42 protein-coding genes and 3 riboswitches are annotated in these 48,193 nt (G+C 45.2%); of the genes, 17 read left to right on the forward strand and 25 right to left on the reverse strand.

Annotation, left to right across the window (positions count from 1 at the left end; all coding sequences use genetic code 11):
* Window positions 1-334: 334 nt before the first annotated feature.
* From H9659_RS06975 to H9659_RS07005, 7 genes are all read right to left on the reverse strand, one after another.
* Window positions 335-1,669 carry an NCS2 family permease gene (locus H9659_RS06975; protein ID WP_191689405.1) on the reverse strand — a complete coding sequence of 445 codons (1,335 nt, stop codon included), beginning with the start codon at window positions 1,667-1,669 and terminating at the stop codon, window positions 335-337.
* A gap of 106 nt (window positions 1,670-1,775) precedes the next feature.
* Window positions 1,776-1,877: riboswitch (purine riboswitch) on the reverse strand.
* Window positions 1,875-3,413 carry a glutamine-hydrolyzing GMP synthase gene (gene guaA, locus H9659_RS06980; protein ID WP_191689222.1) on the reverse strand — a complete coding sequence of 513 codons (1,539 nt, stop codon included), beginning with the start codon at window positions 3,411-3,413 and terminating at the stop codon, window positions 1,875-1,877. It overlaps the preceding riboswitch by 3 nt.
* A gap of 136 nt (window positions 3,414-3,549) precedes the next feature.
* Window positions 3,550-3,651: riboswitch (purine riboswitch) on the reverse strand.
* A 35-nt stretch (window positions 3,652-3,686) separates the two neighbouring features.
* Window positions 3,687-5,867, reverse strand: coding sequence for a transglutaminase TgpA family protein (locus tag H9659_RS06985; protein WP_191689223.1), 2,181 nt, complete (start codon window positions 5,865-5,867; stop codon window positions 3,687-3,689).
* Entirely contained in the window at window positions 5,864-7,069 is a 1,206-nt protein-coding gene (locus tag H9659_RS06990; protein ID WP_191689224.1) for a DUF58 domain-containing protein, read from the reverse strand. Before H9659_RS06990 ends, H9659_RS06985 begins: the two co-directional genes overlap by 4 nt.
* Window positions 7,066-8,016 (reverse strand): AAA family ATPase, encoded by a 951-nt coding sequence (locus H9659_RS06995; protein WP_191689225.1) that lies wholly within the window; start codon window positions 8,014-8,016, stop codon window positions 7,066-7,068. Before H9659_RS06995 ends, H9659_RS06990 begins: the two co-directional genes overlap by 4 nt.
* A gap of 157 nt (window positions 8,017-8,173) precedes the next feature.
* Window positions 8,174-9,001: an ammonia-dependent NAD(+) synthetase gene (nadE, locus tag H9659_RS07000; protein WP_191689226.1), complete on the reverse strand. Its 828-nt coding sequence runs from the start codon at window positions 8,999-9,001 to the stop codon at window positions 8,174-8,176.
* A gap of 12 nt (window positions 9,002-9,013) precedes the next feature.
* A complete protein-coding gene (locus tag H9659_RS07005; RefSeq protein WP_191689227.1) occupies window positions 9,014-10,483 on the reverse strand; it encodes a nicotinate phosphoribosyltransferase in 1,470 nt (489 codons plus the stop codon).
* Window positions 10,484-10,708: 225 nt separating this feature from the next.
* A riboswitch (SAM riboswitch) is annotated at window positions 10,709-10,815 on the forward strand.
* Between the two features lie 106 nt (window positions 10,816-10,921).
* Between H9659_RS07005 and H9659_RS07010 the strand changes: the two genes are divergently transcribed.
* Window positions 10,922-11,671, forward strand: coding sequence for a cyclase family protein (locus tag H9659_RS07010; RefSeq protein WP_191689228.1), 750 nt, complete (start codon window positions 10,922-10,924; stop codon window positions 11,669-11,671).
* A gap of 42 nt (window positions 11,672-11,713) precedes the next feature.
* On the opposite strand, the gene H9659_RS07015 is transcribed toward H9659_RS07010, so the two are convergent.
* Complete coding sequence (locus tag H9659_RS07015) at window positions 11,714-12,289, reverse strand: NADPH-dependent FMN reductase (protein WP_191689229.1); 576 nt, start codon at window positions 12,287-12,289, stop codon at window positions 11,714-11,716.
* Window positions 12,290-12,687: 398 nt separating this feature from the next.
* On the opposite strand from H9659_RS07015, the gene H9659_RS07020 reads away from it, so the two are divergent.
* Both H9659_RS07020 and H9659_RS07025 read left to right on the forward strand, forming a co-directional pair.
* A complete protein-coding gene (locus tag H9659_RS07020; protein WP_318240703.1) occupies window positions 12,688-13,818 on the forward strand; it encodes a glycosyltransferase in 1,131 nt (376 codons plus the stop codon).
* Window positions 13,772-14,515, forward strand: coding sequence for an HAD-IIB family hydrolase (locus H9659_RS07025; protein ID WP_191689231.1), 744 nt, complete (start codon window positions 13,772-13,774; stop codon window positions 14,513-14,515). The genes H9659_RS07020 and H9659_RS07025 overlap by 47 nt, the downstream gene beginning before the upstream one ends.
* Window positions 14,516-14,584: 69 nt before the next feature.
* On the opposite strand, the gene H9659_RS07030 is transcribed toward H9659_RS07025, so the two are convergent.
* From H9659_RS07030 to H9659_RS07040, 3 genes are all read right to left on the reverse strand, one after another.
* Entirely contained in the window at window positions 14,585-16,318 is a 1,734-nt protein-coding gene (locus tag H9659_RS07030; RefSeq protein WP_191689232.1) for a methyl-accepting chemotaxis protein, read from the reverse strand.
* A gap of 262 nt (window positions 16,319-16,580) precedes the next feature.
* Window positions 16,581-18,020 (reverse strand): proline--tRNA ligase, encoded by a 1,440-nt coding sequence (gene proS / locus H9659_RS07035; RefSeq protein ID WP_191689233.1) that lies wholly within the window; start codon window positions 18,018-18,020, stop codon window positions 16,581-16,583.
* Window positions 18,021-18,362: 342 nt separating this feature from the next.
* Window positions 18,363-19,577 (reverse strand): CDP-glycerol glycerophosphotransferase family protein, encoded by a 1,215-nt coding sequence (locus tag H9659_RS07040; RefSeq protein ID WP_191689234.1) that lies wholly within the window; start codon window positions 19,575-19,577, stop codon window positions 18,363-18,365.
* 234 nt (window positions 19,578-19,811) lie between these two features.
* Here H9659_RS07040 and H9659_RS07045 point away from each other — a divergent pair, with 234 nt between their 5' ends.
* The 6 genes from H9659_RS07045 (at window position 19,812) to H9659_RS07070 (ending at window position 24,826) form a co-directional block, all read left to right on the forward strand.
* Entirely contained in the window at window positions 19,812-20,375 is a 564-nt protein-coding gene (locus H9659_RS07045) for an RNA polymerase sigma factor (protein ID WP_191689235.1), read from the forward strand.
* Window positions 20,368-21,123, forward strand: a complete 756-nt coding sequence (locus H9659_RS07050; RefSeq protein WP_191689236.1) for an anti-sigma factor — start codon at window positions 20,368-20,370, stop codon at window positions 21,121-21,123. Before H9659_RS07045 ends, H9659_RS07050 begins: the two co-directional genes overlap by 8 nt.
* A gap of 143 nt (window positions 21,124-21,266) precedes the next feature.
* Window positions 21,267-22,628 (forward strand): copper amine oxidase, encoded by a 1,362-nt coding sequence (locus tag H9659_RS07055; protein ID WP_404828976.1) that lies wholly within the window; start codon window positions 21,267-21,269, stop codon window positions 22,626-22,628.
* A gap of 58 nt (window positions 22,629-22,686) precedes the next feature.
* Window positions 22,687-23,334, forward strand: coding sequence for a class F sortase (locus H9659_RS07060; protein ID WP_191689237.1), 648 nt, complete (start codon window positions 22,687-22,689; stop codon window positions 23,332-23,334).
* Window positions 23,335-23,376: 42 nt separating this feature from the next.
* Window positions 23,377-24,282 carry a catalase gene (locus H9659_RS07065; RefSeq protein WP_191689238.1) on the forward strand — a complete coding sequence of 302 codons (906 nt, stop codon included), beginning with the start codon at window positions 23,377-23,379 and terminating at the stop codon, window positions 24,280-24,282.
* Window positions 24,283-24,403: 121 nt separating this feature from the next.
* Entirely contained in the window at window positions 24,404-24,826 is a 423-nt protein-coding gene (locus H9659_RS07070) for a YugN family protein (protein ID WP_191689239.1), read from the forward strand.
* A 73-nt stretch (window positions 24,827-24,899) separates the two neighbouring features.
* Here H9659_RS07070 and H9659_RS07075 read toward each other — a convergent pair whose 3' ends face one another.
* Window positions 24,900-25,355 (reverse strand): helix-turn-helix transcriptional regulator, encoded by a 456-nt coding sequence (locus tag H9659_RS07075; protein ID WP_191689240.1) that lies wholly within the window; start codon window positions 25,353-25,355, stop codon window positions 24,900-24,902.
* Between the two features lie 152 nt (window positions 25,356-25,507).
* On the opposite strand from H9659_RS07075, the gene H9659_RS07080 reads away from it, so the two are divergent.
* Window positions 25,508-26,086: a YdcF family protein gene (locus H9659_RS07080; protein ID WP_191689241.1), complete on the forward strand. Its 579-nt coding sequence runs from the start codon at window positions 25,508-25,510 to the stop codon at window positions 26,084-26,086.
* 181 nt (window positions 26,087-26,267) lie between these two features.
* On the opposite strand, the gene H9659_RS07085 is transcribed toward H9659_RS07080, so the two are convergent.
* Window positions 26,268-26,705 carry a GatB/YqeY domain-containing protein gene (locus tag H9659_RS07085; RefSeq protein WP_191689242.1) on the reverse strand — a complete coding sequence of 146 codons (438 nt, stop codon included), beginning with the start codon at window positions 26,703-26,705 and terminating at the stop codon, window positions 26,268-26,270.
* A gap of 223 nt (window positions 26,706-26,928) precedes the next feature.
* On the opposite strand from H9659_RS07085, the gene H9659_RS07090 reads away from it, so the two are divergent.
* Window positions 26,929-27,651, forward strand: coding sequence for a site-2 protease family protein (locus H9659_RS07090; protein WP_191689243.1), 723 nt, complete (start codon window positions 26,929-26,931; stop codon window positions 27,649-27,651).
* Between the two features lie 18 nt (window positions 27,652-27,669).
* On the opposite strand, the gene H9659_RS07095 is transcribed toward H9659_RS07090, so the two are convergent.
* Window positions 27,670-28,116 (reverse strand): GNAT family N-acetyltransferase, encoded by a 447-nt coding sequence (locus H9659_RS07095; protein WP_191689244.1) that lies wholly within the window; start codon window positions 28,114-28,116, stop codon window positions 27,670-27,672.
* Between the two features lie 509 nt (window positions 28,117-28,625).
* Here H9659_RS07095 and H9659_RS07100 point away from each other — a divergent pair.
* From H9659_RS07100 to H9659_RS07110, 3 genes are read left to right on the forward strand one after another with little or no spacing between them, the layout of a single operon-like run.
* Complete coding sequence (locus tag H9659_RS07100; protein WP_191689245.1) at window positions 28,626-29,375, forward strand: DeoR/GlpR family DNA-binding transcription regulator; 750 nt, start codon at window positions 28,626-28,628, stop codon at window positions 29,373-29,375.
* Window positions 29,372-30,301 (forward strand): 1-phosphofructokinase, encoded by a 930-nt coding sequence (pfkB, locus tag H9659_RS07105; RefSeq protein WP_191689246.1) that lies wholly within the window; start codon window positions 29,372-29,374, stop codon window positions 30,299-30,301. The genes H9659_RS07100 and pfkB overlap by 4 nt, the downstream gene beginning before the upstream one ends.
* The gene (locus tag H9659_RS07110) at window positions 30,298-32,193 is read left to right on the forward strand and encodes a PTS fructose transporter subunit IIABC (protein WP_191689247.1); all 1,896 of its coding nucleotides are present in this window, start codon (window positions 30,298-30,300) and stop codon (window positions 32,191-32,193) included. The genes pfkB and H9659_RS07110 overlap by 4 nt, the downstream gene beginning before the upstream one ends.
* Before the next feature lie 44 nt (window positions 32,194-32,237).
* Here the strand turns inward: H9659_RS07110 and H9659_RS07115 are convergent, their stop codons facing one another.
* Together H9659_RS07115 and H9659_RS07120 are read right to left on the reverse strand one after the other, a co-directional pair.
* Window positions 32,238-32,939, reverse strand: a complete 702-nt coding sequence (locus H9659_RS07115) for an SDR family oxidoreductase (RefSeq protein WP_191689248.1) — start codon at window positions 32,937-32,939, stop codon at window positions 32,238-32,240.
* A 126-nt stretch (window positions 32,940-33,065) separates the two neighbouring features.
* Window positions 33,066-34,133, reverse strand: coding sequence for a permease (locus H9659_RS07120; RefSeq protein ID WP_404828977.1), 1,068 nt, complete (start codon window positions 34,131-34,133; stop codon window positions 33,066-33,068).
* Window positions 34,134-34,549: 416 nt separating this feature from the next.
* Between H9659_RS07120 and H9659_RS07125 the strand changes: the two genes are divergently transcribed.
* A complete protein-coding gene (locus tag H9659_RS07125; RefSeq protein ID WP_191689249.1) occupies window positions 34,550-35,782 on the forward strand; it encodes an MFS transporter in 1,233 nt (410 codons plus the stop codon).
* A gap of 62 nt (window positions 35,783-35,844) precedes the next feature.
* On the opposite strand, the gene speB is transcribed toward H9659_RS07125, so the two are convergent.
* From speB to metK, 5 genes are read right to left on the reverse strand one after another with little or no spacing between them, the layout of a single operon-like run.
* Window positions 35,845-36,705 carry an agmatinase gene (speB, locus tag H9659_RS07130; protein ID WP_318240705.1) on the reverse strand — a complete coding sequence of 287 codons (861 nt, stop codon included), beginning with the start codon at window positions 36,703-36,705 and terminating at the stop codon, window positions 35,845-35,847.
* A complete protein-coding gene (gene speE / locus H9659_RS07135) occupies window positions 36,695-37,549 on the reverse strand; it encodes a polyamine aminopropyltransferase (protein WP_191689251.1) in 855 nt (284 codons plus the stop codon). The genes speB and speE overlap by 11 nt, the downstream gene beginning before the upstream one ends.
* Window positions 37,546-37,980 carry an adenosylmethionine decarboxylase gene (gene speD, locus H9659_RS07140; protein ID WP_191689252.1) on the reverse strand — a complete coding sequence of 145 codons (435 nt, stop codon included), beginning with the start codon at window positions 37,978-37,980 and terminating at the stop codon, window positions 37,546-37,548. The genes speE and speD overlap by 4 nt, the downstream gene beginning before the upstream one ends.
* A 2-nt stretch (window positions 37,981-37,982) precedes the next feature.
* Window positions 37,983-39,473, reverse strand: a complete 1,491-nt coding sequence (locus H9659_RS07145) for an aminotransferase class I/II-fold pyridoxal phosphate-dependent enzyme (RefSeq protein WP_191689253.1) — start codon at window positions 39,471-39,473, stop codon at window positions 37,983-37,985.
* Complete coding sequence (gene metK / locus H9659_RS07150) at window positions 39,473-40,654, reverse strand: methionine adenosyltransferase (protein WP_191689254.1); 1,182 nt, start codon at window positions 40,652-40,654, stop codon at window positions 39,473-39,475. The genes H9659_RS07145 and metK overlap by 1 nt, the downstream gene beginning before the upstream one ends.
* Before the next feature lie 468 nt (window positions 40,655-41,122).
* On the opposite strand from metK, the gene H9659_RS07155 reads away from it, so the two are divergent.
* Window positions 41,123-41,563 (forward strand): hypothetical protein, encoded by a 441-nt coding sequence (locus tag H9659_RS07155; protein WP_191689255.1) that lies wholly within the window; start codon window positions 41,123-41,125, stop codon window positions 41,561-41,563.
* On the opposite strand, the gene H9659_RS07160 is transcribed toward H9659_RS07155, so the two are convergent.
* From H9659_RS07160 to H9659_RS07175, 4 genes are all read right to left on the reverse strand, one after another.
* Window positions 41,553-41,996, reverse strand: a complete 444-nt coding sequence (locus H9659_RS07160) for a small multi-drug export protein (protein WP_191689256.1) — start codon at window positions 41,994-41,996, stop codon at window positions 41,553-41,555. The genes H9659_RS07155 and H9659_RS07160 overlap by 11 nt on opposite strands.
* A gap of 56 nt (window positions 41,997-42,052) precedes the next feature.
* Complete coding sequence (locus H9659_RS07165) at window positions 42,053-44,653, reverse strand: DEAD/DEAH box helicase family protein (RefSeq protein ID WP_191689257.1); 2,601 nt, start codon at window positions 44,651-44,653, stop codon at window positions 42,053-42,055.
* Between the two features lie 134 nt (window positions 44,654-44,787).
* Window positions 44,788-45,696 (reverse strand): acetamidase/formamidase family protein, encoded by a 909-nt coding sequence (locus H9659_RS07170; protein ID WP_191689258.1) that lies wholly within the window; start codon window positions 45,694-45,696, stop codon window positions 44,788-44,790.
* A 121-nt stretch (window positions 45,697-45,817) separates the two neighbouring features.
* Complete coding sequence (locus H9659_RS07175; protein WP_191689259.1) at window positions 45,818-46,264, reverse strand: OsmC family protein; 447 nt, start codon at window positions 46,262-46,264, stop codon at window positions 45,818-45,820.
* A 140-nt stretch (window positions 46,265-46,404) separates the two neighbouring features.
* Here H9659_RS07175 and H9659_RS07180 point away from each other — a divergent pair, with 140 nt between their 5' ends.
* Window positions 46,405-48,030, forward strand: a complete 1,626-nt coding sequence (locus H9659_RS07180; RefSeq protein WP_191689260.1) for an ABC1 kinase family protein — start codon at window positions 46,405-46,407, stop codon at window positions 48,028-48,030.
* Window positions 48,031-48,193 lie beyond the last annotated feature (163 nt).

Genomic DNA, 48,193 nt, shown 5'->3' on the forward strand with positions numbered 1-48,193 from the left:
GTGTTTGTTCCGCCGGCAGAACCGGTTTCCCAAACGATATTTCGTTGACATTTTGCTGTTCAGTTTTCAAGGTTCATGTTGTCTGAAGCGTTAGTTGTAAGTCTCGCTCCCGACTGCTTTATTACTATACCAAGCGCATCAACATAAGTCAACACTTTTCGTCAATTTAATTACTAATCCTTACTTTACCCGAAAAACCATGGTTTAAACATCATTTAATAAATTCTTATCTTCCACAGTTCATGTACGATTATAGATGGCTTAATCTGAAACCCAACAAGAAAAACAGCTGTCGACTTCCTCTAATGGAAAGTCAACAGCTGTAAGAGTTAAGTTATTTGACGAAAACGAAATACAATATGAAGAGAACCATCAGTGCGTACATGATAGGATGGATTTCCTTCTTTCTTCCGCTAAGTAACATTGTAATTGGATAGAAGATGAATCCGATCGCTATACCTGTTGCGATACTATACGTCAGCGGCATTGCAATAACAGTAAAGAATGCCGGGACCGCCATTTCAAAACGTGTCCATTCGATACTCCCTAGGTTAGAAACCATAAGCACACCAACAATAATTAATGCCGGTGCTGTCACTTCGGGTGTAATGACGAATAATAAAGGTGAGAAGAATAAAGCTAGTAAAAATAGAAGACCAGTTATAACAGAAGCAAATCCGGTTTTCGCCCCAGCTGCAACTCCCGCTGTGGATTCAACGTAAGAAGTAGTTGTGGATGTACCGAAAATTGCACCAGTTACTGTTGCCATGGAATCCGCCAACAATGCTCTTCCGGCACGCGGCAACTTCCCTTCCTTCATTAAACCTGCTTGGGTTGCGACTGCAACGAGTGTTCCTGCAGTATCAAAGAAATCTACGAACAGGAATGTAATGATGATGACAAGAAACTGTGTTGTAAACAATTCGCTCGGGTTATTAAAAATCGTTTCAAACGCTGCACCAAAAGTTGGAGCGACACTCGGAACACTGGAAACAATCTTATCCGGTACCTCAATAAGATTGGTCAACATTCCCGCCACGGTAGTTAAGATCATTCCATAGAAAATGGCTCCCTTAATTCCCCTAACCATCATGATCACCGTAATCACTAATCCAAAAATAGCAAGTAATACCGGACCTTGCGATAGATCTCCTAGCGTAACTAGCGTATTTGGGTCACCTACAATGATATTTGCATTTTGAAACCCTAAGAATGTTATGAACAAACCAATACCTGCACCGACTGCATATTTCAGTTGCGCCGGAATCGCATTAATAATCAATTCACGTAGTCCAGTTAATGAAAGAACAATAAAGATAAGTCCTGAGAATAACACACCTGTTAAAGCGGTTTGCCAAGGGATTCCATAACCAAGAACGACCGAGAATGCAAAGAATGCATTTAATCCCATGCCTGGTGCTAATCCGATTGGATATCGAGCGATGAGTCCCATAAATAATGAACCGACAGCTGCAGCTAAAGCCGTAGCCACAAATACTGCGCCTTTGTTCATTCGCATTGCATCTGGTATATCAGGTACACCGTCAAGAGATAAGACAAGAGGATTCACGGCCAATATGTACGCCATTGCGAGGAATGTAGTGATTCCTCCAATGATTTCCCTACGGTAATTCGTTCCTAACTTGTCAAACTCAAAATACTTTTTCATCATCAACCGTCCTCATCTGTTTTGATTTAAAAAGAGCATGCGACATCTACCGTCGCATGCTCTTTCAAACTCTTCAAAATGGGGACCCTTCCTGTGGATCTTATACAAGAAGCGTTCCATTCATCGTAGTCAAAGCATTTACGGTGCTCTGGTAGAAACTTTCGGGCCTTATTCCCAAGGATATACGACTATCAGTTATTCAGTTTTATTCCCACTCGATTGTTCCAGGTGGTTTTGCAGTAATGTCATAAACTACACGGTTGACGTGATCGACTTCCGCTGTGATACGTGAACTGATTTTCTCTAGAACATCCCAAGGGATACGAGCCCAATCAGCACTCATACCATCAGAAGAGTGAACAGCACGAAGTCCGATTGCGTGATCATACGAACGTTTTCCGTCTCTCACACCGACACTCTTGATACCTGGAAGAACTGCGAAGTACTGCCAGATCGAGCGGTCAAGTCCAGCTAAAGCGATTTCTTCACGAAGGATGTAATCCGCGTCACGGACGATGTTCAACTTCTCTTCCGTCACTTCACCAAGTACACGTACTCCTAGACCCGGTCCTGGGAATGGCTGGCGGTTGTAGATATCTTCAGGCAGTCCAAGTTCTTTACCTACATTACGAACTTCGTCTTTGAACAACGCCTTCAATGGCTCGATCAATTCAAAGTCCATGTCTTCCGGCAAGCCGCCAACGTTATGGTGAGACTTGATGACTTCAGCAGTTGCTGTACCACTTTCAATGATATCTGCGTAGATCGTACCTTGCGCAAGGAAATCGATACCTTTCAGCTTCGCTGCTTCTTCATCAAATACACGGATGAATTCGTTACCGATGATCTTACGTTTTTGCTCAGGTTCTGTAACTCCCGCAAGCTTGTCCAAGAAACGCTTCGCTGCATCCACTTTGATGAAATTCATATTGAACTTCGTGCTGAATGTATCGACAACACTTTCGACTTCACCTTTACGCAACAAACCGTGGTCTACAAAAATACAAGTCAACTGATCGCCAATGGCACGGTGGATAAGTGTTGCAACTACTGAAGAGTCGACTCCGCCGCTCAACGCACATAGAACTTTACGATCCCCCACTTGCTCACGGATCTTTTCCATTTCCACTTCAATGAAGCGCTCCATTGACCATTCGCCAGTCGGCTTGCAAATTGAACGAAGAAATGTACGAAGGATTTCTTGTCCGTTTTCCGTGCTATCCATTTCAGGATGGAACTGAACGCCGAATATTCCTTTGTCTGCATTTTCGATTGCTGTAATATGTCCATGCTCGTCTTTCGCAGTTGCTGTAAAGCCTTCTGGAAGTTCTACGATTTTTTCAGTACCGCCAATGTGTGCTGCAAATGATCCGCTGATTCCTGCAAATAATTCAGAAGTCCCTTCAGCAGTCAGTGTAGACGCTGCACCATGTACTTCCATAGATGCTGTTTTTCCACCAAAATGTTCTGAGATGACTTCCAGTCCTGAGCCGAGACCGAGAACCGGAATTCCTAATGTAAAGATTTCAGGATCGATGCCCGCGTCCATTTTCGTATCTCCACCAGACAAGACAATTCCAGCTGCATGCATATTACGGATTTCTTCTGCTGTTACAGTGTGCGGATAAAGCTCACTGTAGACGCCTAGGTCCCGTATTACGCGTGTAATTAGTTGGTTGTATTTGCTGCCTAAATCCAAAACTACGATCTTCTCTTGTTCAGACAATAATGGAGCTGCTGACATGAAATCCACCTCTTCTTATTTTTATTTCAAGTATACCCTTTAAATAGAGAAAGACGCGTTAGAAAGTAAACTCTTTCTGCGCGTCTTCTGTTTCTATCGATATCTATGAAATAACGAAAACAGACTACGGTTTTCCCGTAGCTGCCGTCGCTATCATAGACAGGTCGTTTGCGGTGACCTGGTAGAAACATCCGAACCATATTATCGGACCTATATGAGAGCATTCAAGTATTTTTATTCCTGGCATTATTCTACTTCCATTCCGTTCAAAAATCAACCAGTTGTCTCAATGATTAAATCTTCCCATATTTTACGTAATTCCGTCCAATCCTGACTAGTTTCCTTTTGACCGTATAAGCCCTTTTCATATGCAGCAGTCAGCGTACTCATTTTTTCATCCCCGCGCATTCTATCCACTTCTTTTGCATAGGTCATTAACGTTGTGCCTAGTGGTTTCCTTATTCCAACGCGATTCAAATGTTTTAGTAATTGTTCATATTGTATAGCAAATGTTTCCCACCCTTGAGACTTATTGCGACTGCTGCGTACAGCTAGGCGAGGCAGCCACTTTTTCCGGGTCATATATAATCCGCCTGCAATCGCAACAATCGATACTCCAGCAACTATGCTAACTGCCACCCATGAACGCAACCACTCCGGAATAATCTGCAGCAACCAGGAGTCCTCTGTATTTTTACGTTTAGCGGCTTGCTTTTCTTGCTCCTGCTCCTTCTTGTTTTCCGGACGTTTGATTAATTCCTCTTCTTTCACATCATCTTCCGCAACTTCAATATCGAAGTTGATATTGGAGATCCCATTAAAGCCGATCGTCGGTTCGAACGGCAGCCAGCCGATACCAGGCATATACGCTTCTACCCATGAGTGTGCCTGGTTATTTGTGACCGTGTAGTATTTTTCCTGATTGTCATCACGATTCAACTGGCCAGGGGCAAACCCTTTCACCCATCTAGCCGGGATCCCTACAGACCGGAGCATGACGACCATGGAGGAACTGAAGTTATCACAATAGCCACGTTTCGTTTCAAACAGGAATTGATCGACATAATCTTCATCTTCTTTCGGAACTGCAAATTTGTCTCTCGAGTAAACGAAGCCGCTTCTTCCGAAATACCTTTCAATGGCTTGTGCTTTCTGGTAAACACTCGGTGCATCTGCCGTCAATTCTTGAGCGAGTTCTTTGACCCTGGCAGGGACTTCTTCCGGCAAGCTCAAAAACTCATCCATTTCAAGTTTTATAGAATCCAGCGACTCCATATCCGTTGCACGGAGTTCTTTCAAGCTGTATTCCGGCGGAACGAATTCCGTTCGGTAATTCATCGTTATCGGTTCACCAGAATTCACTGTCAGCTTCCCGGAATCCACTTCCTGCTCATAGAGAAATCCTTCAGTAGTCTGCAGTTCTTCAAATCCATATGGATATGGCAAGATCGGCAGCGGTTCATACATCTCCACATCTGCACGCTGCCTAGGCGGAATCACCACTTGTCCGCCAATCAGACCTGAAAAACTCCCTTGAATCTCCGGATATGGCTCTGTTGCCTCCTGAATCCACCCTTTGGATGTATACGTATTCTTCGTCTCCATCCTCCAATATTGACGAGAATCCACATATGCTTCAAATACAACAGAGTCATCTTGTTGAAACGGACCGCCTAATTGCGTGTCATCCGGATCGTATCCTACCTTCGAAACACCTCGACCGTTTCCGCTGTCACCTAACCCCGCTGCAGAGCGGATAAATGGAACAGGATCCGGCCACGCCGGCTCTTTAACAGGAACAAGAATAGCAATAACCGCAATGAGCAGTAACAGCCCGCCTAAAGGGGCAATTGCTTTAAAATAATTTCTGATTGCCAGCTTAGTATTGTTTTTCGCAGATAACCGAAGTGGGAAAAGTAAACCTAGCAATAATAGCCCGATCACCATTACGCGTAAAATCGCAAAAGAGGCATTGTACGTTGTGAAGGTATCCACCACTGAGAGGAAAATCACCGTCATTCCGAAAAACAATAGGATGGACTTGCGATATTCGATCCAATAGCGGATCAAATAAGCAAGCATCCAAAGTAATATGAAAAATAACGCTGTGCGGAACGGATAGGAAATCTCCATCCACTCGCCGGTCGCTATGAGCGAGAGACTTTTACCGATATCTGACAAGGTGATTTTCAATGCTTCCCCAGTTAGCCATTCGTTTCCATGAAAGACATATTGAAGCGAGAAAGTTATGTAGACTGCCTTAATCGGGATGCCGATCCAGCCCGGAACACGCAGTAAACCAAATAGCAGACATAATGCAATAAATCCATAAAAGTGGCTAATGTGGCCTGTGTCTGTCAATTCCGCAACCGGCTTGAGCCACTCGATCGCCATGAAGAAGGCAAGTGTATACAGCAGAATCATGAGCCACTTATCGATCCGGACATCTTTCACGCTTTAGCCACCTCCTGAAACGAGCGTTCGAACTGTTCATCTGACAGCATTTGAACGGTCACACCTAACGATTTTGCCGTTCTCACGTTCCGCTCCACATAATCGGGGATCGGCTCCGTTCCGCTTCTCACCACAAAACAAAATACTGGCTGGGCGCGTGATGCACTAAGAACAGCTCTCAAGAACAAAGCATCCGGATTTCCTGAAATGATTACAATAGCCCCCGCCCCTTGCAGCGCAACTGTATAATTCGGTTGCTTTGCCCGCGCTTCTTCCAATGGCTGCAAGCGGGCTAGTTGTGTCAGCGCCTTTCGTAGCTGCCCCTCCCCTGCAATTGTGCCAATCGCGTCATTATCTGCGTCTGTCGTTAAAAACGTCAAATCCGCTTTCCGCACAGCAGCTTCTTTTAAAATGGATGCAGCAAATCGTATTTGTTCTTCAAACGTTTCCGAGGATTTCGCGTCCAGCAATAACGTGACATGCTCGCCCCGTTTGTTCTCGAATTCTTTCGTCATCAAGTTCTGTGTCCGTGCAAATGACTTCCAGTGGATCCATGACATCCGATCTCCTTGCTGATAGTCTCTGACGCTCGTTGCTACCGTCGTTTCTTTTATCAAAGAAAATGGTGACCTTGCAGTCCCTTTGTCATGGTAAGAACCGATTGGAACGTATTGTATGGATTTTGTCTCAGGAAAGATGAGGAGCGATGATTCTCCCTCTGCTGCAATCGTCTCGCGTTTTTTTATCCATCCTAAAAAATCCGCTATTTCCAGTTGCACATCTGAAAAATGATGCTCCCCTCTTTGTCGCCCTTTCAATTCGTACTGCAGGAGAACTTCCTTTTGAAATCCGATGATGAACAACTTTGAAGTTTCTTGGTGTGTGACGGAGGCAGCCCCCTCACAATACAGATCTCTGACCGCAAGATATAACAATGGAAATCGATTCGTACGTTCTACACGAATTGTCACCGTAGTCGTTTCACCAATTCCAAGTAATGGACGTTGAATGACACGTGACACTGTCATCCGTTTTAACGGATATAACACAATTGAGAGCGCATACAAAGAAAATGGCACGATGAAGTAAAAAATCGTCCAACTTCCCATGCCCCCTTGAAACATCGCAAACGAATATGCTCCACCTATAACGAGTAAAACAAATAACGTTTGAATGACGAGTGTTGCACGCTCTCGTGTCATACAGAGTTCGTCCTTAAAACAGGGACACGAACTTTCTCCAAGACATCGACGAGCACGTTCTCAATGGTATGGCCGCTATACTCCGCGTCCGGGTGCAAAATGATCCGGTGACTAAATACATATGGAAGTAAATATTGTACATCGTCCGGCGTTACATAATTCCGCCCTTTTATGAGTGCAAATGCTTGGCATGCTTTCATGAGGCCGAGTGATCCGCGTGGACTCACCCCCAGATAAACGGACGCATGGTCACGTGTAGCGTTCGCGCAGTCAACTATATACGATTTAACCGTTGCATCCACAATGATAGTTGTCACAACGACTTGAAGTTCACGTAAGTCCTCCAGCGTAATAGCAGGAGCCGTCAGTTCAGGTGGAAGTTGTGATTCCGAACGTGAAAGCACTTCAATTTCCTCATTCCTCGTCGGGTACCCCATTTTCAATTTAAATAGAAAGCGGTCCATTTGTGCTTCTGGTAATGGATAAGTCCCTTCATATTCAATTGGATTTTGAGTAGCCATGACAAAGAACGGTTTCGGAAGCTGCAGCGTTTTTCCATCTATCGTGATGGATGCTTCTTCCATCCCCTCCAAAAGTGCACTTTGCGTTTTAGGGGAAGTTCGATTGATTTCATCAGCCAAAATGATATTGCCTACAATTGGACCAGGTCTGAATTCAAACTCCATCTGTTTCGGGTTGTAAATCGATACACCGAGCACGTCGGAAGGTAATAAGTCAGGCGTGAACTGGATTCTTTTGAAGTCAGCACCTATGGCAGCAGCCAATGATTTTACCATCACCGTTTTCCCGACACCGGGCACATCTTCAAGAAGGACATGTCCTCCCGCTAAAAGTGCTGTAAGACTAAGTTCACTAATATCACGTTTCCCCACAATTGTTTGCTCAATGCTCGTCAAAATGGCATCGATGTTCTCTTTATGTGACATCCTCTTTCCCCCTTGCTCGTTTGCTGGATGATTCTACAGTTCTTTCCATCATACCGGAATTTGTACAGTTGGACAAACTAATTCACAAAACAAACAGAATTAAACAGCAATAGAAAAACCTCTCTAAGGTAAGAGAGGTTTAAGAGGATTTACACAATCATTTCCAAAAATCATCAAACACAGTAACTGGAAGATGCCGCTTATGCGCGGAACGAAGGTAGTGTCCTTCGATTGTTTGGCGTGCATCATCAGGTACCGGTTTTCCTTCCAAGTAATCATCGATTTGCGGATAGGTTACACCGAGGGCGATTTCATCAGGCAAGGCAGGTTTGTCTTCCTCCAGATCCGCGGTCGGAACTTTGTTGTATAAATGCTCTGGGCAACCGAGGAAACGAAGCATTTCCTTCCCTTGCCGTTTGTTCAAACGGGATAACGGGGTGACGTCTGCTGCTCCATCGCCGAATTTCGTATAGAATCCGGTGATTGCTTCTGCTGCATGATCCGTTCCGATTACCACACAATGATGGAACGCCGCCATTGAAAACTGGACTTTCATCCGTTCCCTAGCTTTCTCATTGCCCTTTTCAAAATCTGACAAGGAAATCCCTGCCGCGTCAAGTGCCCGAAGGCTGGCATCTACTGCCTCTTTAATATTTACGGTATACGTACTAGTCGGACCAATGAAACGCAAGGCATCTTGACAATCATCTTCGTCAAACTGTGTACCATAGGGCAGTCGGATTGCGACAAACTTATAGCGATCCGTTTCAAGTTCCTTATTCAACTCATCCACTGCCATCTGCGCAAGTTTTCCAGCTAACGTTGAATCTTGGCCACCGGAAATCCCTAGTACATAACCTTCTAGAAACGTATTCTTCTTCAAATACTCTTTCAGGAAATCCACCGATACCCGGATCTCTTTCTGAGGATCGATCTCCGGCTGCACGTGCAATTCCTGAATGATTTGCTGTTGTAATGCATTCATTATGGATTCCTCCTATTCGTGTATGAAGTCACTCACCATTTCCTGGACTTCTTCGATATTTCTCATCTTATTATCCCAGCACTTCTGGCTCAAATCGACAGGATACTCTTCGGGATTGAGGGAACGTTTGTATTCGTCCCATAACAGGTTCAAATTATCTTTTGCATACTGTTGGATTTCAATGGTTGGCGGCAACTCATAAACGATTTGTCCATTATCGATGACTTTTACATGGAGGTCTCTCGCTTCAAAATTCGTTACAAACTTAGAGATGAAGGTGTGTACGGGATGAAACATTTTGATCCGTTTTTCAGCGTTCGGATCTTCATCATACATCGTGATGTAGTCCCCTTCAGCTTTACCATTTTCTTTATCGATAATCCGGTAGAGCTTCTTACGTCCAGGCGTGGTCACTTTCTCAGCGTTGGATGAAATCTTGATCGTGTCCACCATTTCACCATTTTCACCTTCGATTGCAACGAGTTTGTAGACGGCACCAAGTGCTGGCTGGTCATAAGCGGTAATGAGTTTCGTCCCGATTCCCCACACATCCACTTGAGCACCTTGAGCTTTCAAGTTAAGGATCGTGTATTCATCCAAATCATTGGATACAACGATTTTCGCATCCTCGAATCCTGCTTCGTCCAACATACGGCGTGCTTCCTTTGACAGAAATGCGATATCCCCACTGTCTAGGCGAATGCCTATGAAGTTAATCTTGTCTCCTAGTTCCTTCGCCACTTTAATGGCCGTCGGGACACCGATTTTCAATGTGTTATACGTATCTACAAGGAAGACACAGTCACGATGGCGTTTTGCATAGGAGTGAAACGCTTTGTATTCACTCTTATAAGCTTGTACAAGGGAATGGGCATGGGTACCGCTCGCCTGTATGCCGAACAGTTTTCCAGCCCGGACGTTACTGGTCGCTTCCACACCGCCAATCACTGCAGCCCGTGCTCCCCAGACAGCCGCATCCATTTCATGCGCACGTCTGCTGCCGAATTCCATCACCATTTCGTCTTTCACGACTTGCTTGATGCGACTCGCTTTCGTAGCAATCAGCGTTTGGTAGTTGACGATATTCAAGAGCGCTGTCTCAATAAGCTGTGCCTCAGCCAATGTAGTTTCTACTCGTATGATCGGTTCGTTACCAAATACCGTTTCCCCTTCTTTCATCGAATAGAGGTCTCCTGTAAATCGGACATCTTTCAGATAATCGAGAAAGTCTTCTTTGTAATGCAACTCATCTTTTAAATAAGCGATGTCAGTATCCGTGAATTTCAGATTCCGTAAATAATCCAGCACACGTTCAAGACCTGCAAAGATTGCATACCCGTTTCCAAAAGGCAATTTCCTGAAATACAGCTCGAAAATCGCTTTCTTGTTATGGATCCCTTCCGACCAGTACGTTTCCATCATATTGATTTGGTATAAATCTGTATGTAATGCAAAGCTATCATCTGTATAATTTGAGCTCACACTAATTCGCCTCTTCCAAGTAGGTTATGTAGACTGCTTACAACTTCACTTACCCTTTTTCCCAAACGTTAATCTAAACCATTTGTGATGCCTTCTGAAGAATTTCCAAACTATAGACAAGTATATCAAATTCCTCACAGAAAGAAATCATCTATCTCCTATTGCATTCATCTAGAGAACATGATATTATCAGAACAATCACTTTTCAAATAATTCAATAAACAATTCTTATCAAGAGAGACGGAGGGACTGGCCCTGCGAAGTCTCAGCAACCAGCCAACTGGCCGAGGTGCTAATTCCAGGAGGTGCATGCGCATCTCGCAAGATGAGAGCTGACTTCATGCAATATGCACAGAAGGCCCTCTATGAATCATAGGAGGGTCTTCTTTTTGTATATAAATAGCCGATTTTCGGGGTAAAAGTAAAGGTGGGATTGAGATGACAACACAAACACAAACGGATTTGCTAGCTGCACTCACCACGTTGAAAACAAAAGAATGGGTGGACCTCACCCATACGTTCGGACCGGATTCTCCGCACTTTTTCATGTTTGAAGATGCTGAGTTTAAAACACTGTTCAATCATGACGACGGTTTCTTTGCTCAGCAATTCAGCTTTGCCGGACAATACGGGACACATATCGATGCCCCCATTCACTTCGTCAGGAACACTCGCTATTTAGAAGAACTGGAGTTGAAAGAGCTTGTCCTGCCACTCATTGTTGTCGACAAATCCAAAAACGCAGAAACAGATCACGACTTCACGTGCTCGAAAGACGACCTGTTGGAATTCGAGAAGGAACATGGAACAATCGAATCGGGATCATTCGTCGCACTTCGAACTGACTGGAGCAAGCGATGGCCCGATCCGGAAAAGTTCTGCAATCAAGATGCAGACGGGAACAACAGGATACCAGGCTGGGGATTGGATGCCTTGCAATTCCTTTTCGAAGAACGCGGCATAAAAGCCATCGGCCATGAAACTTTTGATACCGATTCCGCTGCAGACTTCAGAAAAAACGGTGCGCTCCATGGTGAATATTACGTGCTCGAACAAAATACGTATCAAATCGAACTCTTAACAAACTTAGACAAACTCCCTGCAAAAGGGGCGGTCATCTTTAATATTGTCCCAAAACCTGAAAAAGCATCCGGATTCCCCGTGCGCTCTTTCGCAATCCTGCCTTAACGAAAACAAGCATTCTGCACGTACACAGAATGCTTGTTTTTATTATGCTTTTTTCGATGCATGCATTTCAGTCATGCGCTCGTAAAAATCGACGAAGTTGTCGACTACAGAGTCCAAGAAGGCTACTGTCGATGCGTCTGTTAACTCGTCTTGTTCGTTCAATTTCTCATGAACGGAACCGATGTACACTTCATTGTTCGGCAAAATGAGTGGTGAAAGACCCGGATTGGACAAAATTTCACGCAAATGGATTTGAGCACGCACGCTTCCGAAAACTCCCATTGATGAGCCGACGATGAACGCAGGCTTATCACGCAACGTCGCTTCGCCTCCGCGTGATAACCAGTCCAGCGCATTTTTCATAGCGCCTGGGATGGAGAAGTTGTATTCAGGAACTGCGAACAGTACTGCATCCGAATCCTTCACATCTTCTTTGAATGTACGGGCATTTACGGGCGGTTCACTTTCAATGTCTACTGAAAACATTTCTACGTCATTGATGGAAACTAACGTAATATCCAAACGATCGGCGTACCGCTTCTTCATGAAGTTCACCAATCTTTTATTGTAAGAAGTCGAACTTGTACTTCCGATAATTGCTTTTACTCGTATTGTCATCTTGAATTGCTCCTTCTTGTTAAACTTTTTTATCTCGAATTAAGGATACCATTTTTGTTCTTTAACGTTTAATAATCTGCTCACTGATCTTAACTTCGTGAAAAACTCCGTACACTCTTGCTTATATAAATCTTTTAGCATTCTAATATATTTTATTATAACTCCATTGTTAGTTACATAAATCACGAGAACCTTACAAATACTTTTAAACCAATGTTTATAGTTTCATGATCCGGGGTAAAAACTTATCACGTAAACAATTAATATTTTACAAATATAAGATGAAATCATAAATATCAGAGGAGTGCTTATATGGGAAAGAATATTTGTTTCATTTCAGATCATGGTCATCCCTTAGCGCCACTCGGGACAAGCCAAGCAGGGGGCAGAATAATTATGTGAAGCAACTTGCTCTTGCATTAGATGCTCGCGGTCATTCTGTAGACGTTTTCACTCACTGGTCCAATGCCGAATCACCTCAATACGAAACGTTTGGAAATAGGTGCCGCGTCATCCGTGTCGCAGCAGGGAAGAAGAAATTTGTCGATAAAACAGAGATGCTCCATCTCCTGCCCGCCTTTCTCAATGAGATGAAGGTGCTTCAAAACCTTTCGGATTATGACATCATGCATACACATTATTGGCTTTCCGGGTTACTCGGATCGGAATTGAGTAAAGAAGTTAAAATTCCGTGGGTCCATACATCCCATTCCCTAGCTATCGCAAAACAACGGGCTACCGGTATAAAACAACCGCAAAGGCTCAAAGCGGAGCGGATGATCCTTTCTAAAGCAGATGCAGTCATCGCCACTACGCTGGACGAAAAAGCCCTTATCAAAGCCACTGTGAAACACCCTTCTCCAATTCGCGTACTACCTATTGGCGTAAGTCCAGTCTTTACTCCTGAACCTCATTCCATACACTCGCCCCTCACTTTCACGTTTGCAGGAAGACTCGAAAAAACAAAAGGGATTTATACGTTGCTTCGTGCTTTTAAACTTCTGTCCGGTTCTGGCCTTCTTGAAGTGCCAATCCGTTTACGGATCATAGGCGGCGAGCCTGACCAAGTGGATCCGCAAACGAAATGTGCAGTTTCAGACGAACTCCGAGCAGCCGTAAAAGGGATTGAGGATCATGTCGATTTTCTAGGCTGTCTTCCCCCTGAGCGCCTTGCAGCACACTTCAGAAGCAGTTTAGCGGTCATCGTGCCTTCCTATTATGAATCTTTCGGAATGGTAGCGGCAGAAGCTCAAGCATGCGGAAGCCCTGTCATTGCTTCGAATGTAGGAGGACTTGGCGATATTGTGATCAATAAGGAAACTGGCCTTCAAGTAAAACCGAACAGCACAAGTGAACTCGCCTCAGCCATGGGCCTTTTTACAAAAAGACCTGATATTGCTGCACAACTCGGTAAAAAAGCTGCGAAATTTGCCCAGCAGAATTTCAACTGGAAAGTAATTGCGAAAAAGGTGGATAAATTATATGAAGGAGTCAGTCGTACAGTACAAGAGCCATATGTTAGCAACTGATTTAGACAATACATTAGTGGGGCATAAGCAAGATTTGAAAAGCCTCACCGAGTTACTCCAGTCTTCACATGAAGATATAGCGCTGGTCTACGTCACAGGACGCCATGCAAGCTCTGTTCAGCAACTCATTTCGGAGGAGCGTCTGCCTGCCCCCGACCTGGTTATTTCAGATGTAGGAACAAAGATTTGGCATATGCCTGAGTGGGAGGAAGATGCCTCTTGGCGTAGTTTAATGGAAGCAAGATGGGACCCGGAACGGGTGAAAGAGTTGGCTTCTCGTTTCCCTGACTTAACACCCCAAGAATTGCCCGATGATTGCAGGGTTTCTTTTACCGTGAAACAAAATCCGGAAACCGTTCGCCAATTCAAGCACTCTCTCAAAGAGCACAATATCGCCCATCAATTCATCTTCAGCTCGAATCAGGATGTGGATGTTCTTCCTGAAGGCGCGGGTAAAGGGAATGCACTCGACTACGTGATTCGAAAATTCTTCCATCCTTCCGTCAAGATTTTAGTTGCAGGCGATTCCGGAAATGACATCGATATGCTGGACTCGGAATGGCCTTCTGTCATCGTTGGCAATGCTCACGATGAGTTGAAGAATATTCCTGACCGCCACAATCTGTATAGAGCTGAACGTCATTTTGCAGGCGGTATCCACGAGGCATGGTGTCACTTTTACGGCACTCCAAAATGAAAAAACAAAAGCTGTCTGTTCAAGTCCTAATTCAGGGCTTCATCAGATAGCTTTTAAATTACGTTTCTGTTATATATTGAATCTGCGAATGGATTCTTGGAGGCCTTCTGCCATTTGAGACAGTGTTTCAGAAGCTGCTGCAATTTCTTCCATTGAAGCTGTTTGTTGTTGTGCAGATGCTGAAATATTCTCCACGTGGTTAGCGGACTGCATTGCAATCGTTGCAGTTTGCTCGATAATTGACGCCATACGTTCGGATTCGCCACGATTTTTTGCAGTACCTGTAGTCACCTCTTGAATTTGTTCGGAAATCCCTTGTATCGCCTGAGAAATTTTAGTGAAAATCGCGCCCGTCTCTTCCACCAGTTTCGCTCCCATCTCCACCGCTTCATTTCCACGGCCGATTGCTGAAACGGAATGACCGATATCTTGTTGGATTGCTCCTATTAGGGTCCCTACTTGGGTTGCGGCATTTGAAGACTGTTCAGCCAGTTTTCGTACTTCATCCGCCACGACAGCGAATCCTCTGCCATTCTCTCCCGCACGTGCTGCTTCGATAGCGGCATTCAATGCTAATAGATTCGTCTGTTCCGCAACATTCGTAATCAGTCCTGCAATTTTACCGATTTCTGCAGACTTGCTGCCGAGCTCGTTTACATATTTGAAAGCCGAATCGGTTTCAGATTGGATGGTTTCCATATGATTCTCAACGCGCGTCACAGATCCGGATCCTTCTTCAGCTAAATTCACCGTCTCGTAAACCGTATTTTTCGCCCGCTCCATCTCTCCTTCCACGTGATGCATATCACTTGATAGGTGCATGGCAGCTTTGTTCACTATCTCGGTTTGTTCCAACTGTCCATCGATTCCGCCTGCAAGTTCCTGAATCGATTCAGATACATGTTCCACCGACTTACTCGTCTCTTCACTACTCGCAGACAGCTCCTCGGAAGTGGCTGCTACTTGCATGGATGCACTTGAAACCTGCTCGATCATTTCCTTTAAATTCTGTGACATCCGATTCGTATATAAGGCTAGTTCGCCGATCTCATCCCGATTTCGAGTTTGCACCACGTCTCCTGACAGATCACCGTCCGCCACTCGGGCTACGTGATCTGTAATCCGGATAAGCGGTTTCGATAGATGTCCTGAAAACAAAATGATGACGATAGCGCCTATAAGTAAGGAAATCCCTAGTACCACAGCCAGAACCATCAACAATCCCTTGGACTCACTGTTGAAATCCATCAAATAGGATCCCGCAACAACATTCCATCCCCATTGTTGGAATACTTGTGTATAGACGATTTTAGGTGCGACCGTCTCCGTTCCAGGAACCGCGAAATCGAATGTTAGGAAACCTCCACCGTTTTGCGCGGTTTTAATGGTTTCCATTGTAGTCATCATGCCCTCTTTTGTCTTCGAGCCACTTAAATCTTCCCCCTCTTTGACTGGGTGGGCAAGAGCCACTCCATCATCTCCAAGGACAAAGAAATATCCATGCTGCCCCATATCCACTTCAGATTGGATTGTTCGGGTTCCGTCCTCTTGAAGAGGACCAATCAGTTTGTCTTTCGCTATCTCTTGCGCTTCTTTAAGTGATAGCGCACCTTTATCCACTTGTTCCTGTAAGGATTCGAGTAAATCGATTGCGAGATTCACATCATTTTTCAATCCTTGCGCACCGATATCATTCAAACTGTTCTTGGCTAACGTATACCCACTTAACCCAATGACCAGACTTGGAATGACAAGTAAAATTGCTGAAATCAGTATTAGTTTTGTCCGGATTCTCATTTTCATAGTAATCCCTCCCAATCTAGTTATCGGTCAGAATAGAGTATTTATTACTATTTTTATGTTTTTTTAACACACAATTATCTAGTTCAAAAGTTTATTCAACTAATTCTTTGGTCAACCCCTTTTTTCTGAACCATCTAATAGTTTCAAAACTTGCCACTCATGAACTGATGGCATCCCGTAGTTTGTAATCTCGGGTTCAACATAGTTCCTCATTAAAAAACCCCGCCAAAGTTTTAAACGACTTTGGCGGGGTTTCATCATGTTAATAAGCGCGTGCAAACCAGACTGTATGCTTTGCGTCTTTTCCACAGTTGATGCATGTATGTTTTTCAACTGGAGGGTTGAATGGAATGTTACGTGTTGTGAATTTTGTTTCTTGTTTCACGTGTTCTTCACACGCATCGTCTCCACACCATCCTGCAAGGATCCAGCCCGGAATTTCATTGTTTTCTTGGGACGTTGCAATATGCGTAGTGAGCTCACCCAACGTTTCAATGTTCGTATGAGAGTTCTCGTCTCGGAACGCACGCGCTTTTTCCAACAAGCGGCTTTGCATCGCTGTCAATTGGTTTTCAATTTCCGCAACCAAACCTTCCAATGCGTATGCTTCTTTGCCTTCTTCATCGCGTAATTTCAACATAGCGTGTGAATTCTCCAAATCACGCGGTCCGAGTTCAATGCGTACCGGTACACCCTTCAGTTCCCACTCGTTGAATTTATATCCTGGGGACTGATCGGAATCATCCAGACGTACGCGGATTCCTTTCGCTTTCAACTCCGCATAGACTTCATCAAGCTTCTCCATAATCGCAGGGTTCTTTTTCCAAGGACCAACTGGTATTAAGACAACTTGAGTCGGCGCGACGCGTGGCGGCAATACAAGACCTTGCTCATCACCGTGAACCATAATGACAGACCCGATCAGACGAGTGGACGTCCCCCAAGAAGTCGTATGAACGAATTCATGCTTATTTTCTTTAGTCAGATATTTAATATCGAATGCTTCTGCGAATTTTGTGCCAAGATAGTGGGACGTCCCTGCTTGTACCGCTTTTCCGTCTTTCATCATCGCCTCGATTGAAAACGTATCGACCGCTCCTGCGAAACGCTCTGAAGGTGTCTTTTGCCCATCGTATACCGGAATGGCTAGCAGTTCTTCAACGACTTCTTTATAAATGTTCAACATCTGCATCGTTTCATGGCGCGCTTCTTCCTCATTAGAATGTGCAGTATGACCTTCTTGCCAGAGGAATTCAGACGTACGGATGAATGGCAAAGTTTTCTTTTCCCAACGGAACACGTTTGCCCATTGGTTAATGAGCACAGGAAGATCGCGGTAGCTCTTAATCCAATCGGAGTATAAGTGACCGATCATTGTTTCTGAAGTTGGTCGCAGTGCAAGTCTTTCTTCAAGCGGTTCCCCTGCAGCTTCTGTAACCCAAGGCAGCTCAGGCGCAAACCCTTCGATATGATCTTTTTCTTTTTGGAAGAAAGATTCAGGTATCAGCATCGGGAAATAGGCGTTGCGGTGCCCTGTCTCCTTGAATCTGCGGTTCATTTCATCCTGGATGTGCTCCCAAATTTCAAAGCCATCCGGTTTGAACGCGATACATCCGCGTACCGGTGTGTAATCCATCAAATCCGCTTTTTGGATCGTATCAATGTACCACTTTGAAAAATCATTCTGTTGCGTGTTTGACATGTCCATTCCTCCTGTTCAATGATTGCGAGAGAAGTCTTTGTCCGCAAAAAAACACAAAGCTGTCCTGTATGAAAGGACGTCTTTGTGTTGGGGACGCGGTACCACCTTAGTTCGGCTAATTAGCGTAATGCGCAGATTAGCCCTCTATCGTTTCGTAACGGGACGAACCGGTCGTGTTTACACGACATCTCGGTGGTAGGGTTTCGAACTGGAAGAGGTGATAGGACTCTCAGCGGGTTGCCCTATTTTCTGTTTCACGATTCCGGTCTACTTAGCCACTTCATCGATCATTATTTCCTTTACTATATCAAACAAATCAGTAACTCACAACAAACAATCGTTTCAACGGCTGGCTGACTGCACTCTTTCCCCAGGCGTGAGGGAAAATATGTGATTTGCAAGCCGTTCACAGTTTTTCCGGTCTGTATAATCGATGTAGGAGGATAATTCATCGAAACGTGGGTTTTCCGTTTGACCTTGTTCAAGAATACGGATTAACGAATGAATGACTTCTTCTGCAGTATCCGCCTTCCAACCGAGGAGATCCTCATCCAAATCCAAATAGGAACCCCGCATCTTCAAGAACGATTCTTGGTCGAATGTATAAAAGATGACAGGACGATTCATATAAACAAAATCCCAGAAAATGCTGGAGTAATCCGTGATCAGCATATCTGTGTACAGGATCTCTTCCTGTATGGATATTTCGTCGTATGTTTTAAATTCGATGTGCTGGCGCGAGGAGCCAAATGAAGTGAAATAAGATTCAAACGGCTTCATGAAAGGATGCAATACGACTTTAAGTGTGACATCGTGTTCGGTGACCAGACGATTAAGAACACCATGGTTAAGCAACTTTTCAGTAGCTTGAAAATACTCACTCTCCAAGAATTCAGCTTCCGATAAACCGAACAACGTTTCCCGCCACGTCATCATCACCATAATCGTTTTCACCTCTGTCACCGGATGATTATAAGGAAGACGATCAAATCTCGCCATTCCAGTAACGGCTAACTTTTCTTCAGGCATCCCCCATTCCTCTTTCTTAATGCTTTTTTCATATTGGGACGCACAATTGAAAACATCACAGCGCTCCAGTAATGGGACATCTTCGGGATTGATCAATATCTTCTTAAAACATTCGATTCCGTGACTAATATGGATCATAATCGTTTTTTTGTTCCAAAAAATGAACTTATCGATACCTGGAGCGATGTCATACATGAGGGAATGTCCATGTACAGTGTAAGCCGCCCGGAAGAACAGCAAATAGTTCTTAAAACTGCCGAGCGGTACCGCATGCTCAATGCCTTTTTCTTGAACGTAGGATGTATCCGGATCATACATCCAGTGGATTCTATAGTCTTCTTGAAAATTTTTCATGAGATACTCATGGAAAGCGGAGGCATTGTCTTCATATTTTTCACCTAAATTGCCGCCTACCAGGATAATCGGAAGAGACGGTTTCTGCGGCAACAGCTTGACGGCTAAATACGCCAAAGATACTTTTATCCACACTGTCAACTTTTGAAATGGTTTTTTTCGTTTCAACTCCATAAAATCATTCACCCACTCATGTCATTTCATTTACACTCCTATACCCCCGAAAGCGCATCGATAAGCTCTTTCACCGAACCATTCTTACACTCTCCTAAGCGACTCTCATCTTTTGCTGAAATAGTGATCGTTTTCTCCAGTCGTTACGTTAGCTTACTAAGAGTCTGCTTTCAGGAATACAGCTAGTAGGACTTATGGTATTCTAAGTGAAAAGCTCACGTAAAGGAGACTCCGATGAAACATACAGACGACGGAACCTTATATGCCCTTGCCGCCGCCAAGGATCGATCGGCCTTTGAAATCCTATATGATCGATACGAAAAACTAATCTTCTCCTTTGCTTATCGGATAACTCAAGATCGCGAAATTGCGGAAGAAGTAGTGCAAGATGTATTTGTAAAACTATGGAACGGCACAACGACCTACCAAGAACAGAAAGGCTCCTTTTCTTCATGGTTGTTAACCGTAACTCGAAACAAAGCTTTTGACGAAATACGTCGCTTAAAACGACATGATCATGAACCGATGCTTGAAAAAGATGCGCTGATTGAACAGCTTGGGGATGTAGAAAAAACGGTTGAATGGAGCGAACAGAGAAATGCGATACGGAATGCCGTTCTTGAACTCAAGCAGGAGCAGCAAGAAATTATCGATCTGTTTTACTTCAAAGGGCTCAGTCAGCAAAAAATCGCAGATCAGTGCGAACTGCCACTCGGAACGGTAAAAGGTAGAATCCGATTAGCACTCAAACATTTAAAAGGGTTCATCGCCCAGGAAGGAGGATTCTCGAATGACTGAACAATGTATTCATCTACTGGATTATTTCAACCGTTCTTTGACTGAAGAAGAAGTATTGGCCTTCGAACACCATCTCGAAGAATGCCCTTCTTGTTGCGCCGAGCTCGAGGAACTCAATCTGTTAACAGAAGACCTCCCCTACTTGGCGGAAGAAATTGAAGTCCCGGATGGTTTAAAAGCCAAAGTTTTCGCAGCAATCGATGAACAACCCTCTACTGTTGCATATGATAGCTCCACGGTGAGCAACCAAGTAGAAGGATTGCACCAACCGAAAGCAGCTGCGGAGCCTAGGAAAAGAAAAGGTTTCCTCGTCCCTGTACTGGCAGCTGCTCTATTCGCTTCACTCATGACCAATGCTTATCTCGCTACATTGGATCAGTCTGCGCCCACTGAAGTTGCAGAAAGCGATCTCCAACTTATCGGTAAAGCATTGCTGGAACCGCAACCTGGTGCAGAAAACGCTACAGCCCTCGCCATGATGATCCAGGACAAAAATGAGACGGTGCTGTTAGTCGACGCCAGCAACTTGCCAAAGTTGAAAGACAACGAATTGTACCAAGTTTGGGTAATTGACAAGGAGACGCCTCGACCAGCGGGCTCATTTAAAACAAACACCGAAGGCAGCGGATCTGTTACGCATCCTATGGATCAGCTAAAAGGCGACTGGGATACGGTTGCAATTACGATTGAAACTGAGCCTGACCTTCCTGCTCCAAAAGGAAATTTAGTTCTTGCTGGCAGTATTTAATAACTCAGAAACCAAACAGGACCGCCGATTATGGCGGTTCTTTTTCATGTAAAAAAGAAGATAAGAAAAGTTTTTCCGTTAAAAAGTGATCCATTTGTTTTTCCTCTCCGTTAGCTTATTACAAAACCGAAAAGGAGAGATTCATGATGAACTACAAAAAACTCGCAGCCATTCCATTAAGTGTTTCCCTGCTCCTCCCAATGGGAGCGATCGCGAATGCAGCTGATCACTCAGGTCACGGAACAACTTCAATGGCAGTATCCAACCCAGCTACAGATTTGAGAGCGACTCTGGACTCCATCCTTTCCGAGCATGCATACTTAGCAATCGTCGCCATGCAAAAAGGAATAGACGGTTCAAAAGATTTTGATGCAGCTGCAGCACAATTAGGAGAAAACACGGACGAATTATCCGCAGCAATCGGATCCGTTTACGGAGACGATGCAGCAAATCAGTTTAAAGAAATATGGGGCAGCCACATTGGGTATTTTGTGGACTATGTAAAAGCTACAGCTGCTAATGATGAAGAAGGACGAAAGAAAGCCGTTTCCGATTTAGACGGTTATCGAGTAACACAAGCAGGATTTTTGGACACCGCAACTGAAGGCCGTCTTAAAGCGAAAGACTTAGAAGAAGGTTTAAAAATGCACGTTGATCAGTTAATCTGGGCGTTCGACAATTACAATGCTGGAGAATATGAGAAAGCATACGAAGGCATTACCGAGTCAATGATGCACATGTTTGGTACTGGTAAAGGTATTTCTTGGGCAATCACGGACCAATTCCCAGACAAGTTCGATAAGATGTCCGTTGATACTCCTGCAGCTGATTTACGCGAACAGCTGAACAATCAGTTCTCTACTCACGCAGCACTGGCAATCCTAGCGATGCAAAAAGGTATTGACGGAGCGAAAGACTTTGATGTATCTGCTGCAGAACTAAACAGCAACACAGAAGACCTCACGAAATCGATCGAATCCGTTTACGGAGCTGAAGGTGCGAAGCAGTTCAACGAAATTTGGAGCAGTCATATCGGCTACTTTGTAGATTATGTGACTGCTACAGCCTCTGATGATGCTGAAGGTCAAAAAGCAGCAATGGCAAACCTTGATGATTACCGCGTCAAACAAGCAGCCTTCCTGGAGACTGCAACAGAAGGACGTTTGAAAGCAGCTGACTTAGAAGAAGGATTGAAAGTTCACGTAGACCAGCTTCTAGCAGCCTTTAATAAGTATCACGATGGCGATTATGATGGTGCTTATGATGACATTCACGAAGCATACAGCCACATGTTCGGAGTCGGTACGATGATGGCTGGTGCAATTGTCGACCAGTATCCAGACAAATTTGCTGATTCCATGCCTTCAGATATGCCTAAAACAGGGTTAGGCGGTATGAGCCAAGAGTCGAATGATTCTACAGTTATGTGGATTTTAACTAGTTTGATACTTGCAATGGCTGCAGGAGCTGTTGTAATCCGCAAGACACGCCCTGAGAACAACTAATTAGAAGGGGGCTAATCCCCCTTCTTTTTCTTTATACTACTATTTCACGGAGGTGTTCATGATGAAAACCCCTGCATTCCTGACTTCAGGACTGATCGCACTAATTGTGGCAGGGTGCAGCAGTCCCCGAGATTCTTCGCCACAATCAGAAGCGGCGCGGGAACCTCAATCTTCCCCATCCACGACAAAAGAAGTTTCTGTAGAAAAACCTTCATCTGAAGGACTATCACTAGTAGCAGAGCAAAATGGGATCAAGCCAGTCACCCTTGAAATACCTGCAATTGGGGTAAAGTCTGACATCGAAAATGTTGGGGAGTTGGAAAATGGGCAGATGGGTGTTCCTGACAGTGTAGATAATGTAGGCTGGTTCGAACCAGGTACATTACCAGGAAATCGCGGAAGCTCCGTGATGGCGGGGCATATCGATTCTCTTACTGGTCCTGCTGTTTTTTATAAGCTTGACCAATTAAAAAAAGGAGATGAAGTTGTCGTGAAAGATGCTGATGGTAAATCATTGACCTTCATCGTCACTCAAACCAAACGGTATCCTCGAAAAGATGCACCCATTGACGAGATTTTTGGTTTCTCTTATGGCAGTCGTTTAAACTTAATCACGTGTACAGGAGAATTTAACCGCAAAGCCAAAACGCATGAGGAACGCTTGGTTGTCTATACAGAACTTGAAGGCCAAGACAGCGGAGGTTGACTTCACGGAGAGCGGGTATACCGCTACAAAGGAGTGAGATCTATGAAGTCATCACAACACGAACCGTCAATTTCCCCAACTGAAGCCGTAGATATAATTGAACAAGTTGCAGGAACCCATAAAGGTTATCGAAGAGCACACGCAAAAGGGATTGGATTCAATGCGGTTTTCACGCCAAATAATAATGCAAAACCTTTCACTCAAGCATCATTTTTACTAGGAAACGCTCAAAACGTCATCGTTCGTTTTTCTCATAGTTCACCTATCCCGAACAGTTCCGAGCAACTGATTCCAATCAAAGGAATGGCGGTGAAGTTTCCAACATCAGATGATAAGGCAATCTCTCTAGTAATGGCAAACGCGCCCGTGTTCCCGACAAAAACACCAGAAGCATTCGTACGGCTTATCCAAGCCTTTGGTGTGAAGAATCAGTCACTAAAAGAAAAACTTTCAACAATTAGTGACGATACGGAATTCAACACCGTTCCTGCCCTGCTAAAGCAATTAAAAACACCTGCAAGTTTTGCCACTACCCGATTTTGGGCAATCCATGCTTATATCCTTACCACAGATTCAGGCGAGCGCCAGGCTGTACGTTTTTCTTTTGAACCTGTGGCAAAGGAAGACAAACTCCCCTTCACTACAAAAGATATGGAGCTGGAATTATTGGAACGTATGATGGATTCACCAGTTCGTTTCAGACTTCTGATGACTCTTGCAGCACCTGAAGATCCGATTAATGATCCTTCCATTTCATGGCCAGACAATCGATTAGTTATTGATGTTGGTGAATTGGTTCTTACCGAAAAACGAGAAGACCTTGCAGAAGACCATTTGTTTAATCCTACAAACGAAACGCCAGGCTTTAGCTGTTCAGATGATCCAGTACTCCACTATAGATCTGAAGTATATGCGGAATCCTATCGCAGACGTTCGGCTGAAATGTAGATATACTCCTGCGAGACATCGGCCAATTATAGGATGCTTTCCCGTTCTGCGTGAATAGGTTTTGACAAAGTTTAATAGGGGTACCTATAGGTTAATTGAGTTGGTAGAAGGAGGAATTACCATGATTGCTTTAAAGAGCAAGATTGAAGGGAAAACAGTTGTTTTCGGGAATGCACTGAAGCTATTCAAAGAAGCAGGGTTGGATCTCGGCGGAGGCTGGGAATACGATCATGGTATGTTTGATACAATTTTGTATCAGCGTGAAGAAACAACTATCTATTTAAGGGTTCCTTTTCAAGTGTTAAAAGGGATGCTGGATTCCCCGAATACTGTAATCCGTTTCCAAACGCCATTCGTCATCAAGCACGTCATGAATATCGGATTGGACGAAGAAGAAAGTCCCACTATGACCGTAACAGGACTGGAACAGTTCCAGGCGCCGCAAGATCCGGATGCGCCGATTGACCGTCAGCATGAATTTGCAATCGACGCTCAGATGAAACTGGATCAGATTACTGAAGATGTCATGTTCGCTTCTGCGTAACACCCAGCATACATACATTGTTACTTCCCCATAAACAAGCTGCCTACTTGCTGGCAGCTTGTTTATTAACTTATCATTTGCTTTGACTCAGTTCATGAAACCGTTCGAATACTTCCTGTTCATCAAAGGAACTGAACCAAACATAATCCTCTCTATCCAATATTCTGAAATGCTGGCTAATCATGTTTTGCTGAATTCTAAAATCTTTTTCCTCTTCGACTTCTTTCCACCAAACTTTCCCTCCAAGTGTCTTCCCTTTCGGACGATCCAATCCCTTGTGGGCAATTGTCCGGATCACTTCCATTGGTGCATCACCTAAAAGGGATTGGATGATTTCACTATCAGAAAATAGAGCGACCATCGCGACCACTACAGTCCAACTAGCAGTAGTCCGATTTTTTTCTATTTGAACAAGAGTTTTTTTGGATATACCTAAAATTGAGGCCATTGTTTCTTGGGAATACCCTGCTTCCGTACGGATGAGGATAGCACGATGTGAAATTTGCTCTATAAGCTGTTCTGGATTCATGGGAAACCTCCACTGTATAATGGTGTAATAATACACTTATCGAAGCAGTTTTACAAAATAAATGGATTGCTAGGCAACTTGTTTATCCCATTTCCGTCTTGTTACCAACGAATGAATGGAAATAGCAGGTACTACGAAATGGAGCGACTTAGATGAAAAAGGGGAAACGTCTATTGTTTGTAATACTAATTGGTTGGTTCATGATTTTCGTATGGTGGTTCGCAACTGGCCATGCGATGAAAGAGGCGCAGCTAAAACGTGCTGATGGCAGTTATTCGATTGCGGTCGTGCTTGGTGCAAAAGTAAACGGAACAACCCCTTCACTTGCACTTCGATACCGCTTGGAGGCTGCTCTCTCCTATGCAGAAAGTCATCCGAATGTCACGCTCGTACTTTCCGGAGGTCAAGGGGAAGATGAAGGCATCAGCGAAGCACAAGCTATGGAGAATTTTTTGTCAGCACACGGATTTCCGAAAGACCGTATGATCATCGAGGATCGTTCCACTTCTACATATGAAAACTTAGTCAACACAAAGAAACTGATTCCTCAAGGAGTGACAGGTATCACGTTGATCACTAGTGATTACCACTTAGCACGCGCCGGATATCTTGCTGAAAAAGTGGGATATGATTGGGATGCGATTCCGGCCAAAACACCGAAAGTTGTCGAAGCGAAAGTTCGATTCCGTGAGCGGCTCGCCCTCTTGAAAACATGGATTGTCGGTAAATGAATCGGCCGATCCCTTTAACATCTAAGTTGAATTGATCTGTCTTAGACGCCATCATTTGAACCGTAACGAATCGCCAATATGCTGCAGCATTATACGAAAATTTACTTTTTGATATGTGCAGTATGCAAAAGGGACGACCCGAAGAGTCAGTTAGACTCTTCGGGTCGTCCCTTTTCATATGTCAGCTATTCAAATATTCTTTAACAGCTTGGGATACCACTTTGCCTTCGGCGCTGCCTGCCGTTTCTTTCATCAATTGGCCAACCACTTGTCCCATTGGGCTGTCTTTACTTATACCGAGTTTGACGATGAGCTCTTTGACCTCATCGACAGAAAGTTGTTTTGGTAAATAGTGCTCGATGATTGCAATCTTTTCTGTTTCTGCCGCAACTATGTCTTCTCGATTCGCTTTTTGACCTTCTTCAAGAGATTGTTTCGTTTGTTTCAGCTCACGTTGAACCACTTTCAACTCTTCCTCTTCTGTCAAATCACGCTTCAAATCAAGCTCTTGGTTTTGAATACCTGCACGCAGTAAATTGATAACACCCTTCTTGACAGTGTCCTTTTCTTTCATAGCCGTTTTCATATCAGCCATTAATGTCTTTTTGAGTTCTGACATTCCAATCCCTCATTTCAGAAAGTACGTTCTTTCCTAGTATACAAAAAAAATCCTTATTCCACACTCACCATGCCTTCACAGGATGCATCCGGAAATAGTTGAAACCGAAGAAAGCCCCCTATCCATCCACCTACATCAAATGACTATGTCCTAATAACGAGATTTACAACGAAGCACATCGGGTATCCATGAAGAGAAGACTTGTTAAGGAAGTGAGACATTCTTGTTTGGGATTTCAGATTTATTAGCGTTAGTAATTTCAGCTTTTATCATATTGCCCGTGGTTATGTTCATCCGGGAATTCGGGTATTTGTTTGTCTCACTGTTGTGTGGTGTGAAGAATCCGAGATTTACAATCGGCTCTGGTCCGCGGATTTTCAAATATCGGTTTCTTGATATTCGAAAGTACTATCATGTGTATAGTTGGTTTTCATTTGATGAGATTAAGCGAAAGAGCAATTTTACTTATATTTTAATATATGCAGCACCGATTCTTACTAACGTTATCGTCGCCTTGACTTTCAATACGCTATTAGCAAACGGATTCTTACAAGAACAAGCAAGATTTTGGAATCGGTTCATATTTTACGCATTCTTCTATGTGTTATTTGACTCTATTCCCATGTTGACGACGCATGGAAAGCCGAATAACGGAATGATTATTTACGAGCTGATCCGATATGGGAAACGAGTGGATTATAGTGAAGATGAGATTATCCCTTCCACTACTCAAGTAGATGAAGATTATGATGAAGAAATGAAAAAGGTTGAAAAAATGCAGAAAAAAATTGAACAATTAAAGTCTGGAAAAGATGAAAAATCCATTCCAGAAACAGAAGTTGTTGGAGAACGCATTCAAGAAGATCTCACCGTCACTGCCGAAAATATAGCAAAGGAAGAATTAGAAAAAGAACTAGAACAACATGATAAAAAGGAAGGAACCTGATTTCAGGCTCCTTCCTTTTTATGATCTGACCATAATGTGTTCACCGTTCACATCACGTTCTTCAATAAATTTAAAACCGAGCTTTTCATAGAGTCGGACAGCACCCTCATTTTCAGGGTACACGCTTAAGTAAATCGGTTGCTCTCCATATTCTTTTGACACGGTTTCAATCAGTTTCCTCATGAATGCTGTACCAAGACCTCGACCTTGAAACCTTTCATCAATGAGCAGGCGGTCAATCCATAATCTCCCGTTATGACCTTCCCCCTTGAAGAATCCATACATGGAAAATCCAACAAGTTCGCCATCAGCATAGAGCCCCACCGGTTTAAATTGCTTCCATTCCACAGATTCTTCCAAGCATTCATAAGGTGTTTCTATATACTCTTTTTGCGACTGGGCAACTTTCAATTCTAGAATATCCCGATAGTTCGTTGCCGTTACGTCATGAATTTCCAGATTCACGACTTTTCAACCCTTTCTGTTGCACTGCATAACGTATCTATGCTTGCGTGCGTCACACCTGAAATGACGTCAGTCCCCAAGATCAGGTTTCACTTTTTTGTCTTCTGTTCGAATCTGGTCAAATTCTTCCGCAATATCAAGCAGCATACTCAAAATAATTTTATTTTCCAGATTTGGTTCATTCACCAATGAGAGATGCAATTGGCCGATTATAATTTAATGCTAAATCACTTTTCACCAACCTGCTAAGAGCTCTATTGGTCCATTTAGCTCTTTGTGGAAATATTATAGAAACTTAACAATATAATGACGAACAATGTCGATAACGCCGCTCTATTTTATACAAGTGAGGGAGAGAGGAAAATAATAATTCCGAGACAGAAACCGTTATTTCAGAATGAAATATAAAGTGTTTTGAATGATTTTGAACGTTTATGAAACATTTTGATTGATATCAGAATACTCTAGGTATATGATGAAGATAACAAGGTTGGTAATGGAGGGATTCTATGCTTGAAACCGAACGTCATCATGTTATCTTACAGATGCTGCAACACAGCCAAACTGTACGTCTACAAGACATCACCACTGAAACGGGTTCTTCGGAGTCCACCATTCGACGGGACTTAATCGAGTTGGAGCGCCAAAAGAAACTGAAACGGGTACATGGCGGCGCAGCAAAACTGCAAGGTAAGTTGCAGGAATCTTCGATGTCTGAAAAAACATCCAAAAACCTTCATCTCAAACAGCAGATCGGTCAACTAGCAGCTTCTTACATTGAAGAAGGCGATACAGTCTATCTAGATGCCGGTTCAACCGTGTTTGAAATGATTCCGTTCCTTCCCCCATCAATTATTGTGGTAACAAACGGGATTTCTCATACGGATGCCCTTCTAACTCGCGGATGTAAGACGATTCTCACGGGGGGAATTGCAAAACCATCTACGAAAGCCCTTATTGGCAGAGGCGCTCTTCACAGCCTGCAGCAATATCGGTTTGATAAATGTTTTCTAGGTGTGAATGGCATTCATCCCGATTACGGATTTACTACGCCTGATGAAGAAGAAGCACAAATAAAAGAACTTGCGATCCAATTATCGAGAGAAGCCTACATTTTGGCGGACCACTCCAAGTTCCAGGAAGTGGCTTTCGCAAAATTTGCAGACTTGTCGCAAGCGGTTGTCGTGACGACAAGTGAGAGTTCGGAATCGTTGCAAGCGTTTCCGAAGAACACAAATATGGAGGTGATAGACGCATGATCTATACAGTGACATTGAATCCTTCACTGGATTATTTACTGACGCTCGATTCCTTATCCCTAGGTGCGTTGAATCGCTCGAATTCTGATCATTTTCTAGCTGGAGGCAAAGGTATCAATGTCTCACAAGTGCTGACGACTTTGGGAGTGCCTAGCAGCGCACTTGGATTCACTGGAGGATTCACTGGGCGCGAAGTGGAACGACTGCTGCAACAGGCTGGCATTTCAACTGATTTCATATCTGTCGAGGGAGAGACGCGGGTGAATGTGAAATTACGTGCTGCAGAAGAAACCGAAGTGAACGCAGCAGGACCCATCATTGACTCACTGCGTTTTGAAAAATTGAAAGCACAAGTCAAAAATCTAGGAAAGCATGATGTACTTGTACTGTCTGGCAGCATTCCCTCTTCACTTCCTGAAGACACTTACGAACAGTTTGCCCGGTTATGCAAAAAATCAGGAATCCGTTTTGTTGTGGACGCTGAAGGGACTTCTTTGTTGAAGACTTTGCCCTACCGTCCGTTTTTAGTGAAGCCGAATCATCATGAGTTGGGCGAAATGGTTGGTGCAGAAGTTCGTTCGTTGCAGGATGCAGTTGAACACGCAAAGTCGCTTGTTGAGCTTGGAGCAGAACAAGTCATTGTGTCCCTAGCTGGTGAAGGTGCCGTGTATGTAAACGAATCACTTTCCCTTATTGCAAATGCACCAAAAGGGGTAGTTCGCGGGTCTGTCGGAGCGGGAGACTCGATGGTAGCCGGATTCCTCGCTGCCCTTGAACAGGACAAACCGATTGAACACGCATTTAAAATGAGCATCGCTTCCGGAAGTGCTACGGCGTTTTCCGATCGATTGTGTACGCAGCAACAAGTTGACGCATTGCTATCTCAGGTTGTAGTGACATCATTCGAAGGAGGGAACGAACAATGAGAATCACAGAATTATTGACGGCGGATACAATTTTACTGGGACTGCAAGGAACCGATAAGCCAACGGTCATCGAGGAACTGGTCGAAGTTCTGGATCGTGCTGGAAAGTTGAATGATCCACGGGCTTTTAAAGAAGCCATTTTGAATCGCGAGTCACAAAGTACAACAGGTATTGGCGATGGTGTTGCAATACCCCATGCGAAAACAAGTGCAGTCAAGGTTCCCGCGATTGCGTTCGGTCGCTCGGAAGTCGGCGCAGAGTATGATTCTCTCGATGGTCAGCCCGCTCATTTGTTCTTCATGATTGCCGCTGAAGACGGTGCCAATCGCATGCATTTGAAAGCGCTCGCACGGTTGTCGACTGTTCTTATGAACGAAGACGTCCGTAAGAAGTTGCTCGCAGCTTCTTCGAAGGAAGAGATATTGTCTCTGATTGACGCACACGATCAGCCCGATGAAGAACCTTCGTCTGCTGCGCCGCCTCCGTCCGTCGATTCTTCTAAACCCTATATAGTCGCTGTCACTGCATGTCCGACAGGAATTGCGCATACGTATATGTCTGCGGATTCGTTGAAAAACAAAGCGGCGGAACTCGGGATTCCCTTCAAAGTCGAAACGAACGGATCGGGTGGCGCACAAAACGTATTGACTAATGAAGATATTGAAAGCGCTACAGCTGTCATTGTCGCTGCTGACACCAATGTCTCGATGGGACGTTTTGCTGGAAAACATGTGATTGAAGTGCCTGTTGCAGAAGGGATTCGAAAACCGAAAGAATTGCTTGACCGCGCAGTGAAACAAGATGCACCTGTATATAAAGGGGGTTCATCCACTTCTTCAGAATCCGGAGGTGAATCCGCAACGTCCAAAGGAATTGGCTCCACCATTTATAAGCATTTGATGAGTGGTGTTTCCAATATGCTTCCGTTTGTAATTGGCGGCGGGATACTCATTGCACTCGGGTTCTTATTCGGTCCGAATTCGTTCGATCCGGAAGACCCGACGTATAATTCCTTTGCGGCTGCTTTGAATACGATTGGCGGCGGGAATGCATTTGCACTCATGATCCCTGTTCTAGCTGGTTTCATCGCCATGAGTATTGCGGATCGACCCGGTTTCGCACCTGGTATGGTGGGTGGCTTGATGGCCGCGACAAGCGATGCTGGATTCCTTGGTGGTATTATTGCAGGTTTCCTTGGAGGCTATTTAGTAGTCGGGCTGAAGAAAGGGCTCTCTGCACTGCCTCCTTCCCTTGACGGCATTAAAACGATTCTACTGTATCCGCTGCTCGGAATTGCTGGTACAGGGCTGATCATGCATTATATTGTCAATACACCGTTCAGCGCACTGAACACTGGCATTTCCAATTGGTTGACGGGGCTTGGAACAGGGAACGCAGTGTTCCTTGGAATTGTTCTCGGATTAATGATGGCAATCGACATGGGGGGTCCCATTAACAAAGCGGCGTACTTGTTTGGTACAGGATTGCTTGCTAGCGGCGTGTACGAACCGATGGCTGCGATTATGGCGGCGGGTATGGTCCCGCCACTCGCAATTGCCATTTCAACGACTGTTTTCAGAAGCAAATATTCCCTGCAGCAGCGTGAAGCAGGTAAAGTGAATTACATCATGGGTCTCTCATTCATTACAGAAGGAGCCATACCATTCGCTGCAGCGGATCCACTGCGTGTCATCCCGTCTTTAATGGCTGGTGCTGGTATTGCTGGCGGTCTCTCGATGGCATTCAATATCGGACTGCGCGCTCCACATGGCGGCCTATTTGTTTTCCCACTTGTGGATGGCAGTTGGATGCTTTACTTACTTGCCGTGATCATCGGTTCAATCGTCTCTGCGATTTTACTTGGAGTTTTGAAGAAACCTGTTGCATCATAAAACGAAAAAGTCGACTTCGCAAATAGCGGAGTCGACTTTTTCGTTTACACTGGACGGATTGTAATCTCATTGACATTCACATAGTCCGGCTGAGTCACAGCATACACAATCGCTTTTGCGATGTCTGCAGTTTGAAGTTTTTTGCGCTCACCCCAATCATATTGTTCGCCTAAACGGGTGTCGACCATTCCAGGAGAGATATTGGTGACACGGACACCTGTTTTTGCAAGTTCCTTTTCGAGTCCCATGGAAATAGCGCGGACTGCGAATTTGGTTGCGCTGTAAACGGTACTTGTTTTCGTCACTTCCGTAGCAGAAACGGAAGCGATGTTAATGAGATGACCTGACCCTTTTTCGAGCATCGCTGGAAGCACGGCGTTGATGCCGAACAGCACACCTTTAATATTGACGTCAATCATCTCCTCCCACTCTTCCGTTTTACCAGAACGTACATCTGCTGTCAGTACTTGCCCTGCATTATTGACGTAAATGTCCACACCGCCAAATGTATCTTTCGCTTGTACTGCGAGTGCTTCCACATCTGACTGGTTTGATACATCCGTAGGGACAACGAGTACAGAACCACCAGCTTCTTGAAGTTGTTGAGCTAGGTCGTTCAGTTTTTCGGCATTCCGTGCAGCTAGAACGACATTTGCTCCCTGTTCCGCAAGTTCTTTTGCAATTCCAGACCCGATTCCACTGCTTGCTCCTGTAACGATTGCCGTCTTTCCTGTTAACTGTTTCATCCAAAGTCCCTCCTAAGTAGTTATTGAAGAGAGTGTATCATACCGTTCGAGTGAGAGCTTGATAGAGGGTTTTTCATTGATTAACAAAATGAAAACCGCTTCCACTTAGGAAACGGTTTTCTACGCTTATAATAGATAATTCCCTACGATTCCCGCCGCAACACCTAGCACAACGACAGATGCACTGACAAAGAGAAGGACGCGTTTCGGGAATGATTTTGAAACTAGCAATAATGATGGCAGACTGACTGCAGGTAAAGTAAGCAACAACGCCGCTGCTGGACCGCCGCCCATACCGTATGCCATGAATGTCTGGATAATCGGGATTTCTGCGGCTGTCGGAATAACAAATAGCATGCCGCCGATCGCAACTAGTACCAACAGGATAATTGAACTTCCTGTCGCTTCACCTAATTGCGGGAATAACCACCCTTTCACTGCACCCATCAACAAAACGGAAAGGAAATACGCAGGTAGAATGTACAATGTCATTTTACCGAGACTTTTCAGCCAGCGCGTAAGAAACGAACCTTGTTCTTCCTCAGCAGCTTGCTGCAATAACTTCTCCGTGTCTACAGGTTGAACAGCAGGCACAAACCGGTTCGCTAAGTAACTCACGCCAAATGTTAAAATCAGGCCAAACACTAACCGAAGCGCGGTGAACTTCCAAGACAATACGAATGTCATGAACACGAGCGCTGCTGGATTCAACGTCGGATTCCCAATCCAGAACGCAAGCGCCGCTCCTACTGAAACATTCTTTTTGCGCAGGCCAACTGCTACAGGCGCTGCACAACACGTACACATCATCCCCGGCACTGCGGCGAGTCCGCCAGCAGCGGTGCTGGCGAATGAAGTTTTACCAAGTACGCGGATGAGCCAATTCGCTGGAAGAAGCACTTGCAATAAGGAACCTAATAGAATTCCGAGTACTGCGGCTTTCCAAACAGCAGTAAAGTACGTCACTGCATAGTCCCATGCCCCTGCAAAAGAGGCCGACTCCGTTTTATCCGGATCGGATCCTAAAATCGAATCCCCGATGGAATGTGTGGTGATCGCTGTGATACTTTTGTCTACATACGGCATCCATTTGACGTAAGTAAGACCAATGATTGCAATTGCTAGAAACGTTAAGCTATATAGAAGAACTCGTTTAGACTGAGCTTGGTGATGTATTTCCGGCTTATTCACGATATAACCTCCATCTTAAAATTGAACAACTGAATAATTATATCACTAATGAAATCACCATGCTTTAAAAATAATTTATCGAAAACTCCAACATTACCGCCTAGAGCAAAAAAATCTTGTACAACTAAATTACTTCTGGTAGGATAAAAACAATTAAATTGCTCCTTTAACACGGTCCAGAGAGGCCGGAAAGGGTAACGGATTGTGAGACTGGCTTCTGCCTGGCCTCATGTAATTTGCCGTACTATGCCCTTACTGTCCTCTTGGATGGTGGGGGCATTTTTGTGCACATTCAACTACTGCACACTCTTTTAATACGCGTTCTGTGAGACGCAAAAAGAGGATGGCAATCGCTGTGAAAACCGGTTCCATTCTTCTTACGTTAAGCAACACCCTACAATAGGAAGGAGGAACTTAGGATGAATTATCAAAAGAAAACAGTGGTGGCTTCGGTCGCCGGGCTTACCCTGGAAGGCATGGATATCATGTTCATTTCCTTCGCAATGACCATGATCATCGCGGACTTCGGAATCGATTTTGCAACAGGCGGACTGATCTCATCTGTCACCAATATCGGAATGCTCGTCGGAGGAGTCCTCTTCGGGATTTTGGCAGACAAATTCGGACGCGTCAGAGTGTTCACCTATACGATCTTGCTATTCGCATTAGGAACAGCGCTTACTGGACTTGCCACAAATATTGAACAAATTTACATCTACCGCTTCATCGCAGGACTTGGTGCTGGTGGAGAATACGGAATCGGAATGGCACTCGTCGCTGAAGCGTGGCCGAAAAACAAACAAGGCCGTGCCTCCTCTTATGTAAGTGTCGGTGCTCAATACGGTGTCATCTTAGCTGCATTGCTGAGCGCACTCATTTTACCGGCTTTCGGTTGGAGAGCATTATTCTTCGTCGGAATCATCCCAGTCATCTTCGCATTCTTTGTGCGTCGTAACCTGGATGAATCGCCCGAATGGCTCGAGTCTCAGAGAACAAAAAAAGCACAGAAGAAAAAAGAGAATGCCGGGAAACTCCGTTTACTCGTCGCTTCCCCTCGGATTGCGTTTACAACAATTACACTCGTAATCATGGCAACTGTCCAAATCGCAGGATACAACGGCCTGATGATCTGGCTGCCTTCCATGCTGCAACAGTCACAAGGCCTTTCAGTTTCAAGCTCAGCACTCTGGACAATCAGTACAGCAGTCGGAATGATTGCAGGAATGCTCGTCTTCGGACAAATCATGGACAGACTGGGTGCCAAAAAAGCGTATGGTCTCTTCCTGCTCGCTTCCGCAGTAGCGGTGTTCCTCTACAGCTATGCAACAGGCAGTGCGGGGGTTTTGATCGGCGGAGCCATCGTCGGTTTCTTCTCCAACGGAATGTTCGCAGGATACGGTGCCCTGATCAGCAGTTTCTATCCCGTGGAAATCCGCAGCACGGCGACGAACACGATCTTCAACTTCGGACGTGCGGTCGGTGGATTCTCACCGATACTAGTCGGGTATATCTTGCAACACTATGATATGACTGCCGCAATGATCTACCTTGCCATCCTGTTCTGTGTGTCCTTCATATTCATGTTGACACTTTCCCATACAAAGAAGGAAACTCCCTCTACAATGAGTACACCTGCAGTTGACGTGAATTAATCCCAGAACAAAAGCCGTCCCTCATCAATAATGGAGGACGGCTTTCTTCTATTATATATATTTCACTTTGACAGGGTTAAGAGCATCTCGCGGATCGTTTTACATGCGACTGCTGTCGAAGCACCTGACGGATCGTATTGTGGAGATAATTCCACGACGTCCGCTGCGACAATATTTCTGAGTGTTTGCAGCTGTCCGATTGCCGTAAGCAGTTCACGATAAGTGATGCCGCCTGGTTCCGGAGTTCCCGTTCCAGGGAATGTCCCCGGGTCCAATACGTCCAAGTCGATTGTCACATACACCGGAACGTCTTTCAGCGATTGAACCACATCTGCAAGTGTATCCAGTGTGAACTTCTCCAAATGCGTGTGTGTCTTTGCCCACTCAAACTCACTTTTCAAACCGGAACGGATTCCGAACTGGTAGATACGGCCATCTCCAAGGAAATCATGGCAGCGCCGGATGACAGATGCGTGCGATAACGGTTCCCCCATATAGTCTTCACGCAAATCGGTATGCGCATCGATATGGATCACGTGGAGATCCGGGAATTTGTCATAAGCTGCCCGTATTGAAGGTAAGCTCACTAAATGCTCCCCGCCAATCATGAGAAACTTCTTTCCATCCGCCAAAACTTCAGCGCTGAACGTACCGATTTGCTGAAGAACACGTTCCGTATTCCCGAAAGGCAATTCCAAATCTCCACCGTCAAAAACGAGAGCATCATCCAGATCTTTGTCCAGATAAGGGGAATACGTCTCCAATCCATAGGAGTCAGGACGGATCGCTTGGCCGGCAAAACGGGTGCCGGGCCGGAAGCTTGTCGTCCCGTCAAATGGAGAACCGAATAATACGATTTCCGCTTCTTCATATGGCGTTTCACAGCCGATGAATGCGTTCGTAACCAATGCATTATTCTTCACTGTCCAGCGCCTCCCGAACATAACTCGGCAATGCGAATGCTCCGTAATGAAGATCTGTATTGTAATACTTCGTCTGCAAACCGATGGCATTCCATGCGTCTGCATCTGCATCTTTCAACGGATCGAGCGACTTTGACGCGAATCCGAAAAGCCAGTGACCTGATGGATACGTCGGCATATGGTATTGATAGACGCGTGCAACCGGGAAGATCTTTTTGATTTTCGTACGTGCTTTCTTCATATTCTCCGCATACTCCGGGAAATAAGGAGACTCATGCTGGTTGATCAAAATCCCTTTGTCATTCAGCACCCGATAGCATTCATTGTAAAAGGCTGTTGTGAATAACCCTTCCCCTACTGAAACCGGATCTGTGGAATCCACAAGGATCAAGTCAAAAGAAGCATCCGGAGCGTTTTGCACGTAAGCAAGTCCGTCGCCGAAAGCGAGTTCCATACGCGGGTCTTCTTCTACACCTGCAGCTGTAATCGGCAAATACTGTTGACACAGGCGGAATACTTGCTCATCGATTTCAGCAAGTACGACTTGTTCCACACCGGGATAGCGCAACACTTCACGTGCTGTACCTCCATCTCCCCCGCCAATCACGAGCACTTTCTTAATATCCGGGTTTGTTGCGAAAGCCGGGTGGACGATCATGTCATGGTAGATGAACTCATCTTTTTCGTTGACCATCATCAAGCCGTCCAATGTGAAGAATGTCCCGAACTCCTTGCCTTCATAAAAATCGATTTGCTGGAATGGTGATTTCTCGCTGTGCAGATGTTTTTCATACCCGACGGAAAACTTGCAGTCTTCGCTCCACTGTTCTGTATACCAACTCATCCGTTCACACCTGCCAGTACAGGTTTCACTGTCACTTCTTCAATCTCACGCTCTGCAAACTGACGGATCTTCTCCACCATGCCACGCGGTACTTCAAAGGACTCGGTCTTTTTAGCTTGCAGCTTTTCAGCCAAATAATCCGCCGCTTTCCATGGGCTAACCGAATCGCCACATGTGTAGACATCTACAGAAGCGAATCCGTACTCTGGCCACGTGTGAATCGTAAGGTGAGACTCAGCGATAATGACAGCACCAGATACCCCGTATGGATTAAAATGATGGAACACTGATTCTACGATGGTTGCCCCAGAATAATCTGCAGCCTCTTTCATGAACTGCTCAATCACTTTGTTGTTCTCGATAATTTCACTCGGGCACCCATAATATTCAATCAACACGTGGCGTCCTAGCGCCGATAATTCTAAACTCATCCTTAATATCCCCCTTTTACGACAGTCACGCTGCCAGTTCGTTTTGACTCAGATAAAACTGTACCGAATGCTCGTTCATAATAAGCATAATGCTGAATCACTTCACATGTTATCCGTTCACCTGGAATCACCAAAGGAATTCCTGGAGGATAAATCATTAATGTATCCGCACTGATCCGCCCAATTGCATCGTCTATTGCAACCGATTCTTGTTCTGCGTAAAACGCTTCACGCGGTGTCATGACGAGTTCGTTCACCGAATCCACAACCGTCCAGGCAGAGTGGAGAACGTGCGGTTCTGTGCATGTTCTTTCGATATCCAGCAGCGCCTCTTTCAGGCGTCCAATCGAGGTTTCCGTATCTGCCGGTGTGATCACGGCCATGACGACGTATCCTTCCGCAAGCTCCATCTGGATACCATAGCGTTGTTTCAATAGTGAATAAACTTCAAAACCAGTCAGGCCGAGTCCATTCACCCGGATCACTAATTTCGTCCAGTCATACGACTGCTGAAAGCGACCGTTCACATATTCACATTTCAACACCTCATACTGTGTGCCTGATTCGATTGTTCGGACCGCTTCTTCGACAATCGGCTTCAGACGTTGGAACTCATTTGCTCCATGGAGAACGAGTTCTCTTCTAGCTGCATCCAGTGAGCTCATGAGCAAATAGTTGGCGCTCGTCGTTTGCAGCATTCCAGTCACTTTTCTCACTTTATCTGCAGAAATACGACTGTCTTGAAGAAGAAGGAGTGAACTTTGCGTAAGGGAGCCTCCTGTTTTGTGCATGCTCGTTGTGACAAGATCTGCTCCCGCTTGAATTGGATCAATCATGCCATCCATCACTTTTAAATGAGCACCATGTGCAGCGTCGACCAATACGGTGACTCCTGCAGCATGGGCGAGTGCACAAATCTCCTCAAGATCTGTCATCGTTCCGAAATACGTAGGATACGTAATGAGCAATGCTTTCGCAGTCGGATTTTCTTGCAGTGCTTGTGTGACTTGCTCAACTGAAATCCCGTGTGAGATTCCAAAATGGTCATCCACATCCGGTTGCATGAAAGCCGGAACAACGCCACTTAAAATCATTCCGTCAATCACCGATTTATGGCAATTGCGTGGGACAAGTAGCGTTTCCCCAGGTTTACATGCCGCTAGGATCATTGCATGTATTCCGACAGATGATCCGTTGACCAGAAAAAAAGCATGATCAGCACCAAAACCTTGAGCGGCCAAGTCTTGAGCCTCTTTAATGACTGATTTCGGATGACTTAGCAAATCCAGTTCCGCCATCGAATTGACGTCCATTTTCAGCGCTTGCACGCCTATTGCATCCCGGAACGGAGTGTTCAATGCTCCCATTTTGTGACCCGGTACATCGAACGAAACCGTTTCGGAATTTGCATATCCGACGAGCGCGTCAAATAGCGGTGCATCCGTTTGGAGAAGGGTTCTAGTTGGAACTGGCGTCTCTTTGACGATGCTCATCAGCACCCGGCTCCGACAGTATCATATACAGATTGTTTTAACGCTTCGACTTTGTTCGTACGCTCCCATGGCAGATCGAGTTCCGTCCGTCCGAAATGTCCGTACGCAGCTGTCGCTTGGTAGCGGGGAATCCGTAGTTCAAGCATGTCGATAATACCTGCAGGAGTCAGGTCAAACACTTCACGTACTGCACGAAGCAATTGCTCATCAGCAGCGTTTCCTGTTCCGAACGTATCGATTGCAATGCTGATCGGTTCACTCACACCGATTGCGTATGACAACTGAATTTCACACTGCTTCGCAAGCCCTGCCGCGACAATGTTTTTTGCGACGTATCGTGCAGCATATGCTGCGGAACGATCGACTTTTGTGCAATCCTTTCCGGAAAACGCACCGCCGCCATGACGGGCTGCCCCGCCATACGTGTCCACGATGATTTTTCGTCCCGTCAATCCTGCATCTCCATGAGGACCGCCCGTAACAAAACGCCCTGTAGGATTAATGAGTACGCGGAATTGCCCTTGTAAATTGAATTCCTCAACAGTGCTGAAGATGATTTCCTCTTTCACATACGCTTCGAACGCTTCTTTATCAAAATCCCCATCATGTTGGATCGACATCAGAATCGTATCGATCTTCGGTGTTTCTTTTGTCGTATAGTCAATCGTCACTTGCGATTTCATATCTGGACGTGCCCAGCGGAACTGTCCGTTTTTCCGAAGGACGGATGCTTTTTTCACAAGTGCATGCGCCAATTCAATCGGAAGAGGCATGAATCCTGCTGTTTCATCCGTTGCATACCCGAACATGAGGCCTTGGTCTCCTGCTCCGATTTCCTTCGTATCACTAGAAGTATCCACTCCCATTGCGATATCTGGAGACTGGGTGTGAACGAGTACTTGCACGTTGCATGATGAGCCATCGATCCCAAGTTCATCGTTTGTATATCCGATCTCAAGAAGCGTTTGTCGAGCGATTTTTTCAATGTCCAACACTGCTCCTGTTGTGATCTCTCCACCAACAATTACAGTGTTCGTTGTCGTAAATACTTCACAAGCAACCCGTGAAAATGGGTCCTGCGCGAGCGCTGCATCCAGCACTGCATCCGAAATCTGATCTGCAATTTTGTCTGGATGCCCTTCTGAAACCGACTCTGAAGTAAATAAAATCTTTTCAACCAATTAAATCCGCTCCTTACAAAAAATGTTTTTTGGAGCACAAAAAAAGCTCTCCTACAACCTAAGGAAAGCTTCGATCTGCATCAGCTGCTTATCCTCTTATTGTTCACAGTTTCATAGCGAAACTGCGCTCAGGTTGGGCGCCCTATCCAAAATTCTTTTGAATGGGTTTGCCACCGCATCGTCGACCCCTCGTCTCCGCGGCTACTAATAAGAATGACTTTATTCATGCTGAAAACAATAGTATAGGATTGTGTTTTTCATGTCAATATATTTTCGAAAATTAATTGAATGAAAATTGAAATGGTTAAATAGTGTTATGAATTTATGCATGCTAGATATAAAGATCGATTGCCGCGGTTGTTTTCCGCTTCCGGAGAACGCTTTCCGTTAGGTGTGGATTCGACAAAAGATTATTGGTAGACTGTAAACCAAGGAATTCAAATTCTTCTGAAAGGTGATGGATGAACGTTGAAACTGATTCTCATGATTTCTGCATTCCCTCTGACAATTGTCATAGTCGGGATTGCCGGGATCCTCATGTATAAGAAAACTCTCCGCCAGAAAAGCTGGTTTGAAGGCCTTCAACTGGAGTTTGAATCTGTCGATTGTGCGCATACAAAAGCGATTCCCTATGCCAAAACGTTCGGGATTTCGTTCAAACGAAAAGAAAAGCGGATGAAGAAAGTGATTATCAACAAAAGTGAAATACGGAAGGATGTCACCTACCGCCTCCATTGTGACGCATGCGGCAAAAAACGCTACTTCCAGATGATTGCAACGCCGGAAGCGACCGCCTATCAGAAACACAGGATTCAGTACATTCTCGGAACATTCGGAGCTATTTTCCTTGTATATGGTATTATCGTCGCACCAGTTCTTACGTTCCTATCTAAATTGTTTAATCTTTAACAAAAAAAGAAAATCCCATAGCTGTAGCAACGCCAAAAACAAGCGACCAAAGTGCAATGCTGATGGTCATCCAAATTACCGTTTTCCGTTTGGATGCTCCGAAAAGCAACGCGAAGAAGGCGGCGATGTGTGTGCCAATCAGGATGGGCCCTGCAAGTGCGAGTCCAGCAACCCCGTATTTATCCATGATTTTTCTCCCGCGGAGTTGCCGTTTGGATTCACCTGTTAAATTTTCACCTTTGCGGCTTCTGTACCATTGCTCAATGCGCTGGTACAAGAAAATCAGCAAAAGAACCGTCAGCATATTCCCTGCAAATGCTAAGAGAATTACCCAAAACGGAGACAGCCCCCTAACAATTCCCACTGGGATAACAATCGCAATTTCAAGCGCGGGTACGGCTGCTCCTAAAAATACAAGTATGTACTCAATCATAGTTTCTCCTCTCCGTCTTTCACGTCCGGTCGTTCATCAGTTTTTCAAGTGACCGTCTACTTCCATACGCTCAATCGCTCGGATTTGTCTTGGAATATAGCTGACATTGCAGCAAGTCTCGCAACAAGCAATTCTTTTCTCCCCTCAGGGGTTCGTGTATACGTCAGAGTGGCGTGATCCACATGGCGATTCCATTGTTTCAGGAAGTTCTCTGCAACCTCTTTTTTTCGTCCAATCTCCTCAGGAACTGAATGGAAGTCACGTCGTTGAACGAAAAGAAGTTTGGACCTCCTCACTATCAGATATCTCGGATTTTCAATTGGGTCAAGCAGCTCTTGCATCGCCCTTAGGAAAATCGTCTGTTCATGAATCGTCCCCTGATCCAAACTGCAAGACACAGACTCCCCTCCCTCTATCCGGAAACGGTTTTCTGACAGTGGAATGGATAGCAATCCAGCATGAAACAGTGACTCATAGACTGCAGTTGCAGCCTGGATCATACTGCGTTCCAACGATCGATGCCTTACGCCCGCTTTCCCTGCCTTCCATAGGTACGGAGAAGCGATTACGATTCCAACGAGTAACGCGATCAGCAAGCGCTCTTTCGATATATTAAATGGATTGGGACCCATCACTTCTCTTGCAGTTTCAAAAAACACCGCTGCTCCTACAATGACTAACGATTTGACAGTTGCCGCGTAGATAAACGGTTTCGGGATCTTTGAACGTTCCACCGTCAATTCTTCTTTCCTTTCTCCACGTTCAGCAGTTTCCACAGCATGTTGCCATCTTTCCTGTAAGGATGTACGGTTCGCCGCCCTTTGAAGCGTCTTATGATTTTGCAGCTTCACAACATTATCTGAATCCGGGTTCTTCTCCAAATGCAGTCTCTCGATACCTGATCGGATGAGGGGGCGTTCGGCATCCAGCCCGATTAACGAATGGAATCGCCGCTCCAGTGCAATCTGGTCCGGCCCGCCTCCTTCCATTACTGGCTGAACGCACACTAAATGCCAGATGGCAGCCGTTTTTTCAGGATTGCCTGCTTGAGTTCGAATGGCGCGTCCCCTCATTTGATTGCTTAACATATAACTTCCTACTGTCGAAGCGATGATGAGTGAATTGATGGCAGGCGCATCCCAACCTTCTCCGAGTAGCGCTGCGGTACCGATCAGCACTTGAATTTCACCTCTGGAAAACACTTCTGTCATGAGGGAGGTGACGAGTTGCCGGTCCGAATTGACGACTATTTGTAAATACCCATCATCCTGTGCGTGTGGGATGGAAGAAAGCGTGACTCCTCTTGTCATTGCCAGCTCAGAAAGCACCGGCCATGCAGTGGCTGGAATTATGATGAGGGAGCCCGTCAAGACACCTAGTCGCGCAGTTTCTCCAAACTTTCTGCGCAGTCTTTCAAAGATAGGAGCCACCCCTAAACGAACAAGCGGTTTTTCATCGTCCGCGGTTGTGGGAAGATCCTCTTTATGAATGTAATCCGCTAAAATCACTTGCCGCAATGAATGTCCTAAGTGTTCTGTTTCAAATGAGACAATCTCTTCGATGCTTTTTAGTTTAGTTACACTTTTCACGAGGGTTTGCTGGATGGCATGGCTCGAACGGAGCATGACCGTACGGCGTTCAATCGCTCCAATCCTGGATAATTCCAATCGGACCGGCTTTAATATCGGATGGTCGCCGTCGTAATGTGGATCTTTGTAAAGAAGTCCATTGACTAGTTCTTCCAGCCATATGAGGGAAAATTCAGGGATATTCTTTTCGTCTCCACCGATAATCTCCAGTCCCCGCTGCCAATTTTCACTTCCTGCTTTTCTCAAAAACAGCATCATGCTTGTGTAATAGGCAGGACTGCTAAGCAACTCATCCATATTCTCTTCCGGAGTCCGAATCCAGGGGTGACCTTCCAACAGGCCGAGAAATTCCTGATTGGCGAAGAGTTTTTCAGCAAATGCATCCACCGAACGATGGAATTGCGCTATCATTCCTGCTTCTTCCGGCGAAGGGACAGATGCATACACATAGTCCTGGTGTGGACATAAGTCCCCCTCACGAATGAGTTCCGGAACGTAGATCTCTTCATCAATCGGACCGCAAAGCTGTATGTAGTTGTTCCATTCCCGTTGCTCCGCATCATAAGGCGGTGTAGCGGTTAGTGCGACGACGTTCGGTTCGTGCAACCGGTCCCTGAACGTGATTGCACTTTGCCACCAGGACGTACGCAAGTGATGGGCTTCGTCCAAAATGATGGTTTTGAAGTTCACAGCATCGAATGCAGTGAAGAACGTTTCAAGATCTTCCCCTTTTAACACGCTATGTAATGTTTGGTAGGTCGTCACCGTTACTGTAGCCGGGTTACGCAACTCGGTCGAAATCCAATCCGGCTTCACAGGTTCTTGCAGAAACGACTCTACAAACCGTTCAATCCACTGATTGCGGATGGCAAGTGTTGGTGCCACTATGAGTGTGGGCGCATCTAGTCTCAGCATCACTTCAAGTCCGAGAACCGTCTTTCCCGATCCTGGCGGTGCAACTAAATGGAGATGCCTGTTTTTCAAATGCTCGTTCAATTCCGCAAGAACCCGCGCCTGGTAGGAACGCCACGGATGACAAAAGGTTATATTTTTGTCGAATACATTCATGATCATGCCCCCTCAACTCTCCGACTACAGTTTAGTAGCTATACGTGATCTGGTTACCAAAAGTTTCAGCTGGATAGCGTTTAACCAATGAGGAAAACCAGCTCCTATCAATAGAAGCTGGTCCCGTAATCCACTTAACTATTTAATAATGGGGCTCCATACGTTTCCAGTACATAACGTGGAACGAAGAAACGGACCGTTACAAGCGGGTCCACGACTTGACTCACTTGCACTTGCCCAACTGCACTCAACAACATCGTGACCTCCGCCAAACCGAGTTTCGTCCTGGAAGCCAATAAATCCGCAGTTTCTTCGACCGCAATTTTCACTGCTTCGTCCAGCGTGCTCGCTGAAACCAGGAAGGTGAATCCTTTTTCATTTTCAAGTAAAGGATGATGGAGCGGAGTGTTTTTAATGACATCCAATGTAACGACCGCACTGCCTGGAACCTCTATTCCAGAAACGCCAACTTCTCCATCTCCCATTGCTGCATGGAAATCGCCTAACGCAAAAAGTGCACCTTCGGCATAGACAGGGAAGTATAATACCGCTCCTTCCGTGATCAGCTTCGTATCCATATTGCCGCCATGAGAACCTGGCGTTCCACACGAAATCGGCTCGCCTTCAGGTGCGACACCAATGACGCCGATCATCGGATTTAAAGGAATGGACAATCGATCATTGAACTTAGCCATACCGTTTTCAATCGGTATGATCTTCGTTTCAAGTTCTGTCAACCGATGCCCCATCACACCAAGATCAGGTCCAGTGGACATCACCCCTTGGTCACCGATATTCAGCTTTTGGATCGTCACTTTCAGCACATCTCCGGAAGTTGCGCCATTCACGTAAACTGGACCCGTCGCTGGGTTGATAGCATCCCAATCGATACCACTCAGTTTCGTTTCTGCAGACTGGATCTGGTTTTTAAAACAATCATACGTCTCAATTTCAATGGTGGTTCCCGCATCGATTCTCTTTACTGGTGGATGTGTTTTACTGAATGCATAGATGACATCCTGGCACGACAACGTTTCCGTCACTATTCATCATCCTTCCGTTAGGTTTTATCTATTCTAGCAAGACTTATTAAAGATTGCGAATAATACATGAAGCACTCTACTAAAAAACAAGATAGGAACTTCCATATCTTGCCGGTTATACTTATGATCTGGATACTGTCGCTTCAAGTTCCACATCTACGTTTCCTTTGATTGCCTTGGAAATCATACAGTTCCTCTCCGCTTCGACTATCAGTACATTCAATTTTTCAAAGTCAGATGCACTTGCTTCGGTTTTCAATGAAACTGTCGGCTTATGAACAATCTTTTTATATGTGAAGACTCCCCTGGTCACATCGACAAACCCTATGGATTCGAGTGACATGTTCTCCAGAGGCAAATGAGCCCGTTCAATCATCGCTGCCAATGTAATGATATAGCACGTAGCCGCTGCACCCAGCAGCATTTCGTCCGGATTCGTCCCGATGTTGGGACCCTCCATCGCAGAAGGTATCGAAATTTTTGTTTGCAGATTGCCAGCTTCTATATACCCTGCGCTGTTGCGACCACCTGGCCAAACCGCCGTTAAATGGAATTCATGTTCCGCCATATTTACACCTCTTTTTCTACAGTCATACTATGTTGCTCTACCCCATTGTAGCTCTGCATAACCCACTTTGTACGATCAATGCAATATCCTCTGCTTTACTCCACAATCACAGTATACTAGTTAATAAAGGAGGCGTGCGCATGAAGCAACTTGCCTTATATCGAATCGTCAGGATTGTCTGGATGTCTATCGTATTTTTCGTACAAGTGACTTCGTTCCAACGCCGACATCGAGGGCGGTTCACACCCGCCGTCAATGCAAAATGGGAGCAGCTCGTGACGCGCCAGGCACGGATTTACAAAAAAACAGCTTTGGAGTTAGGCGGCCTGATGATTAAGCTCGGACAATTTCTGTCCGCGCGCGCAGATATCATGCCACCCTCCTTCCTGGAAGAATTAGAAGGACTGACCGACCAAGTAACACCTGTTCCAACAGCAGAGGCACTCGCAGTTCTCGATGATGAATGGAAAATCCACCATCAAGAAATTCTTAAAGAGATGAGTGACGTCCCGATTGCTTCTGCTTCAATCGGTGAAGTGTATAAGGCACGTTTGAACGACGGTTCCCAAGTCGCTGTAAAAATCCAACGTCCTAATATAGAACGGATCTTACGTGCAGATTTCAAAGCCATCAAGATTGTCATCTGGCTTGCTAAACGATTCACCAACTTCAGTAAGCAAATCGACTTCGATCTGCTATACATTGAAATGACAGACGTCATCGGCGCAGAGTTGAATTTCCTTCAGGAGATGAAAAACGGTAGAAGTTTCGCAGAGCGTTTCCCTAATATGGAGGGTGTACGGTTTCCTGTCTATTTCGACGAATACACAACCCGACGCGTACTCGTAATGGAATGGATTGAAGGTGTCCGGATCACGGATACTGCGTTTCTAGAGGAACATGGAATTGATCGGAAAGAATTATCGGTACGGCTGTTCCTGTTATTCCTGGAACAAGTGCTAGAAGGCGGTCAGTTCCATGCGGATCCGCATAGCGGGAACTTGATGGTCCAAGAAGACGGAACGCTTGTACTTATCGACTTCGGGATGGTCGTTACGATTTCTCCTGCGGAAGCTGACTCCATGTTCCTGATTGTCGAGGGAATCATATTCAAGCAGTACGATCGGGTATTGGACGGCCTTGAGCAACTTAAATTCTTGTTGCCCGACGCAGACCGCACATTACTGGCAAGCGCAATCGAACGTGTTGTGAAAGCATATGAGTCCGATGATCTGAATGACATGAATGGTTTCGTCGTAGAACGGTTACTCGAAGACTTGATGCAAATCGTTCGCACCCAGCCGGTACAAATGCCTGCCCAATTCGCTTTTTTAGGCCGTGCTGTTTCTGTTTTCGTCGGTGTCCTGCATATTCTCGATCCGAATGTGGATTTACTAGGAATCGGGAAAGAGCGTGTGATGGAATGGGCAAAACACAAGACAGGGATCGGAGGCGGCAATCGTTTTTCCAGCAAAGGCCTGTCAAATGCTGCGCTTTCCGCAATCGGACAAGTGCGAGACATTCCTCCACGGATCTATTCGTTTTTGGATGAACCCAAACGGATGCGCGAGTATACCGAACGCCATGACAAAGAGAGAGACCGTCAGCGCGTCCGTCTGCAAACAAGAAACTTTGCAGGGATTTTCGGCGCTATCTCCCTCGCTGCATTATTTTTCGGGATCTGGGATGAACACACACCAATGATAATCGCTTCAGGTTCAGTAATGATGGGTAGTTTTCTTGTTTTTTGGCGGAAGGGAAAATGAGTTTACCGACAGACCTCACATAGTGAGGTCTGTTTAATTTAACCCCATTTCGGCGAGTTCAATTGGCAATTCGAACGTGGGGTAAGACAAGCGAAGCGCCACCAATCAGTCCCTTCCCTCCCTTGAATTGTGTCCCGTTATCGAGAAATTCCGCTAGGTGTCG

Origin of the sequence: Sporosarcina gallistercoris, from assembly GCF_014836415.1 — a bacterium.
Taxonomy (GTDB): domain Bacteria; phylum Bacillota; class Bacilli; order Bacillales_A; family Planococcaceae; genus Sporosarcina; species Sporosarcina gallistercoris.

What these genes read in the sequence shown, in the direction of transcription:
- H9659_RS07030 (WP_191689232.1), bottom strand. Translation starts at nt 16,318, where the DNA reads ATGAAAATGAGAATCCGGACAAAACTAATACTGATTTCAGCAATTTTA.
- H9659_RS07110 (WP_191689247.1), top strand. Translation starts at nt 30,298, where the DNA reads ATGAGAATCACAGAATTATTGACGGCGGATACAATTTTACTGGGACTG.
- H9659_RS07160 (WP_191689256.1), bottom strand. Translation starts at nt 41,996, where the DNA reads ATGATTGAGTACATACTTGTATTTTTAGGAGCAGCCGTACCCGCGCTT.
- H9659_RS07175 (WP_191689259.1), bottom strand. Translation starts at nt 46,264, where the DNA reads ATGGCGGAACATGAATTCCATTTAACGGCGGTTTGGCCAGGTGGTCGC.
- H9659_RS07125 (WP_191689249.1), top strand. Translation starts at nt 34,550, where the DNA reads ATGAATTATCAAAAGAAAACAGTGGTGGCTTCGGTCGCCGGGCTTACC.
- H9659_RS07055 (WP_404828976.1), top strand. Translation starts at nt 21,267, where the DNA reads ATGATGAACTACAAAAAACTCGCAGCCATTCCATTAAGTGTTTCCCTG.
- H9659_RS07085 (WP_191689242.1), bottom strand. Translation starts at nt 26,705, where the DNA reads ATGTCAGAACTCAAAAAGACATTAATGGCTGATATGAAAACGGCTATG.
- H9659_RS06990 (WP_191689224.1), bottom strand. Translation starts at nt 7,069, where the DNA reads ATGACACGAGAGCGTGCAACACTCGTCATTCAAACGTTATTTGTTTTA.
- guaA (WP_191689222.1), bottom strand. Translation starts at nt 3,413, where the DNA reads ATGTCAGCAGCTCCATTATTGTCTGAACAAGAGAAGATCGTAGTTTTG.
- H9659_RS07145 (WP_191689253.1), bottom strand. Translation starts at nt 39,473, where the DNA reads ATGAGCATCGTCAAAGAGACGCCAGTTCCAACTAGAACCCTTCTCCAA.
- H9659_RS07045 (WP_191689235.1), top strand. Translation starts at nt 19,812, where the DNA reads ATGAAACATACAGACGACGGAACCTTATATGCCCTTGCCGCCGCCAAG.
- H9659_RS06995 (WP_191689225.1), bottom strand. Translation starts at nt 8,016, where the DNA reads ATGTCACATAAAGAGAACATCGATGCCATTTTGACGAGCATTGAGCAA.
- H9659_RS07065 (WP_191689238.1), top strand. Translation starts at nt 23,377, where the DNA reads ATGAAGTCATCACAACACGAACCGTCAATTTCCCCAACTGAAGCCGTA.
- H9659_RS07180 (WP_191689260.1), top strand. Translation starts at nt 46,405, where the DNA reads ATGAAGCAACTTGCCTTATATCGAATCGTCAGGATTGTCTGGATGTCT.
- proS (WP_191689233.1), bottom strand. Translation starts at nt 18,020, where the DNA reads ATGTCAAACACGCAACAGAATGATTTTTCAAAGTGGTACATTGATACG.
- H9659_RS07075 (WP_191689240.1), bottom strand. Translation starts at nt 25,355, where the DNA reads ATGAATCCAGAACAGCTTATAGAGCAAATTTCACATCGTGCTATCCTC.
- H9659_RS07015 (WP_191689229.1), bottom strand. Translation starts at nt 12,289, where the DNA reads ATGACAATACGAGTAAAAGCAATTATCGGAAGTACAAGTTCGACTTCT.
- H9659_RS07115 (WP_191689248.1), bottom strand. Translation starts at nt 32,939, where the DNA reads ATGAAACAGTTAACAGGAAAGACGGCAATCGTTACAGGAGCAAGCAGT.
- H9659_RS07070 (WP_191689239.1), top strand. Translation starts at nt 24,404, where the DNA reads ATGATTGCTTTAAAGAGCAAGATTGAAGGGAAAACAGTTGTTTTCGGG.
- H9659_RS07050 (WP_191689236.1), top strand. Translation starts at nt 20,368, where the DNA reads ATGACTGAACAATGTATTCATCTACTGGATTATTTCAACCGTTCTTTG.
- H9659_RS07025 (WP_191689231.1), top strand. Translation starts at nt 13,772, where the DNA reads ATGAAGGAGTCAGTCGTACAGTACAAGAGCCATATGTTAGCAACTGAT.
- nadE (WP_191689226.1), bottom strand. Translation starts at nt 9,001, where the DNA reads ATGAATGCATTACAACAGCAAATCATTCAGGAATTGCACGTGCAGCCG.
- H9659_RS07080 (WP_191689241.1), top strand. Translation starts at nt 25,508, where the DNA reads ATGAAAAAGGGGAAACGTCTATTGTTTGTAATACTAATTGGTTGGTTC.
- H9659_RS07010 (WP_191689228.1), top strand. Translation starts at nt 10,922, where the DNA reads ATGACAACACAAACACAAACGGATTTGCTAGCTGCACTCACCACGTTG.
- H9659_RS06975 (WP_191689405.1), bottom strand. Translation starts at nt 1,669, where the DNA reads ATGAAAAAGTATTTTGAGTTTGACAAGTTAGGAACGAATTACCGTAGG.
- pfkB (WP_191689246.1), top strand. Translation starts at nt 29,372, where the DNA reads ATGATCTATACAGTGACATTGAATCCTTCACTGGATTATTTACTGACG.
- speD (WP_191689252.1), bottom strand. Translation starts at nt 37,980, where the DNA reads ATGAGTTTAGAATTATCGGCGCTAGGACGCCACGTGTTGATTGAATAT.
- H9659_RS07040 (WP_191689234.1), bottom strand. Translation starts at nt 19,577, where the DNA reads ATGGAGTTGAAACGAAAAAAACCATTTCAAAAGTTGACAGTGTGGATA.
- H9659_RS07060 (WP_191689237.1), top strand. Translation starts at nt 22,687, where the DNA reads ATGATGAAAACCCCTGCATTCCTGACTTCAGGACTGATCGCACTAATT.
- speE (WP_191689251.1), bottom strand. Translation starts at nt 37,549, where the DNA reads ATGAGTTGGTATACAGAACAGTGGAGCGAAGACTGCAAGTTTTCCGTC.
- H9659_RS07100 (WP_191689245.1), top strand. Translation starts at nt 28,626, where the DNA reads ATGCTTGAAACCGAACGTCATCATGTTATCTTACAGATGCTGCAACAC.
- H9659_RS07165 (WP_191689257.1), bottom strand. Translation starts at nt 44,653, where the DNA reads ATGAATGTATTCGACAAAAATATAACCTTTTGTCATCCGTGGCGTTCC.